A 57671-nucleotide genomic window follows, 5' to 3' on the forward strand; every position below is an offset into this window, starting at 1 on the left:
GGGAGTGGTGCGGGGGGAGTGGTGCGGGCGTTCTTGTGCAGGGCAATCAACATGGCTTCACTCCCTGGATAGATTGCAAGGACTCTATCAACTCCTTCAAAACAGCTCGGGCCATGAAGAGTGGATAGCGTTTAGAGTCTATGCAATCGTCCGGGATGCGACAGCTAACGACCATCAGCAACTCGGGAACCCAGCATCCAGCCCGATAGGACTATAGCCGTACAAACAGGCGCATCAGGCACTGGACGACCAGGCTTCCGACTGCCCTCTGGCCGAGCACGCTGAAGCAAAGTCGTCTCGCGAATGCGCAGCTCACCCAGCCCACAAAGCGATTCCCAGCAACACGGGAGCAGGCTTTTCCCCAACACCCTTACCCCGCACGCATTCACGAATAAAAACAATTCCCATTTGCAATGTAAAATTAGGTTTCCGCAAGCCACAGCCCTCCCCCGGAGCCTTTTTTGAACAGGCCTCCCGGCTGCAGCCAGCACCCACCGTCTTTCGATGTTTCCGGGTTGTCTGGCTTGATGAACCACTTTTTCGCCTTCTCTGTTGCAACAGCGTGCCCCGTGCCGTGGGCGGCGCTGGCGGTGGTGCGACTGCTCGACGGCCCTTGCCACCCCGCCCCCACGCCATGCTGAGCCCCACCGCCCTGCGCCGCTGGAGCTGGACCCACAAGTGGTCCAGCCTGGTGTGCACCGTCTTCATGCTGCTGCTGTGCATCACCGGCCTGCCGCTGATCTTTCACCACGAAATTGGCCACCTGCTGGGCACCGAGGTCGAGGCGCCCGCCATGCCTGCCAACACACCGCGCGCCAGCCTCGACCAGGTGCTGGCCGCCGCACACGCGCTGCACCCGGACCGTGTGGTGCAGTTCGCGTCGCACGCCGAGGACGACAACAACGTGTGGTTCGTCACGCTCACGCCCACACCGGCGCCCACGGACGATTTCAAGTCGGTGGCGGTGGATGCGCGCACGGCCCAGGTGCTGGCGCAGCCTCGGTTTGACGAGGGCTTCATGCATGTGATGTTCCGCCTGCATGTGGACCTGTTTGCGGGGCTGCCGGGCAAGCTGTTTCTGGGTTTCATGGGTTTGCTGCTGCTGGTGGCCATCGTCACCGGCGTGGTGCTGTATGCGCCGTTCATGCGCAAGCTGGCGTTTGGCGAGGTGCGGCGAGATCGGTCCACGCGGGTGAAGTGGCTCGACCTGCACAACCTGCTGGGCATCGTCACGCTGGTGTGGGCGTTTGTGGTGGGTGGCACGGGCATGATCAATACGTGGGCCGACCTGCTCATCAAATACTGGCAGTACGACCAGCTCTCGGTGTTGCTCAAGCCCTATGAAGGCCAGCCCACCGTGCCCGCCGCCGAGCGCGGCCCGCTGCAGCAGGCGCTGGAGGTGGCGCAGGCCCAGGCGCCGGGCACCAAGCTGTCGTTCATTGCGTTCCCGGGCACCGCGTTCTCCAGCCCGCACCACAACACGTTTTTCATGCGCGGCAACGAGCCGCTCACCTCCAAGCTGCTCAAGCCCGTGCTGGTGGATGCACGCACGGCGCAGGTCACCGCGTCGCCCGCGCTGCCGTGGTACCTGACGGCGCTGCTGGTGTCGCAGCCGCTGCACTTTGGCGACTACGGCGGCATGCCGATGAAGATCCTCTGGGCGCTGCTCGACATCGCCACCATCGTGGTGCTGGGCAGCGGGCTGTATCTGTGGCTGCGCAAGGGCGTGCAGGCAGCAAGCCCCGCAACACCAGCCGCTGGCAGCACCACCGGCGGCTTTGCGGGCGGCGCATTGCCCGCATCGGGCGCAGCGCGCACGACCGAGGGGGCCGCATGAAAAAGCACAGCCCTTTCTGGACCCTGTGGGGCGGGCCCATCGTGATGGGCGTGCTCACCACCACCGGGCTGCTCACGGCCCTGGTGTCTGACACCTGGGGCGACTGGTGGTCGTGGGTGGCGCTGGGTGTGCCGGTGGCGGTGATGGGCTGGTACAGCTGGCCCCGCACATCCGCTGCAACAACCGCAGCCGATGCTTCCGGCACGTCTTCCTCCGCACCGCGCTGAGTTCCTTGTTTCTTTGATCCCCTCCCCCATGCGTTCCGCACCATCCCCATACACCGCCCCGCTGATGCGCCCTTCGTTTTCAGCCACCCCTGTCGCACTGGCTGCGGCCGTGGTGGTGCTGGCCCTGGCCGCACCTGCGCTGTATGCGCAGCAGGCACCAGCCCCCACCACGGTGGGCGAGGCCAAGACCCTGTCCACCGTGACCGTGAACGCCAGTGCCGATGCATCGGCCCAGGGCCTGTCGCCCGCCTACCCCGGCGGCCAGGTGGCGCGCGGGGGCCGTGCGGGCGTGCTGGGCACGCGCGATGCGATGGAGACGCCGTTCTCCATCACCAGCTACACCAACGAGCTGATCCAGGACCGCCACGCGCGCAGCGTGGGCGATGTGCTGCAGAACGACCCTACGGTGCGCGTGGCACGCGGCTTTGGCAATTTTCAGGAGTCGTACTTCATTCGCGGCTTCCTGCTCGGGTCGGACGACACGGCCTACAACGGCCTGTACAGCCTGCTGCCGCGCCAGTACATCGCCACCGAGCTGTTCGAGCGCGTGGAAGTGCTGCGCGGCGCCTCGGCCTTCTTGAACGGTGCCAGCCCCAACGGCGGCGGCATTGGCGGCAGCATCAACCTGCTGCCCAAGCGCGCGCCCAACGAGCCTTTGAACCGCGTGACCTTTGGCGTGGCCAGCGGCGGCCAGACGCAGCTAGCGGCCGATGTGGCCCGCCGCTTCGGGCCCGATGGCAACACCGGCGTCCGCGTGAATGCTGCCACCCACAGCGGCGGCACCGGCGTGGACGATGAAGACGTGAAACTGGGCCTGGTGGCCGTGGGCCTGGACTGGCGCAGCCGCGACGTGCGCCTGTCGGGCGACATCGGCTGGCAAGACCACAAGCTGCGCAACACCCGCACCAACGTGACGCTGGCCGCCACCGCGACGCAGGTGCCCACCGCACCCGACAACGCCACCAACTTTGCGCAGCCCTGGACCTATTCCAACGAACGCGACACCTTTGGCACGCTGCGCGGCGAGTGGGACATCACGCCCCACATGACCGGCTGGGCGGCTGCGGGCGCGCGCCGGGGCACCGAGGCGAATTCGCTGGCCAACCTCACGGTGGCCAACAGCAGCACCGGCGCAGGCACCACCTACCGTTTTGACAACACCCGCAAGGACAGCGTGAACACCGGCGAGCTGGGCCTGCGTGGCACGCTCCAGACTGGCAGCGTGGGGCACGAATGGGTGGTGGTGGCGTCGCACTTCAGCGCCGACAAGAAGAACGCGTATGCCATGGACTTTGGCAACACGCAGGCCACCAACCTCTACCGCCCCGTGGTTTCGGCCCTGCCCGCGCTGAGCGCCAACACCCTCCGGGGCGGCAACCTGGCCGACCCGCGCATCACCGGCAGCACGCGCCTGACCAGCCTGGCGCTGGGCGACACGATGTCGCTGCTCGACAACCGCCTGCTGCTCACCGTGGGCCTGCGCCACCAGTCGCTGGAGATTGCCAACTACGCCTACGGCACGGCCGTGCAGACCGACCGCTACGACCAGAGCCGCACCAGCCCGCTGCTGGCCGCCGTCTACAAGCTGGACAAGAGCCTGTCGGTGTATGCCAACTATGTGGAAGGCCTGAGCCAGGGCCAGACCGCGCCCAGCACCGCCGCCAACCGGGGCGAGATGCTGGCGCCCTATGTCTCCAAACAAAAGGAAGTGGGCGTGAAGTTTGACGGCGGCCGCGTGGGCGGCAGCGTGGCGCTGTTCTCTACCACCAAGCCACGCGCCTACGTAGGCAGCGACAACCTTTTTGGCAGCAGCGGCAAGGACCGCCACCAGGGCATCGAGCTGGCCGTGCAGGGCGAGGCCACCAAGGGCCTGCGCCTGCTGGGCGGCCTGACCTGGCTGGATGCCAAGCAGCTCGCCACCGGTGCCGCCAGCACCGACGGCCGCCGCGTGATTGGCGTGCCCAAGCTGCAGGCCAATGTGGGTGCCGAATGGGATGTGCCCGGCGTGAGCGGCCTGGCCGTGGACGGGCGCCTGGTGCACACCGGCGCGGTCTATGCCAACGCCACCAACACGCTGCGCGTGCCCGGCTGGAACCGCCTGGACCTGGGCGTGCGTTACCTCACCGAGGTGCAGGGCCGCCTGGTCACGCTGCGCGCCCGGGTGGACAACGCGACCAACCGCAACTACTGGGCGTCGTCGGGCGGCTACCCCGGCGCGGGCTACCTGGTGGTGGGCGCGCCACGCACCTTCTCTTTGAGCGCCAGCGTCGATTTCTGACGCACCCCGGGCGGCGCCGTTCAGCCAGCCGCCCGGCCCCCAGCCACCCAGCGCCAGACCACCGGGCGCAGGCAGCCAACTTCTTTGGCACAGGGATTGCGCCTGGCCCCGCAGGGGCCGGGCACGCCCTGCGCACGCACATTTTTTTGTTGAAACCACCGAAAGGAAACTGCCATGCCATCGTCCCTGCGCCTCCAGGCCCCGCTGCTCGCCACCCTGATTGCCTGCGCGTCCCTCACCGCCATCACCAGCGCCCACGCCCACCAGGTGTGGCTGGAAAACGCGGGCGGCCAGGCCCGCCTGCACTTTGGCGAGTTCAACGAGAACCTGCGCGAGTCCTCGCCCGGCTCGCTCGACAAGTTCCTGGGTGCGCCCGCACTCGACCAGCGCAGCGCAGCAGGCACGCAGCGCCTGGAAGGCAAGCTGGGCAAGGACGCCTTCAGCTACACCACGCAGGCCGATGCACAGGCGCTGTTTGCCACGGCCAGCTACCCGCTGATCGACCGCAGCAAGCGCAACCAGCCCGCCATGCTGTGGGTGCCCGCTGCGCGCTGGGTGGCCAACGCGGGCCAGGCGGCCGAGGCCAACACCAAGGCCCTGGACCTGGTGCCCACCGGCAAGCCCGGTGAGTTCAAGGTGGTGTTCAACGGCGCGCCCCTGCCCAAGGTGCAGGTGGAGATGGTGGCGCCCTCGGGCTGGTCGCGCGGTGAGCAAAGCGGTGACGACGGCACGGTGACCTTTGCCCTGCCCTGGAAGGGCCAGTACGTGGCCGAGGTCAAGCACAGCGACAAGACTGCCGGTGAAGCCCAGGGCAAGCCTTATGGCGAAGCCAGCTACGTGACCACGCTGAGCTTTGTGCAAAAGGACGGCATGGCATCGCCCGCGCTGCCCGAGCCCCCCGCCAAGGGCCACTGATCGCGGGGCCGCAGCGCTGCTGCGGCGCCACCCCCCCCGCCCCTGGGTGCACACCACCCCGCCCCTCACCCGTGCAGCGCCGCCGCGCCACGGGTTTTTTGCGGCTGTGCCATTCGGTTTTATGAACAAAAAGGCCCTTTGCGCGCACTGCATAACGGCTTTAAGCTACCAAATTAATAGCATATGATCCACCACCACCTTCTGCGCACCGCCATCGCCCAGGCCGTGCTGCTGGCCCTGCACGGGGCCGCCCAGGCCCAGACGGGCACCGCCGACAACACCGCTCCAGCCCCCACTGCCAATGCGCCTTCGTTGCGCCAGGTGGATGTGGTGGACTCCACCGCAGGCGCAGCCGCCACACCCGCACGCCGCGCGCAAAGCAGCTCGCGCCTGGGCCTGTCGGTGCTGGAGACGCCGCGCTCGGTCAGCGTGATCGACGGCGCGCTGCTGGAGCAGCAGATGGCCACCACCGAACGCGACGTGCTGCGCAACGCCTCGGGCGTGTCGGCGCGCACCGAGTACTACGGCTCGTATTCGCAGTTCGCCATCCGGGGGCTGTGGGCCAACAACATCAACAACTACCTGCGCGACGGCGCCAAGTTTTCGCACCTGCTGGACCCACCGCTGTTCAACATCGACCGCGTGGAAGTCATCAAGGGCCCTGCTGCGCTGGAGTTTGGCCAGGTCGCGCCCGGCGGCCTGATCAACTACGTGAGCAAGCGGCCCCAGGCTGAGGCCCTGCGCACGGTGAAGATCGGCGCAGGCAGCCATGGCTGGCGCAGTGCCGAATTTGACCTGACCGGCCCCCTCAATGCCGATGGCACGCTGCGCTACCGCCTGGACGGCGGCGCCAGCCGGGGCGGCAGTTTTGTGGATGGCAACACACCGCGCAAGCAGGGCGTGGCGGGCAGCCTGGAGTGGCAGATCACACCGGACACCGTCTGGCGCGCGCAGGCCGAAACCCAGAGCAGCGAGGGCGTATCGACCGTGGGCCTGGCCGTGCCCGACCCCAAGAACCCACGCAGCGCCGATGTGCTGCCCGTGGGTGCGTTCTATGGCGAGCGCTGGCTCAACACCGAGGGGAGCCTGCGCTTTTACTCCACCGAGCTGCAGCACCGCTTCGCCAACGGCATCGAAGGCCGCGTTCACCTCTCGCGCAACGAAACCCACCGCAACGTGAACCTGCCCTCGCCCATGGGCCCCGTCACCAATGGCAAGGTGGCGCGCGGCTACTGGCTGGCGCCGGGGCAGGAATACACCGCCGACACCGCGCTGGCCGAACTGCGCGCCAAGGTGCAGACCGGAGCCGTGCAGCACCAGCTGCTGGCGGGCCTGGACTGGCGCGCCAATGCAGGCGTCTACGGCGCAGTCACCCGGGGCAACCTGGGCACCATCGACCTCTACAACCCCATCGCGGGCCTGGTGCCGCCCGTGGCTTCCACGGGTGTAACCCGGCTGTCCACGGATGCACGCAACACCGGCCTGTTTGTGCAGGACCGCCTGACGCTGGGCGACTTCGGCCTGCTGCTGGGCCTGCGCCACGACCGTTTCAAGGACGCCTACACCGCCCCCGTCACCGACCTGAGCAAGACCCAGCCCAGCGCCGCACTGACCTGGCAGCCGCGCCCGGGCAGCATGGTCTACGCCAGCCACGCGCGCTCGTTCCAGGCCAACTCGGGCACGCTGGTGTGGGGCGCGCAGTCGGCCCCGCCTTCGGAGGGCAAGCAGCTGGAAGTGGGCTGGAAGCAGGAATGGCTGGACCAGCGCCTGATGACCACCGTGTCGGCCTTTGACCTGGAGTTCACCAACGCCCCCGCCAACGACCCCGCACATCCGGGCTACTCGGTGCTCACGGCACGCCAGCGCATCAAGGGCATCGAGCTGGAGCTGCAAGGCCGCATCACCCCCAGCTGGACAGTGACGGCCAATGCGAGCTTCCACGACCCCAAGGTGCTGTCCGACACCACGGCCGGTGCCAACGTGGGCAACCGCGTGGGGTTGGCCACACGCCGCACCGCATCGCTGTGGACGCAGTACCGCCTGCCCCAGCTGCCCGGCCTGTGGGTGGGTGGCGGCCTGGTGCACCAGGGCGACAAGTTCACCGCCAACGACAACCTGTGGCGCCTGCCCGGCTACACCGTGGTGGACCTGGCCGTGGGCTACCAGTTTGCGGGTGGCGTGCGGGTACAGGCCAATCTGAAGAACGTGGGCAATCGCCGCTACTACCTGGACGGATCGTCCACCGCCGCAGGCTTTGCCGCTGTGGTGCCGGGCACGCCCCGCAGCCTGCAGGTGTCGCTGGACTACACGTTCTGAAGACGGGCGCCCAGGCGGCGCCTGTCCCCTCGCCAGCCCACGGCCCCAAAGCCATACACGCCAGGCGCGCCACGCGCCGTGCCTGGCCTTCGGGCCCGTACCCTTTTTTCAACCATCGGAGAAACAGCACCATGCAATCTGGCATCACCGTTTGCCGCACTGCCATCGCACATGCGGCCCTGCTCGCCCTGTGTGGCGCGGCCCATGCGCAGCAGGCTGCGCCCACCGCCCCCACCGCAGAAAAAGCCCTCGCCCCCGTCACCGTGAGCGCGGGCGCCGAGCAGGAGAACCCCACCGCACCCGTCACCGGCTTTGTGGCCAAGCGCGCCCTCAGCGCCACCAAGACCGACACCCCGCTCATCGAAACCCCACAGGCCATCAGCGTGATCACCCGCGACCAGATGGAGGCCCAGGGCGTGCAGACGCTGCGCCAGGTGACGGCGTACACGGCCGGGGCGGTGTCGAACTACTTTGACAGCCGGGGCGACACCTTCAAGGCGCGCGGCGGCGATGTGACGCAGTATCTGGATGGCATGGTGCGCTTCATCGGCTACTGGAACGACACCCGGCCCGACCCGTACACGCTGGAACGCGTCGAGTTTCTGCGCGGCCCCTCGTCGGTGCTGTATGGCCAGGGCAGCGTGGGCGGTGTGCTCAACCTCACCAGCAAGCGCCCGCAGGCCGAAACGCAGCGCGAAGTGCAGGTGCAGCTGGGCAGCAACGCACGCAAGCAGATCGCCGCCGACATGACCGGCAAGCTCACGCAGGACGGCGAATGGCTCTACCGCCTGGTGGCCGTGGGCCGTGACAGCGACACGCAGGTGGACCATGTGCGCGACGACCGCGTGGTGATCGCCCCCACCGTGACCTGGAAGCCAAGCGCCGCCACCTCGCTCACGCTGCAGGTCACGCACCAGAAGGACAAGAGCGGATCGCTCATCGGCTTCTTCCCCTGGCAGGGCACGCAGTTGCCCAACCGCTATGGACAGATCCCCACCAACACCTTCATCAGCGAACCCGGCTGGGACCGCTACAACTCCGAAAGCACCTCCTGGGGCTACCTGTTCAGCCACCAGATCGACAGCGCCTGGACCGTGCGCCAGAACCTGCGCCGCAGCGTGAGCGACGTGGACTACCGCACGCTGTACACCAGCTTCGCCGCCAACACGGCACTGGGCCGCCCTGCGCGCCCCGTGTTCAACGCCGACAACCGCACCGTGCTGCGCGACGCCTCGTGGACGCTGGGCAACGCACGCATGCTGCTGGTCGATACGCAGGTCGAAGGCAAGCTGCGCTGGGGCGAAACCGAGCACACCGTGCTGGGCGGCCTCGATGTGCAGCGCAACCACTGGGGCCAGCAAAGCTGGCGCGCCGTGGCGCCCGCCATCGATGTCTACAACCCCGTGTACGGCAACTTCACGGCGCCATCGGCATCGGCCCTGGCACGCGTGCCCAGCGTAGAGCAGCGCCAGCTGGGCTTCTACGCCCAGGACCAGATCAAGTGGGGCCGTATCACTGCCACCCTGGGCCTGCGCCACGACAACGCCAAGAGCGACACCGAGGGCCGCCCTGCAGCAGCCGTCAACGACAAGGCCTGGAGCAAACGCGCTGGCGTCACCTACCAGATGGACGGCGGCTGGGCACCGTACGCGGGCTACAGCGAATCCTTCCAGCCGCTGGGCGGCGCCAACTTCTACGGCGTGCCCTTCAAGCCCCAGCGCGGCGAGCAATGGGAGGCGGGCGTGAAGTGGCAGCCGCCCGGCCAGGGCATCAGCGCCTTCGCCGCTGTCTACCAGCTGCGCGAGAAGAACCGCAAGACCACCGACCCGACCAACCCGCTCAACAGCCTGCAGATCGGTGAAGTCAAGGTCAAGGGCTTCGAGACCGAGGTGCAGGCCAGCCTGGCGCGCCAGTGGGACTTCACCGTGGGCTATGCCTTCACCGACGCCAAGATCAGCCGCAGCAACACCGGCGACCAGGGCCTGCCCGTGGCCAGCACCCCCCGTCACACCGCATCCGCCTGGCTGAGCCACCGCTTCGCCAGCGAAGGCCGTGGCGGCTGGACCGTGGGCGCGGGCGTGCGCTATACCGGCTCGCAATGGAGCGGCACCAGCGCCATCAGCACCCCGGCCGCCACCCTGGCCGATGCCATGGTGGCCTACGACGCAGGCGACTGGCGCGTGGCCTTCAACGTGGTCAACCTGGCGGACAAGGTGCACATCACCCAGTGCCTGGCGCGGGGCGATTGTTTCTATGGGCAGGCGCGGACGTACACGTTGACTTCGACGTACCGGTTCTGAGGCCGCTGGAAGAGGCTGGCTTGAAGAGATTCAAGCCAGAATGGGCTTCTCCGCGCTATGGATAAGCCTTGGCAGCTATAAAAATAATAGTAAACAAAAAGCCCCGGCTCACGGAAGAGCCGGGGCTTTTTTTGTGGGCTGCGGGCAAAAAGCACTTCGTTGGCCCTTAAGGCGGCGGCACATCCCTGGCCGACCGCTGACCTTGTCGATAGAAAAAGAAACTCACCAGCCCTCCCACAACCATCTGCAACCAGCCCCAAAAGATGGCTGCATCACCAACAAACAGCAGGCAGTGCAATACGAGAGCCGTCCCTGCCAGGACCAACAGGACCCGAGGCAAGCGCTTGTCGGCATAACGCCCCGACGCAGCGGCACACATAGCGCAGAGCAACCCCAACAGCGACGCCAACGGGGTCCAACGTTCGGTCAGTAGTTCGGACAAAAACTGGGGCAGGTCGGTCATGGGGTTCGGAAAAAAAAGGCAGATGCAGATGCTAGGAGGATGATTCGATCAACGGACCACAACCCGTTGCGATCGTTCTCTCACTTGCGAAACCAATAGCCGTTCTTTTCGCCCAGCCACAGAACAACAATGAATGGAATCCCGGACAAGGGGCGAAGGAAGTATGTTTGCCCACCAGCCACAAGGTGAACGACAGCCTGCAGAAGGAAGAAACCCGTCAGCACGGCTGCGCACGCCGTCAAAGCCGAAAACTCCCAGCGCAAATAGTGCTTGCGCCGATGTGCTCGCCACAACACGGCCACACCGAGAATTGCAAACGCAACGCACAACCAACCAGAAGGCCAAACAGGGAACAGCGGCCTGCTCTCGAACAGCAAGGATCCAACAAACGCAATGAACGAGCTCGCCAACAAGGCCGTTCTATAAATTCGATCAAACGCTTTTCTTGTAGTCATTCAGGAACGCCGTGAAAAATCGCTCTGCAAAAAACTGCAGCTTGCAATGGTTTGGCAGCTCTGCAGTGGGGTGCCACTTGGCCGAACCAGAAAGCCTGGGGCGGCCGGGCGCGCGCTTGGAGGCTGGTTCCCCTTACCATGCCGCCCGCCGAAACCCGTCACCGCGCCGCCCCAGAACCACCAACGGCGCCAGCATGCCCACAGCGAACACCAGGGCCAGAACGATGTGCACCGGGAGCGGGGTGAGTGAACCCACAAGACTGTCCAGAAGCAATGGCGCACGCAGCTCGCCAGCAGAGAGGAAGTAGCGCATGGTCCAGTGCAGGCACTCGACCATCCACACCACGCTGGCCAGACTGAGCCCCCACATCACGCCCCGCCACAGGCCCATGGCAGCAACAACGCAGGCGGCCGCTTTGGCATAGCCGCCCCAGGCGGTCTCGCCAGCAAGGTCGGCGGTGTAGCCATGCCACACGGCATGGGCCGCCAGTCCGCAGATCAGAAAAATTCTGGTGGCACGTGCTATCGAAGGCATCGGGTACAGCTGGTGTGTGGACAGGCGGACACGCTACGGCAGCGTCGGGGCGTCTGAATGGACGTGCGCCAGGCGCATGGGACTTTCACCGATGGGCATTGTCTGCCACATCCGGCGGGCGCCGAGCAGATATGCAACTGCATCAATGCCCCCCAAACCGCCCCACCTGCCGCAGCCCGCCGGTCAGGCGCCACAGGCTGATGCACCAGCCATCACACCCTTCCTCCACCACCAGCCCGGGCAGGTCGTTGCCATCGATATCGACATGGCTCTCGGGGGTGCCAGGCACCTCACCCATGTAGGCATAAGTGCCTAGGCTGCTGCGCACAAACACATGGTGCCTTTGCGCCTGGTAGAACGCGTCCGCGTCGCGCACCACCTTACCGGGCACCACCACCGTGGTGCGCGCGCCGGGGGCGCCGTGGGGCTGCTGGATCGATTTGGCGTCGTCCCACTTCAGCTGGCGCAACAGAGCGCCAAAGCGGCGCGTGTCGGACTGGATGTAAGTCTGCAGTTCGGTGCGGTGGTCAGGGTCGATCTTGCGCACATCCCATCGGGGCGTGGCGGGTGATGCCGTCGAAAACAGCGCGTACTGCCTGCGCTCACTCTGGCGGGCGGGGCCCTGCACGGTCACTCCGGTCACGTCCCAGTCGTCGGCACCGGACGGGGTCTTGAACACCTCGGCCTTGCACTGGTACTTCACACCGCCTTGCAATGCAAACACCGCCTTGTCCGCATTGCAGTGCTGCACCAGCCGCTGCAGCTGGGCCTTGTCATCAAAACTTGCCATCACCCGCTCGGCATCGGGCGGCAGCAAAGCAAAGAAAAGTCCACCACGGGTACTGCGGCTTTCTTTCTCCATGCCCGCGATGGCGGGCAAGGCGCAGGAAAAAGCCAACCATGGGGCAAGCAGTCGCGTCAACAGCATGGGCCGATACCTCCGTCAAGGAAGGAATGGTAACGGCCACCTGCACAGGAACAGGCGCTGCCGCACCATGGTGCAACTTGTCTGAAATGTCCTCACCGCCCCAGCACCGCCACATGCACCCCGGTGCGGATGCGGAACCCCAGGCTGTCATACAAGGCAATCGCCGCTGTGTTTGTCGTCCACGCGTGCAGAAACGCCTGGTCGCCCCGCTGCTGGATGGCATTGGCCACCACCGATGACAGCCTGCGTGCAAAGCCGTGGCCGCGAAAGTCGGGGTGGGTGCAGACGCCGCTCACCTCGGTGCCGCCCGCAAAGCGCATGCGCTCGCCCGCCATGGCGGCCAGGCGGCCGCCCACGCGGATGCCGATGAAGCGGCCCATGGCGTGGGTGCGGGGCAGGAACGGGCCGGGCTCGGTGAGCTGGGCCAGGGCCAGCATCTCGGGGGCATCGGCGTCGCCCAGCTCCACGATGTCTTCCTTGCCGGGCTCGGACGCTATCGCCTGCGTGGCCAGCATCTGCACGCCCTCGGCGCGGCGCAGGGCCTGCAGGCCGGGGGGCACGGGGGCGGGCTGGGCTTGCAGCACAAACACGGTCTCGCCCTCGGCCACCAGCGGGGCCAGGGCCGCCAGGCTGGCGTCGTCGCCGTCGTCCCGGGCGGATGCAAACAGGTTGACATCGCGCCGGTAGCGCCGGGCCTGGTCGCCGCCTTCGGCCAGGAGGGGCGCATAGGCCAGCGAGGCCCAGACGGGTCGGTCGAAGGGGTTGGGTGTGTTGGCGCTCATCATGGGATCTCCTGGGTCTTTTTTGCGGGCTTGCCGGGGGCGGGGATTTTGCGCTTGCGTGGGGATGGCTCACTCGCAATGGCGGCCGCAGAACGCTGCAGCGACGAGGTGCGCTGCAGGCCCACCTCCAGCGCCGCGAGTTGCTGCAGCAAGGGGCCTTCGAGCGATGCACACACCTGGGCCACCGAGGCTTCGATCACGGGCCAGACCTCGCGCTGGGCGCGCTGGACCAGGGCCTGCCCCTCTGGGCTGAGCGCCACGCGGCGCACGCGCCGGTCGCCCTCCACCGCTTCGGACACCACCAGGCCGCTGTCCTCCAGACCTTTGAGCGAGCGGGTGACCACCGGCTGGCTCACGCCCACGGCCTGGCTTAGCTCGCCCACCCCCAGCGGGCCGTGCCAGTCCAGCGCCGCCAGCAGCGGGAAGTGCGCCGCAGGCATGCCAATGCCGTGCTCGGTCAGTAGCGCCTGGGTTTGCGCCTGCAGCGCCTCGCCAATGCGCTTGAAGCGGGTGCCGAGGGTGAGAAAGCCGAGTTCCTTGACGATGTCTTCGATCATGTTGAATCACCTAGATATATATCATGATATGTTTTTAAAGGACAGCGTCAACCCATTGCTTCGCACAAGCCTGCTGCGCATCCTGCCGTGCTGGCGCAGCCCGTGCACGCCGTCGCGCAACACAAAGCCAAGGGCCTGCGCGCAGCCTCACGGGAAACTCCCGGGAGACCGCCCGCAGGCCCTTGTTCACCTCCCCAATGCAGGCGGCACACACCAAAGCGCGCCTCCCGGCGGGGCATGCCTTTACACGTTCATGATCGACACCAGGCGCGTGTTCATGTGCGCCTCGATGGCCTCGGGGCCGCCTTCGGAGCCATAGCCCGAGTCCTTCAGGCCGCCAAACGGCAGCTCGGCTGCAGGTGCGGCGGCCTGGTTGATCCAGAGCATGCCCACTTCCAGGCGCTGGGCCAGCAGGTGCGCGTTCTTCAGCGACGTGGTGAAGGCATAGCCTGCCAGGCCAAACGGCAGGCGGTTGGCTTCGGCAATGGCGTCCTCGATCTTGGTGAAGCCACGCACGGCAGCCACGGGGCCAAAGGGTTCTTCGTTGACGATGCGGGCCGACAGGGGCACGTCGTTGAGCACCGTGGGCGCAAAGAAGTTGCCTTCGCTGCCAATGCGCTCGCCACCCGCCAGCACCTTGGCGCCCTGCTGCACCGCATCGGCCAGCAGGTCGGCCATGGCGGTGATCCGGCGCGGGTTGGCCAGCGGGCCCATCTGCGTGCCAGCCGTGAGGCCGTCGCCCACCTTCAGGCCCTGCGCGTACTTGGCGAAGCCCGCCACGAAGTCGGCGCGGATGTTTTCATGCACCAGGTAGCGCGTGGGCGAGATGCAGACCTGGCCCGCGTTGCGGAACTTGGCGCCGCTGCTGATCTTGATGGCCAGTTCCAGGTCGGCGTCTTCGGCCACGATGACCGGGGCATGGCCGCCCAGCTCCATCGTCACGCGCTTCATGTGCTTGCCTGCGAGGGCCGCCAGCTGCTTGCCCACGGGCGTGGACCCCGTGAACGTGACCTTGCGGATGATGGGGTGCGGGATGAGATAGCTGGAGATTTCAGCCGGGTCGCCATACACCAGACCCACGGTGCCCACGGGCACGCCCGCATCGGCAAACGCGCGGATCAGCTCGGCCGGGCTGGCGGGGGTTTCTTCGGGCGCCTTGACCAGGATGGAGCAGCCCGCAGCCAGCGCGGCGGCCAGTTTGCGCACCACCTGGTTGATGGGGAAGTTCCACGGCGTGAAGGCCGCCACGGGGCCCACCGGGTCCTTCAGCACCATCTGCTGCGCCTTGAGGTTGCGCGAGGGCACGATGCGGCCATACACACGCAGCGATTCGTCGGCAAACCATTCAATGATGTCAGCGGACGCCATGGTCTCAACCTTGGCTTCGGCCAGGGGCTTGCCCTGCTCCTGCACCATGATGGCGGCAATCGCTTCGGCACGTTCGCGCATCAGCGCGGCGGCGCGGCGCATGGTCTTGGCGCGCTCGGCGGCAGGGATGTCGCGCCAGGCCTCGAAACCCTTCTGTGCCGCATCCAGGGCGCGATCCAGGTCCACCTTGGTGGCATGGGCCACACGGCCGATTTCTTTGCCCGTGGCGGGGTTGAACACGGCAAGGGTCTTGCCTTCGACGGCGTCTTGCCACTGGCCTGCGATGAAGAGCTGGGTGTTGGGATAAGTCATGGGCCTTGATCAGGTGTTGGATGGAAAACGGACAAAAGACTATACGCCTGCGATGATGGCCGCGTATTTCAAGGAGATTGCATGCGAGAAGTAGTCCAAAGCCTCGAAGAGTCGCGCATCCGCGAAGTGGCCAACGAGGGCCTGGGGCGCAGCGATGTGCTGCAGTTCTGGTTTGGCGAGAGCGACGAGGTGACGCCCGACTTCATCCGCGACGCGGCCATTGCGTCGCTGCAAAAGGGCGAAACCTTCTACGCCCACAACCTAGGCCTGCCTGAGCTGCGCCACGCGATTGCGGGCTACATGCATGGCCTGCACCCGCAGCAACACACCGATGCGTGGTTTGACCGCATCGCAGTCACATCCGGCGGCGTGAACGGCCTGATGGTGGCCGTGCAGGCGCTGGTGGATGCAGGCGACGAGGTGGTGCTGGTGACGCCCGTGTGGCCCAACCTGGTGGCACAGCCGCGCATTCTGGGCGCGCAGGTGCGCACCGTGCCGCTGGTGGCAGATGCAGACGGCGCGTGGCAGCTGGACATGGATGCGCTGCTGGCCGCCATCACGCCCGGCACACGCCTGCTGGTCGTCAACGCCCCCAACAACCCCACAGGCTGGACGCTGACGCGCGAGGAGCAAGCCACCATCCTGGCGCACTGCCGCCGCACGGGCACGTGGATTGTGGCGGACGAGGTGTATGAGCGGCTGTACTACGCGGGCGACACGGCCAACGGCGCCGCACCCAGCTTTCTGGACGTAGCCGAGCCGGAGGACCGGCTGGTGGTGACGCACAGTTTTTCCAAGAGTTTTCTGATGACCGGCTGGCGCCTTGGGTGGCTGGTGTTGCCGCCGTCCATGACACCCGCAGTGGGCAAGCTGATCGAGTTCAACACCTCGTGCGCGCCGGTGTTTGTGCAGCGCGGGGCCACGGTGGCGCTGCAGCGCACCGATGAGGTGACGCCTGCGCTGGTGAACCACCTGCGCAACTGCCGGGACACGCTGGTGCCGTTGTTGGCCGATGTGCCGGGGGTGTCGGTGGCCACGCCGCGTGGCGGGATGTATGCGTTCTTCCACATCGACGGGCATGACGAGTGTTTGCCACTGGCCAAGCGGCTGGTGCGGGAGGCGGGGCTGGGGTTGGCGCCGGGCAGTGCGTTTGGGGGAGAGGCGTCGGGGTGGTTGCGGTGGTGTTTTGCGAGTCGGGATGTGGGGAGGTTGGGGGAAGGGGTGGGGAGGTTGAGGGGGTGGTTGAAGGGATGACTTGAGGGGTATTTTTGAATGCTTTTGGCTGCTACCGCCTGCTGGACAAGCGGTATCTGCTATTGTTTTTATAGTATCTAGCTTTTCATTCTTCTGTTCGAGCTGGGGTTGTCGAAGGCTTGGCGTACTGGTTTGGAAGGCGTGCTGGGGTTGAGGGCGGGGGCCGGGGTGTGCGCCCGGCGGCGCAGTGGCTTTCTTTGCTTCGCCAAAAGAAAGTCACCAAAGAAAAGGCGACCCTGCTGTCTGCGACCCCTTCGCTGCGCTGCGGGGCAACCTGGGGTGCTCGGTCACGGGGTGCACCGCAGAACTCACTGCGCGCCTGCGGCGCTCCGCTCGAACAACTGCGGTGAGTCAGTTCACGAAGCGCGTGTGTCCTTCGGCACACGCGCCACCCCGCGCCCTGCGCGCCCCAGGCGCATCCAGAAGGGAACCCGCGAATCGGACATCCACACGGGCCATCGCTGCGCTCGGCCCCGCCTGCGCAGCGCGAGGCGCTTGCGCCCGCGAGAGGGGGCCGAGCGAAGCAAAGGCCCGCGTGGCTGTTCGGCTGTTGGATGCTCGGCTGTCCACCCCCTGCTGGCTGCGCCTGCGGCGGGGCGGTTGCGGGGTGGCACGCGCGTCGGAGCGCGCATGCCTCGTGAACTGACTCGCCGTGGTTGTCCGAGCGGTGCGCGCAGCGCAAAGCGAGTTCCACGGCGCACCCCGCAACCGCCCCGACGCAGGTTTGCCCCGTAGCGCAGCGCAGGGGTCGCAGACTGGGGGTCGCCTTTTCTTTGGTGACTTTCTTTTGGCGAAGCAAAAGAAAGTTACTCGCACGCCGGGCGACTCCCGGCCTCCGCTCTCAACCGAGGCATACAGCCAAATCAGCGAGCAAACCCCGGCTTCGACAAGCTCAGCCCGAACGGTTTGGCAGTACAAAAACAATAGCTTTTAGCGCTTATCAATGAGGCGCGAGCAGCCAAAGAACCTCGAGAAATCTACTGCAACACCTGCGCCACCTTCACAGCAGGCAGATCCCCCCACCCGCCTCCGAGCGCCCGAATCAATCCCACCGTCGCCACATACTGCGCCGTCCGCACCTGCAGCTCCTGCCGCCGATTGCGCAACTCGCTGCGGCGCGCGTCCAGCAACTCCAGCTGACTCACCAAGCCATTGCGATACCGCACATCCGACAGCTGCGTAGCCCGCCGCGCAGCCGTCACCGCCCGCCCCTGCGCCTCGGCCTGGCCGGACAACAAACGCAGCGAGGTCAGCTGATCCTCCACGTCACGAAACGCATTGAGCACCTGCCCACGGTGGTCCGCCAGCGCAGCCTCCAGGCGTGCCTTCGCGCCCTCGATCTGGGCATCGCGCTGGCCGCCGTCAAAGATCGGCAGCGACAGCAGCGCACTCACGCCCCACGCACGCGCGGACCACTTGAACAAGTCACCCAGCTCGGGCGACGCATGCCCCGCATTGCCCGTGAGCGTGACGGCAGGGAACCACGCCTTCTGCGCCACGCCCACGCGGGCCTGCGCAGCCAGCACGGCAGCTTGCGCGGCCGACACATCGGGCCGACGCGCCAACACCGTGCCGGGCACGCCGGGGGGAATCACGGGCAGCGCGGCATCGCTATTTGCAGGCGGCAGCACAAAACCGCTGGCCACCTCGCCCGCCAGCACGGCCAGCGCGTTGGTCAGCAGGGCCTGCTGGCGCTGCAAGGCCAATGCGTCGGATTCGGTGGCCGCCACCTCGGTCAACACGCGGGCCACGTCCAGCTCGGCCACGTCGCCCGCCTGCAGGCGGCGCTGCGTGAGGCGCAGGGTGTCCTGGTACGCGGCCAGGCTCTCTTGCACCAGCACCTGCTCAGCCTGCACGGCGCGCAGTTGCAGGTACGTTTGCGCCACATCGGCCTGCACCATCAGGCGCGTGCTCTGCAACAGGGCTTCGCGCGCGTCGGCGTCCAGGCGCGCGGCATCGCTGGTTTGCGAGAGGCGGCCGAACAGGTCAAGTTCGTACGAGGCATTGAGCCCCGCCGTACCCAGCGTGGCGGGTGCTGCGCTGCCCGTGGTGGCAGCGCCCGCCTGGCGCGTCACACCGGCCGAGGCGCCCACTTGCACCGAGCGCGCGGCATCGGCAGAGCGCAGCAGCGTGCGCGCTTCAGCCAAGCGTGCGGCCGCCTGCTGGATGCTGGTGTTGGCCGTGCCCGCACGCAACACCAGGTCGGCCAGCACCGGGTCTTGAAAGCCCAGCCACCACTCGCCGCGCGGCTGCGCCTCGGCGGGGGCGGCCACCGTCCAGGGGGCTGTGGGCAACGCATCGCCCCCTGCCGTGAAGCTGGCGGGCACAGGCACACCCGCATGCGGCGCCGGGGCCACGGGCTGGGTCATGCAACCGGCCAGCACCAGGGCGGCGGCCAGGGGCGCCAGCAGGCTGCGCTTGCGCGCTGCGAGGGCTCCGTCGGTGGAGTTCTTCGTCAAAAGCAAATCGGTCATGGTTGTTCTCCTGCCCCAGCCTTTACGCCCGCTGCATTCGGCAGCGCGGAGTGCTTGGCGGGGGCCATAAAGATGTTTGTTGTCACCATGGTCAGAAGCATCACTCGTGCTCCTTGCGCGGCGCGGCCAGCACGGGGTGGGCCGTGCCACCGGTGCCCGGGGCGTGCGAGATGGGCGCCACATGCGCGCCATGCTCCACCAGCGGGCGGTTGCCGGCCAGCTTGCGCAGCAGCACATAGAACACCGGCGTGAGGAACAGGCCGAAGGCCGTCACCCCGATCATCCCGGCGAACACCGCCACGCCCATGGCGCTGCGCATTTCGGCGCCCGCGCCGGTGGACAGCACCAGGGGCAGCACACCCATCACGAAGGCCAGCGAGGTCATCAGGATGGGGCGCAGTCGCAGGCGGCTGGCCTCGATGGCGGCCTGTACGGGGGTGCGCCCGGCAAACTCCAGCTCACGCGCAAACTCCACGATCAGGATCGCGTTCTTGGCCGACAGCCCCACCAGCACGATGAGCCCGATCTGCGTGAACACGTTGTTGTCGCCCTTGGTGAGCCACACGCCCGTCATCGCGGCCAGGATGCCCATGGGCACGATCAGGATGATGGCAATCGGCAGCGTCAGGCTTTCGTACTGCGCGGCCAGCACCAGAAACACCAGCAGGATGGCCAGCGGGAACACCAGCACGGCAGAGTTGCCCGCCAGGATTTCCTGGTAGGTCAGCTCGGTCCATTCAAACGTGATGCCCTGGGGCAGCGTCTCCTTGGCGATGCGCTCGATGGCCGCCTGGGCCTGGCCCGATGAATAGCCAGGCGCGGGGCCGCCGTTCACGTCGGCCGCCAGGTAGCCGTTGTAGCGCATGGCGCGCTCGGGGCCGAAGCTGGGCTCCATCTTCATCAACGCCGACAGGGGCACCATCTCGCCGGTGGCGGAGCGCACCTTCAGCAGGCCCACATCTTCAGCCCGCGCCCGGTAGGCCGCATCGGCCTGCACGCGCACGCTGTAGGTGCGGCCAAACTGGTTGAAGTCGTTGGCGTAGAGGCTGCCCAGGTAGATCTGCAGCGTGTCGAAGATGTCCGTCACCGGCACGCCCAGCTGGCGCGCCTTGGTGCGGTCGATGTTGGCGTACAGCTGCGGCACGTTGACCTGCCAACTCGTGAACAGCCCCGCCAGCTCGGGCGTCTGGTAGGCCTTGCCCATGAAGGCCTTCACGGCGTTGTCCATGGCTTCGTAGCCCAGCGAGGCGCGGTCTTCGATCTGCAGCTTGAAGCCGCCCGTGGTGCCCAGGCCCGCCACCGGGGGCGGCGGGAACATGGCGATGAACGCGTCCTGGATGCTGCCGAACGACTGGTTCAGCTGCCCCGCCACGGCCCCGCCGCTCTGGTCGGCGCGGGTGCGCTCCGCAAAGGGCTTGAGCGTGGCGAACACGATGCCGGAGTTGGAGCTGTTGGTGAAGCCGTTGATCGACAGGCCGGGGAAGGCGATGGCGTCCTCGACGTTGGGGTTCTCCTTCATGATCTCGCCCATGCGGCGGATCACGTTCTCGGTGCGGTCCAGCGTGGCGCCATCAGGCAGCTGCGCAAAGCCGATCAGATACTGCTTGTCCTGCGCGGGCACAAAGCCGCCGGGCACAATCTTGAACAGGCCCATGGTGGCACCCACGAGTGCAAGGTAGATCACGAACATCAGCGCCTTGCGGCCGATGACGCGCTTGACGCCGCCGCTGTAGGCCTCGGAGCCGCGGTGGAACAGGCGGTTGAAGCCCCTGAACAGGCCGCCGAACACTTTGTCCATGCCGCGCGTGAGCGCGTCCTTGGGCTCGTCGTGGCCCTTGAGCAGCAGCGCGCTCAGCGCGGGCGACAGGGTCAGCGAGTTGATGGCCGAGATCACCGTGGAGATCGCGATGGTCACCGCGAACTGCTTGTAGAACTGCCCCGTGAGGCCGCTGATGAAAGCCAGCGGCACGAACACGGCGACCAGCACGAGCGCGATGGCGATGATGGGGCCGGACACCTCGCGCATGGCGCGGTAGGTGGCCTCGCGCGGGGTCAGGCCCGCCTCGATGTTGCGCTCCACGTTCTCCACCACCACGATGGCGTCGTCCACCACGATGCCGATGGCCAGCACCAGGCCGAACAGGCTCAGTGCGTTGATCGAGAAACCCAGCAGGTGCAGCACGGCGAACGTACCCACCACCGACACCGGCACCGCCAGCAGCGGGATGATGGAGGCGCGCCAGGTCTGCAGGAACAGGATCACCACCAGCACCACGAGGGCGATGGCTTCCAGCAGCGTGTGGATCACGGACTTGATCGATGCACGCACGAACTGCGTGGGGTCGTACGCAATGCGGTACTCCACGCCTTCGGGCATGTTCTTCTGGATCTCGTCCATGGTCTTGCGCACGTTCGACGAGATGTCGAGCGCGTTGGAGCCCGGGGCCTGGAACACGCCCATGCCCACGGCCGGGTCGTTGTTGAGCAGCGAACGCAGCGAGTAGTCGGCCGCGCCCAGCTCCAGGCGGGCGATGTCGCGCAGGCGCGTCACGGCCCCGTCGGCACCGGTCTTGACGATGATGTCGCCGAACTCTTCTTCGGTCTGCAGGCGGCCCTGCGCGTTGATGGACAGCTGCAGGTCCACGCCGGGCAGGCCGGGCGATGCCCCCACCACGCCGGCGGCGGCCTGCACGTTCTGGCCACGGATGGCCGACACCACGTCGCTGGCCGACAGGCCGCGCTGCGCCACCTTTTGCGGGTCGAGCCACACGCGCATGGAGTAGTCGCCACCGCCGAAGATCTGCACCTGGCCCACACCCTGGATGCGCGCGAGGCGGTCCTTCACGTTGAGCACGGCGTAGTTGCGCAGGTAGTCGATGTCGTAGCGGTTGTTGGGCGAGACCAGGTGGACCACCATGGTCAGGTCCGGCGCGCTCTTGACGGTGGTGACGCCCAGGCGGCGCACTTCCTCGGGCAGCCGGGGCTCGGCCTGCGAGACGCGGTTTTGCACCAGCTGCTGGGCCTTGTCGGGGTCGGTGCCGAGCGCAAACGTCACCGTGAGCGTCATCACGCCGTCGGTGGTGGCCTGGCTGCCCATGTAGAGCATGCCTTCCACGCCGTTGATGGATTCCTCCAGCGGCGTGGCCACGGTCTCTGCGATCACCTTGGGGTTGGCACCCGGGTACTGTGCGCGCACCACCACGGAAGGCGGCGCGACTTCAGGGTATTCGGAGATGGGCAGACCGCGCAATGCGATGAGCCCCCCGAGGAAGATGAGCACCGACAGCACCCCGGCAAAGATGGGGCGGTCGATGAAAAAGCGGGACAGGTTCATGGATGCAAATTCCTGGTGTCCAGCGCGCTCAGGCGGCTGGCGACTTGGCGGCGTTCTTGGCTTCCTTGCGATCACCCGCAATCTCAGCCTTGGCGGTCATGGGCACGGGCTGCGGCGCCACCACGGCACCGGGGCGCACGCGCTGCAGGCCGTTGACGACGATGTTCTCGCCCGCCTTCAGGCCCGAGGTGACCACGCGCAGGCCGTCAATCGGCGCGCCTAGCGTGACTTCGCGGTACTCGGCCTTGTTGCCCTCTCCCACCACCATCACGAACTTCTTGTTCTGGTCGGTGCCCACGGCACGCTCGTTGATCAGCAGGGCCTGCGTGTTGCGCGCCTGGCCCATGCGGACGCGGGCGAACTGGCCGGGGATGAGTGCACCGTCTTCGTTGTCGAACACGGCACGCACGCGCACCGTGCCACTCTTGGCATCGACCTGGTTGTCGATGAGTTGCAGGCGCCCGGCGTACGGCGTGCCACCCGTGGTGCCGGTGCCCATCTGCACGGGGATGCGCTCGATGAGCTGGCGGGCGCTCTGGCCTTTGGAGCCGCTTTGCAGGTCTGCCAGCGCCTTCACCACGATCTGCTCGTCGGTGTCAAAGCTCGCGTAGATGGGGCTGACCGACACCAGCGTAGTCAGCACAGGGGCACCCGCACCGGCCGCCACCAGGTTGCCCACGGTGACTTCAATGCGGCCCACACGGCCCGCCACCGGGGCGCGCACCTGGGTGTACGAGAGGTTCAGCTTCGCTGTTTGCAGCGCGGCCTGGGCGGCACGCAGGTTGGCATCGGCCTCGCGCTGGGCGTTCAGGCGCTCGTCGTGCTCGCGCTGGGCAATGGCCTTTTCTTCGAGCAGGCGCGTGGCGCGCTCCAGTTCGCTGCGGGTGTACGACACACGGGCCTGCGCGGCGACCACCTGGGCCTCGGCGCGGTCCACCTCGGCGGCGTAGGGGGCGGGGTCCACGGTCACCAGCAGGTCGCCCTGCTTGACCAGCGAGCCTTCGCGGAAGTGCACGGCCTGCACGGCGCCCGAGACGCGGGGACGCACATCCACGCGCTGCACGGCTTCGAGGCGGCCAGAGAACTCGTCCCACAGGGCGATGTCTTTTTGCACCACGGCGGCCACTGACACGGGCATGGCAGGCGGGGTGGCGCCTTCGCCGTTGGCCTGGGCCGCAGGCGATTGGAAAACAAGGATCAAAGCGGCCACGGCAGCCGTCACGGCGGTGGCGATGGTGGCCAGGCCCAGGGGGCGGTTCTTGAAAAGCGGGTTGGAGTTCATGGTCATTTCAATCAAACGTAGAGGCCGCCTTGGCGGGCAGGCCGATGAAGGTGTTTTTGCTGCCAGACTGCGACCCCACAGCGGGGTGACAGACGCCAAGGCAACGGGCGGTGGGGCAGTCTCGGCATTGACACAGTGAAAGAGTCAAGCCCCTGCCCCGACGCCGCCAGCGGGTGCGCGCCAGTCTCGGAAAGTCAGACGCCGTAGTGCTGCGGGTTGTGACAGCCAGAGCGGCAAGCCCCAAAGAAGCGCAAGGGGTGGTTCATGCTGTTATTTCCTCCATATCGTTGACATCAATGACTCCTGCCCGCCGTCCTGCCCCTCACGGGCACGGCGTGCAGAAAACGCGGGCAAAGCTTCCCCCTCCGGCACGGCAAGCCGGAAAAATCAGCGTTGAAAACCAGGGGGTTGGTAAAGGGGCCGCAGGATCAAACCTCAACCTGCGTTGAGGTCATCCACGTTCAGCGGCCCCAGGGGTTTGAGCCCATGTTCAGGAAGGCACCGGACATCGGGTGGCTTCAAAGAACTGGCGGAACTGCTGTTGCGCACCGGCAGCACAAGGGCATTCGTGCTCCCCGGTCTGCAGCAGGGCATCGGGCCACTGCGGGTTCTTGGAGAACACGTGGCGGGTGACCGGCAGGCCGGCGGCCTCCAGCCGGGCCGCGTAGGCCAGCGCCTCGTCATGCATGGGGTCGGTGTCGCCCACCAGGATCAGCGTGGGTGGCAACCCCGCCAGGCGCTGTGCACCGGCAGGCACGGCATAGGGGTGCTCGGCATCGCGCGGGCAGCGCAGAAAGTTGCGCCAGCCTTCGGTCCACTTGCAGCCCGTGGAGTCGCCCGTGGCCTCGCGCAGCGACGCGGTGCCCACACAGGGGTCCAGCATGGGTGACAGCAGAATCTGCCCGGCCAGCGGCGGGTGCGACTGGTCGCGCGCCATCAGGCTCACGGCGGCGGCCAGGTTGCCCCCCGCTTCTTCGCCCGCCAGATAGACCAGAGCGCCCTGCCCACCGAGCTTGGTGCGGTTGCGGTGCACCCACTTGAGCACGTCGTACCCCGTGTCCACGGGTTGCGGAAACGGGGTGAGCGGATAGGCCACCGACACCACCACCGCCCCTGCGCCTTCCAGCAACGACGCCACGGTGTAGCCGTTGTCCAGATCACCCGAGGTGAAGGCGCCACCATGAAAATGCACGACCACGGGGGACGCTTGTCCCGCCTTCTTGCGGCCATACATGCGCACGGCCACGTCCTGCCCCTTGCCCACCTCAATGGTGGAATCGGTGCAAACGGACGCTGCGGCCTTGGAGGCGGCAGAGGGCTGCGGTGTGGAGGATGGCGAAGAAGGGCGGTCGGGCTGCATGGCAGGTACCCAGTCAGTAGGTGGAAGGTCGGTTGACGATGGATGAAATGTAGTGGCTTGGGCCTTTGGGATAAACAGGTCAAACACCACCGCACTGTTTCCAAAAGCTCAACAATCAAATGGCAATGCCCGTGTGAGAATTCCTCAGCACCCACTGGTGGGTGCTGCAGTTTCAGATTCAAGGAGAAGCCATGGACCAAATACAGGCCATGCGCATATTCGTGCGGGTGGTGGAGGCCGGCACGTTCACCCGGGCAGCGGATTCGCTTTCGCTGCCCAAAGCCACCGTGACCAAGCATGTGCAGGCGCTGGAGGAGCGGCTGCGCGTGAAGCTGCTCAACCGCACCACACGCCGCGTGACGGTGACGCCCGATGGCGCGGCCTACTACGACCGCACCGTGCGCCTGCTGACCGACCTGGACGACATCGAGGCCAGCATGACCAACGCGCGCGCCAACCCGCGCGGGCGCCTGCGCATCGACGTGGGCACCTCGGTGGCGCAGTTGCTCATCATTCCGCACCTGGCGGAGTTCCATGCCCGCTACCCGGACATCCAGGTGGACCTGGGCGTGAGCGACCGCACGGTGGACCTGATCGGCGACAACGTGGACTGCGTGATCCGGGGCGGCGAGCTGAGCGACCAGTCGCTGGTGGCGCGCCGCATCGGCAACCTGGAGTTCATCACCGTCGCCGCACCCGACTACCTGGAGCGCAAGGGCACCCCCACGCACCCGCTGGAGATCGAGGAGAAACACGCCAGCGTGATCTATTTCTCGCCGCAGAGCGGGCGGCACTACCCGCTGGAGTTTCGCCGGGGCGATGAGTCCATTGACGTCACCGGCCCCTACCAGCTGAGCGTGAACGAGGGCAACGCCTACGTCACCTCCATCGTGGCGGGCCTGGGCATTGGCCAGATCACCAGCTGGCAGGCCCAGCGCCACCTCGCCAGCGGCACCCTGGTGCAACTGTTGCCCGACTGGACCCAACCCCTGCTGCCCGTGTATGTGGTGTACCCGCCGAACCGCCACCTGAGCGCCAAGGTGCGCGCCTTCGTGGACTGGGCGGCCGAGCTCTTCCAGCGGGAAGACCATCTGCAACGCAAAGCCTGACGCTCCCTGAGCCGCTTCACATCGTCCCTCGAGGGTGTCGTGAACAGTGGTTTGACACAGCCCGCTCCACAGTGGCGCCGGTGGGGTTCACGCCTGCGGCACACGACGGGGACGGCCTGCAGATCGTGGACACCTGCTCAGTCTGTATGCTTGGCGCCATGAGCACCCCAGAGACCCCGCCACCCGCCCCACCGGCCAGCAAGCCCACCCAGCCGCGCAACCCCCTGCACGGCGTGACACTCGAAGCCATGGTGGTGGGCCTGGCCGACTACTTTGGCTGGGACGAGCTGGGGCAGCAGATTCCCATCCGCTGCTTCCAGATCGACCCCAGCGTGGGATCCAGCCTCAAGTTTTTGCGCAAGACCCCCTGGGCGCGCGAAAAGGTGGAAAGCCTCTACCTTTTCATGCTGCGCGACCAGCGGCGCAACGCGCAGGACTGACCCGGTCCCCGCGCCGCTCCCTTTTCTGGGACCTCTCAGTCGCCAGACGTCACCAGAAAATCGCGGCTGATGCCGCCACCCAGGTCGTTCACCCGGTCCAGGAACTGCGTGAGGAACGCGTGCAGGCCCGTGGCAAGGATCTCGTCGATACGGCCATACTGCAGATCGGCCAGCAGGCGCCCTGCCCTGCGGCTGGTCTCGGCGGACTGCCCGTTGGCCAGCACGGCCAGGTTGTCCACCACCTCGCGCAGGCAGGCGTGCAGCGAGCGCGGCATGTCGCGGCTCAGGATCAGCAGGTCGGCCACGCGGCCGGGCGTGATCACGTCGCGGTAGACCTTGCGGTACACCTCGAACGCCGACACGCTGCGCAGGATGGCGCTCCAGTGGTAGAAGTCACTCTCCTGGTTGCGGTCGCTGGGTCGGCCAAAAAAGTCGTTCTTGACCGCATGAAACTTCACATCCAGCAGGCGCGCCGTGTTGTCCGCGCGCTCCAGGAAGGTGCCCATGCGCAAGAAGTGGAACGCCTCGTCCTGCAGCATGGTGCCCAGCACCACACCGCGTGAGAGGTGCGAGCGGTACTTCACCCATTCAAAAAACTGGCCGGGGTCGCGCTCGAAGGCGCCGCCTTCCAGTTGCCGGTGCAACTCCAGCCAGGTCTGGTTCTGCGTCTCCCACACCTCGGTGGTCAGCGCCCCGCGCACGGCCCGCGCGTTCTCGCGCGCGGCGCGCAGGCACGACAGGATGGACGAGGGGTTGTTGCCATCGTGCACCATGAACTCCAGCACGTTGGCGGGCGTCACTTCGCCATGTTTGGCGGTGTAGGCAGGGATCAGCTCACTGATGGACAGCAGGCCCTCCCAGCCTTTTTGCGCCACGTCGGCGGCCTGGGGCAACAGGGAAGTCTCGTAGCTCACATTGAGCATCCGGGCGGTGTTCTCAGCCCGCTCGGTGTAGCGAGACATCCAGAACAAATGATCGGCAGTGCGGCTCAGCATGCGGCCTCCTTGATCGAGCAGGGCTGAGAACCCCGCACGTGCTGCGCACGCACGCGGTGTTGTATCGAAAGCCCCATGGCATGGGGCTTTTCAGCCCGCTCTGTATATCGGGACATCCAGAACAAATGGTCGGCGGTGCGGCTCAGCATGTTCAGTGGCTCCCTTGCGATTGACTTTGTGACTGGCCTTGGCCCTGGGACTGCGACTGGGATTGCACGGCTTTGGGTTGCGCAGCGGGCGTCCCCTCGCCCAGCACCCAGGTGTCCTTGGTGCCACCGCCCTGCGACGAATTCACCACCAGCGAGCCCTCCTGCAGCGCCACGCGCGTGAGGCCACCAGCGGCCATCTGCACCTCGCGACCGCTGAGGACGAAGGGGCGCAGGTCGATGTGGCGCGGTGCAATGCCACTTTCCACATAGGTGGGGCAGCTCGACAGGCTGAGCGTCGGCTGGGCGATGTAGCCCGACGGGTTGGCAATCAGCGCGCGGCGGAAGTCCTCGATCTCGGCCTGGGTGGCCGCCGGGCCAATCAGCATGCCGTAGCCACCCGCGCCGTGCACTTCCTTGACCACCAGGTCTTTCAGGTTCGCCAGCACATGCTGCAGGTCGTCCTGCTTGCGGCACATCCAGGTGGGCACGTTTTTCAGGATGGGCTCTTCGCCCAGGTAGAAACGGATCATCTCGGGCACATAGGGGTACACCGATTTGTCGTCGGCCACGCCCGTGCCCACGGCGTTGCAGATGCCCACGTTGCCCGCGCGGTACGCCTCCATGAGGCCATGGCAGCCCAGCGTGGAGTTGGGGCGGAAGACCTGCGGGTCGAGGAAGTCGTCGTCCACCCGGCGGTAGATCACGTCCACCCGCTGCAGGCCGCGCGTGGTGCGCATGTACACAAACTTGTCCTTGACGACCAGGTCCTGCCCCTCGACCAGCTCCACGCCCATCTGCTGGGCGAGGAAGGCGTGCTCGAAATACGCACTGTTGTGCATGCCGGGCGTGAGCACCACCACCGTGGGCTCGTCGGCCGCCGCCGGGGCACTGGCGCGCAGGGTTTCGAGCAGCATGTCGGGGTAATGCGCCACCGGCGCCACCTTGTGCAGGCTGAACAGTTCGGGGAACAGCCGCATCATCATCTTGCGGTTTTCAAGCATGTAGCTCACGCCGCTGGGCACGCGCAGGTTGTCTTCGAGCACGTAGTACTCGCCGTTGCCCTGGGCATCGGGGGCACGCACGATGTCGATGCCCGCGATGTGCGCATAGATGTTCTGCGGCACATGCAGCCCGGCCATCTCGGGCCGGTATTGCGCGTTGTTCAGGATCAGGTCGGCGGGCACGATGCCGGCGCGGATGATGTCCTGGCCGTGGTACACGTCGTGGATGAAGCGGTTGAGCGCCGTGACGCGCTGCACCAGGCCCTGCTGCATGCTGGCCCACTCGTGGGCCGGGATGATGCGGGGGATCAGGTCGAACGGGATCAACCGCTCATTGCCTGCACCGCCCTCGTCCTTGGCGCCGTACACGGCGAAGGTGATGCCCACGCGCCGGAAGATCATCTCGGCTTCGGCCCGGCGGGCCTGCATCACGTCAGGGGGCTGTTTGCTCAACCACTGCGCATAGCGCTTGTAGTGTTCCCGCACGTCGCTGCCATCAAACGGCAGCATGGCGTACATCTCGTCAAATTTCTGCATGAACGGGCCTCCTGCAAACAGGATAGCAAGTTGTGCGCCCACCCCCTTGGCAACAGCCCCTGGCGCTACTGCGCCATGCTTTCGCAATCAATCGCTCCGTGGCACCATGCTGTGCTGCCAATAACGGCGGCCGGTGTCGCGTTCACACGCCACCGCATCGGGAGCCACAGACACCCAGGTGGCCGCCCCGCAGCGGGATGACTCCACCACGCGGATGTCGCGCTCGCGGTAGCGCTGCAGCACATCGGGCGCGGGGTGCCCGAAACGGTTGCGGTACCCAGCCTGCACCAAAGCGGTGCGCGGCTGCACGGCCTCCAGCAAGGCGGGCGATGACGACGTCTTGCTGCCATGGTGGGGCACCAGCAGCAGGTCGGCCTGCAGCGCCGCGCCCCGCGCCACCAGGGCCTGCTCCTGCGCGGCCTCGATGTCCCCCACCAGCAAAACCGACGGTGCCTGGGCACCGGCGGCCACCACGCGCAACACGCAGCTCAGGGTGTTGGGGCGTGGTGGGCGAGTTGCCGGGGCGCCATCCCCCGCCAGCGGGTGCAGCACCTCGAAGGCCACACCGTCCCACTCCCAGCGCTGGCCTGCAAGGCAGGGCCGGGCGGGCCGCAGGGCCTGCAAGCCGTGGTCGGCCTCAATGGAGCCGGTGAGTTCGGCCCCCGGCTGCTGCGCCAGCACTGCCGCTGCGCCGCCCGTGTGGTCGGCATCGCGGTGGCTGAGCATGAGCACATCCACCCGCTCGCCCAGCGCGCGCAGCAGCGGCACCAGCACGCGGTGGCCTGCATCGCTTTCGCGGCTGAAACGCGGCCCCGCGTCGTACAGCAAACTGTGGGTGGCGGTGCGCACCAGCACCGCGTTGCCCTGGCCGATGTCGGCCGCCAACAGCTCAAACTGGCCCGCCGCAGGCCGCGCGGGCTGCCACCAGAGCACCGGCAACAGCAGAGGCAGCGCCAGCAACCGCAGGCGCCATGGCAGCCGCATAGCCAGCAGTGCGCCACCCGCCACGGCGGCCACGCCCGCCCACAGGGGCGCGGCGGGCAAAAACAACACCGCCCCAGGCCACTGCGCCAGCCACTGCAGCCAGGCGGTGAGGGGCCACAAGCTCCAGGCCGCCAGGCTCCACAGCGGCGCCCACACCACGCCGCCCAGCGCCAGCGGCGTGACCACCAGCGTCACCCACGGGATCGCCACCAGGTTGGCCACAAACCCCACCACCGACACCTGGCCAAACAGCAGCAGGCTCAGGGGCGTAAGCGCCAGCGTGACCACCCACTGCTCGCGAAAAAGTGCATAAAAATGCCCCTTTACGCCTGTCCCATATACCTTTCCAGCTATTGGATTAGTAGCAAACAGCACCCCCACAGCCACAAAACTCAGCCAGAAACCCGCTTGCGCCAGCGCCCACGGGTCTGCCAGCACCACGGCGGCACAGGCCAGCAGCCACACGTGGGGCCAGGGCCAGCGCCGCCCGCTCCACTGCAGCAGCGCCACGGTGCACAGCATGATGACGGTGCGCTGCGCGGGCACGCCCCAGCCGCTGAACAGCGCATAGGCGCTGGCCAGCACCACCCCGGCCAGCAGCGCCGCCGACGGCGCAGGCACCCACAGGCACAGGCGCATGGAACGCCGCCACAGGGTGCGTACCACGGCAGCTGCCAGCCAGGCAAACAGCGTGATGTGCAAGCCCGAAATGCTCATGAGGTGGGCCACGCCCGTGGCGCGGAACATGTCCCAGTCCGCACGGTCGATGGCGCGCTGGTCGCCCGTCACCAGGGCCGCCACCACGCCTGCGATGCGTGCGCGGCCCGGGTCGCTGGCCTCGTCTGCACCCCGGCCCAGGCGGTCCAGGAGGGCATCGCGCACGCTTTGGCGTGCCTGCTCCACGGGGTGCTGCCAGGTGGTGGCCTGGCGGCGCGGCGGCACGTCCTTGGGGCCGGCACGCACATAGCCGGTGGCCTGCACGCCCTGCTCCCAGGCCCACAGCTCAAAGTCAAACCCATGGGGGTTGCGCAGGCCGTGGGGCGCCTTCAGCCGCACCGTCATCTCCCAGCGCTCGCCCGCACGCACCGGGGCGGGCTGGCGCTGCAGGTCCACCGCATCGCCCGCATCGCGCACGAAGGCACCGCCATACCAGGCGACCTCGATCCGGGGCGGCAACTGCACCGGGCTGCCCTGCAGCAGCGCAGACACCACCTCCAGGCGCAGCCGGGTGCCCGCCTCGTTGGTTTGTGGCATGGCCGACACCACCCCGGTCACGCGGATGTCCTGCCCCTCCAGCGCCGGGTTCAGGCCCTGCTGCAGATAGGCCGTGGCCCGCAAGCCACTGACCGCCGCCATAGCCATCGCCCCGGCCAGCAGCACCAGCACCGCCGCCGCAGCAGCGCGCCCCCGCGCATGGCGCACCGCACCCGGGCGGCATGGGCGGCTGGCGGCAACCCCGCACCAGCCCACCACCAGCGCGGCGCACAGCAGTGCGGCATAGGCGCCAGCGTCCCACAGGCCGGGTTGCTGCAACTGCAGCGCCGCCCCCGCCACCACCCCCAGCAGCAGGGCGGGCAGCTGCCACGGCGCCACGGGCTGCAGCCAGTCGCCCGCCCCGAGCGCGCCTTCGGGGCGGGGCAAGGTGGTGGCATTAGAGGCGCTTATGGCGGGCATGGGCTGATGCTAATGCCGCACCGGCCCCGGGGCGGCTGGATTCGGCGCGCGCTGCTGTGTAACACTCGTCCCCGACCCGGCGCGGGGGCACGCCCCGCCCTTTTCATTCCCGTCACCATCCCTCCACCACCCACTCCAACCCGAGGAAGACCATGAGCGTTTACGACAAGCTGAAAGAACTCAACATCACCCTGCCCCCCGTGTCAGTGCCCGCCGCCGCCTACGTGCCCTATGTGCAGACCGGCAACCTGGTGTTTCTGAGCGGCCACATCGCCCGCAAGGACGGCAAGCCCTGGGCTGCACAGTTTGGCCGCGACATCGGCACCGAAGAAGGCAAGGCCGCTGCGCGCGCCGTGGCCATCGACCTCCTGGGTACCCTGCATGCCGCCACCGGCGGCGACCTGAACCGCGTGCAGCGCATCGTGAAGGTGATGAGCCTGGTCAACTCGACCAGCGACTTCACCGAGCAGCACCTGGTGACCAACGGCGCCAGCGAGCTGCTGGGCCAGGTGTTTGGCGACAAGGGCGTGCATGCACGCAGCGCCTTTGGCGTGGCGCAGGTGCCCATGGGTGCCTGTGTGGAGATTGAGCTGATCGCAGAGCTCGGATAACCCCCCTGAGTCGCTGCGCGCCTCGGTGCGTCCGCCAGAGGCGGCCGCTCTTCGGGCTCGTCCAAGCCTGCGCAGGCAGGCTTGGAGCCGCGGCCCTCAGCCCCCTCTCCCGCCTTGCTGCGCAATTCGGGAGGGGGACGCTCCCAGCGCGGCGGGGCGGCCCTTGCGCGGGAGCGCTGGCTTGCGGCGTGCCAGTTTCGATGGCCTGCTGCACAAGCCGCGCTGCGGTTTAGAACGACTCCCAGTCCTCGTCCGCGCCCTGGGCCAGGGCGGGTGCCGGGGCCTTGGCCTTGGCTGGCGCGGGTTTGCTGCCCGCAGGGGCTGCCTGGGCGATGCGCTGGGTGGCCGGTTTGCCTGCCATGGCGGTCTTGGCGGGCGCTGATGGCACACGGGGGGCCTGGGGCGCTGGCTTGTGCGCCACATGCACGGGCGGCGCCACCCCGGTATAGGCCGCCCCGTTGACCTTGAACACCGACACCACCTGCGCCAGGTGTTCGGCCTGCTCGCGCAGGCTCTGGGCGGCGGCGGCGCTTTCTTCCACCAGTGCGGCGTTCTGCTGGGTCATCTGATCAAGGTTGCCCACAGCCTGGTTGACCTGTGAGATGCCCGCGCTCTGCTCGGACGACGCGGCTGTGATCTCGCCGATCATGTCCGTCACGCTCTGCACCGAACGCACGATGTCGTTCATGGTCGTGCCCGCATCGGCCACCAGGCGGGTGCCGGTTTCCACCTTCTCCACCGACGCGCTGATCAGCGTCTTGATCTCCTTGGCCGCTTCGGCGCTGCGCTGCGCCAGGCTGCGCACCTCGCTGGCCACCACGGCAAAACCCCGGCCCTGCTCGCCCGCACGGGCGGCCTCCACGGCCGCGTTCAGCGCGAGGATGTTGGTCTGGAACGCAATGCCGTCAATCACGCCGATGATGTCCGAGATCTTCTTGCTGCTGTGGTTGATGTCTTCCATGGTGGAGACCACCTGCGTCACCACCGTGCCGCCCCGCTCGGCCACGCCCGTGGCGCTGGCGGCCAGGGTGCTGGCCTGGCGCGCGCTGCTGGCGCTTTGGGCGATGGTGCTGGTGAACTCCTCCATGGCCGCCGCCGTCTGCTGCAGGTTGCTGGAGGTCTGCTCGGTGCGCGCCGACAGGTCGTGGTTACCGGTGGCGATCTCGGCGCTGGCGATGGCAATGCTGTCGGTGCTCTGGCGCACCTGGTGCACCATGCGCCCGAGCGAATCGCTCATTGCGTACTGCGAGCGCAAAAGGTCGCCAAACTCGTCGCCGCGCGTGACCGCGCCCTGCTCGCTCAGGTCGCCCGCAGCAATCTTGGCCGCCAGATCGTTGGCCTGCGCCAGCGGGCGCTGGATGCTGCCGATCAGGTAGTAAGCCCCGGCGATGATGGCCGCCAGCAGCGCCGCCACGGCCACGGCCGCGATCTTCACGGTGAGCATGCGCGAGGCCGCCATCTCGGCCAGGCGGGCCTCGGCCGTGCTCTGCTGCAGCTCCACAAAGTCGCGCAGGGTCTTGATGTATGCGGCCACGGCCGGGTTGTAGGTCTGCTTGACCAGGGTCACGGCCTCGTCGGCCTTGCCATCGGCCTTGAGCTGGCGGGCCTTGCCCCGCAGGTCGATCATGGTCTTGCGCGCCTGGGCAATCTTGGCCATCTGCGCCTTGTCGGCATCGGACAGGGCCAGGCTCTCCAGCGATTTCTGCACCTCGGTGATCTGCGCCGAGGTCGCGGCAATCACGTCCTTGAACTCGGCCTCGACCGCCGGATCGCTGCTCACGATCATCGCCTGGGTGCGCGCGGCATTGGTCTCCGTCAGGCCCGCCCAGCGGATCGCGGTGCTCACGCGGGTCTGCATTTCGCGCGACACAACATCGGCCTCGGCCTGCACCTTGGCCGACCGGTAGGCAGAAAAGCCCACCACCCCGGCCAGCATGACCACGATAAAAATGACGGCGAGCCACAGCTTCTGGGCAATGCGGATGCGTTTGAACATGATGGTCTCCTGTCGTTATGGGCGGCCCTGGCACCTGGGGGCCTTGGTGCCTGCTTGTCTGGCTGGCGGGCCCGGAAACCGGCAGCCCCATCGCCCCTGACCCCACCGGCGTGCGCAGGATCCGGGCGAGCGGCCGCAGGCCAGCACAGACATTCGCTTACATATGGTGCGCCTGATCGGGCATTTCGTCCAATCCGTAGCAACCCGTGGAAAACCACCGCCCATGAAAAAAGCCACCCGGAGGTGGCTTCTTCGTCTGGCGTGGGGCTTACTCCACCCGCGTCACCGCTGTGGGCTTGAAGCCCAGGTCCGCCGCCTTGCCCTTGCGGCCGCGCGCGGCGCGGGCGTTGTTCAGGCTGCGGATTTCCAGCGTTTCGTCGCGCACCTTGCCGCCCCGGCCGATGCCATCGAGGCGGATGCTGCGGGTGTAGGCCGCCGCGCCTGCGAGCTGGTCCTTGTCTTCCAGGTCGATCAGCATCAGGCCCCGGCCACCGTTGGCCATGGTTTTCAGCTCGGTGATCTCGAACGTGAGGATGCGCCCGCCGGTGGACGCGCAGGCCACATGCGTGGCGGGCAGCACCGGTTTGCTGCCCGTGCTGCCTGCTGCGTGCGAGGGTACGCACACGGTTTCGCCCTCGCCCAGCGTGAGGAAGGCCTTGCCGCCCTTCTGGCGCGACACCATGTTCTCGACCGCCGCCAGAAAGCCGTAGCCGCCGGAGTTGGACAGCAGCAGCGTGGCGTTGGCGGGCCCTGCAAAGTAGTGGAGCAGCTGCGTACCGGCCTCCAGCTCAATCAGCGTGGTCACCGGCTGGCCGTCACCGCGTGCGCCAGGCAGCAGCGACACGGCCACGGAATACACGCGGCCATTGCTGCCAAAGGCCAGCAAGGTATCGACCGTGCGGCACTCGAACGTGCCATACAGTCCGTCGCCCGCCTTGAAGGCAAAGCTGGCCGCCTCGTGGCCGTGGCCGGTGCGCGCGCGCACCCAGCCTTTTTCCGAGACAACCACCGTGACGGGCTCGTCCACCACCTTGACTTCGGCCACGGCCTTTTTTTCGGCCTGGATCAGCGTGCGGCGCGCGTCGGCAAAGGTCTTGGCGTCGGCCTCGATCTCTTTGACCATGGTGCGGCGCAGCGAACCGGGGTTGTTCAGGATGTCTTCGAGCTTGCCCTGGCTTTCGCGCAGTTCTTTCAGCTCCTGCTCAATCTTGATGGCTTCGAGCCGCGCGAGCTGGCGCAGGCGGATTTCGAGGATGTCCTCGGCCTGGCGGTCGCTGAGGTTGAAGCGCGCGATCAGCGCCGCCTTGGGTTCTTCGGCCTGGCGGATGATGGCGATCACCTCGTCGATGTTCAGCAGAACAATCTGACGGCCTTCGTAGATATGGATGCGGTCCAGCACCTTGTTCAGCCGGTGCTGGGTGCGGCGGGTGATGGTGGTCTGGCGGAAGGCGATCCACTCCTCCAGCATCACGCGCAGCGACTTCTGCACGGGCTTGCCGTCCAGGCCCACCATGGTCAGGTTGATGGGGGCCGAGGTCTCCAGGCTGGTGTGGGCCAGCAGCGCGGTGATCAGCTCCTGCTGCGGCGTCTTGCCCGTCTTGGGCTCGAACACCAGGCGCACCGGCGCGTCCTTGCTCGACTCGTCACGCACCACGTCCAGCACGGCCAGCATGCTGGCCTTGAGCTGGGTCTGGTCTTGAGATAGTGCCTTCTTGCCCGCCTTGACCTTGGGGTTGGTGATCTCTTCGATCTCTTCCAGCACCTTCTGCGTGCTCACGCCGGGCGGCAGTTCGTTGACCACCAGTTGCCACTGGCCGCGTGCCATGTCTTCGATCTTCCAGCGCGCACGCACCTTCAGGCTACCACGGCCGGTGCGGTAGGCGTCGGCAATGTCGCCAGGGCTGCTGATGATCTGGCCGCCACCGGGGTAGTCCGGGCCGGGCACGATGGCCAGCAGCTCGTCCTGGCTCAGCGTTGGCGTCTTGATGAGCGCCACACACGCATCGGCAATCTCGCGCAGGTTGTGGCTGGGGATTTCGGTGGCCAGGCCCACGGCAATGCCGCTGGCGCCGTTGAGCAGCGCGAACGGCAGGCGGGCGGGCAACTGGCGCGGCTCCTCGGTGCTGCCGTCGTAGTTGGGCATGAAATCGACCGTGCCTTCGTCGATTTCATCCAGCAGCAGGCTGGTGATGCGCGACAGGCGCGCTTCGGTGTAACGCATAGCGGCAGCGCCATCACCGTCGCGGCTGCCGAAGTTGCCCTGGCCGTCGATAAGGGGGTAACGCTGCGCAAAGTCCTGCGCCATGCGCACCAGCGCGTCGTAGGCCGACTGGTCGCCGTGCGGGTGGAAGCGGCCCAGCACATCGCCCACCACGCGGGCGCTCTTGACCGGCTTGGCAGCGGTGTTGCGCGTGGGGCCGCTGTAGCCCAGGCCCATGCGGTCCATCGAATACAAAATGCGCCGCTGCACGGGCTTGAGGCCGTCGCACACATCGGGCAGCGCACGGCCCTTGACGACCGAGAGCGCGTATTCCAGGTAGGCGCGCTGGGCGTAGCCCGCCAGGCCCAGGGAGTCGCCCCCGTCATCGCCTGCGGTGGTGAAATCAAGAGTGGGTTGGTCGCTCATTCGTTAGCGCTCATTCGTTCGGAATCGTCGGTAAGGGTTCAAACGCGGTCTGCGGCGCGCTGCGGGTCTGTGCCACCTGGGCGGGCGGCAGGTTGCCCCGGTTTTGCGCACCGCCCGTCAGCTCCATGCGCACACGGCCCGGCAGGGCGCGCTGTGTCAGCACGGGCGCAGGCGGCTTGAGCTGGGCATACAGGCCCAGCACGGTGCGCACGTAGTTCTGGGTTTCCTTGAAGGCCGGGATCTGGTTGCCCGCCTTTTGCACGGCGCCTTCGCCCGCGTTGTAGGCGGCCACGGCCAGGTCCATGCGACCGGGGAACAGGTCGAGCAGGTGGCGCAGGTAACGCGTGCCGGTGGGCACGTTCACGGCGGGGTCGGCCAGCTTTTGCTCCACCGTGCGCTTCTTGTCTGCACTCACGCCAAAACGGCTCGCCGTGGCGGGCATCACCTGCATCAGGCCCACGGCGCCCTTGGGCGACACGGCGGTGGCGTCAAAGCCGGATTCGGTGGCGATCACGGCCTGCAGCAACTCGTAGTCCACGCCATGTTGGCTAGACGCAGCGCGCAGGTGGTGCTTGACGCGCTTGTAGTCGGGCGCAATGTCGAAAAACGCCAGCAGGCGCGCGCCCGCTGCAGGCAGCGCATAGGGCATGGGGGATGCATTGGCCGGTGCATCGCGGGTGGAGTCGAAGTCGTTGCCGCGAAAAAACAGCTGGTAGCGCGCATCGACCTGCTCGGCCGCAAAGTGCGTCACGCCGCGCTCATCCACGTGCGCCCACAGGTCTGCATGGGCAAATTGCTGCATAAAACATAGCAATAAACCCAATACAGATGCGCGGAAAGCACTGTTTTTATTCATATTTTTCGCCACAAACACCCGGCGGTGAGCGTCGGTTCGTTCACACCTTCCTAGATGTCGATCTCGACCGCGTCGCCATGCAGCTCCATCAGCTCGCGGCGCGCGGCGGCTTCGCCCTTGCCCATGAGCTTGGTGATAAGCCCCTCGGTGGCGGCAAAGTCCATGTCGCCCAGCTGCACGGGCAGCAGGCGGCGGGTGTCGGGGTTGAGCGTGGTTTCCCACAGCTGCTCGGCGTTCATCTCGCCCAGGCCCTTGAAGCGGCTGATCTGGCACTTCTCTTTCGGCACGCCGTCCTTGGCGCATTTGTCGAGGATGGCCGTGAGTTCGCCATCGTCCAATGCATACATCTTGGCGGCGGGCTTCTTGCCCCGCGCGGGCACGTCCACACGGAACAGCGGTGGGCGCGCCACGTAGATGTGACCGGTCTCGATGAGCTTGGGAAAGTGGCGGAAGAACAGCGTGAGCAGCAGCACCTGGATGTGCGAGCCGTCCACGTCCGCGTCGGACAGGATGCAGACCTTGCCGTAGCGCAGGCCGCTCAGGTCGGGCGTGTCGTTCGGCCCATGCGGGTCCACGCCGATGGCCACCGAGATGTCGTGGATTTCGTTGTTGGCAAACAGGCGATCGCGCTCCACCTCCCAGGTGTTGAGCACCTTGCCGCGCAGCGGCAGGATGGCCTGGCTTTCCTTGTCGCGGCCCATCTTGGCGCTGCCACCGGCCGAGTCGCCCTCGACCAGGAAGACTTCGTTGTGGGCAATGTCCTTGCTTTCGCAGTCGGTGAGCTTGCCGGGCAACACGGCCACGCCCGAGCCCTTGCGCTTTTCGACCTTCTGGCCCGCCTTCTGGCGCGTCTGCGCGGCCTTGATGGCCAGCTCGGCGAGCTTCTTGCCGTATTCCACGTGCTGGTTGAGCCAGAGTTCGAGCGCCGGGCGCACAAAGCCGCTGACCAGGCGCACCGCGTCGCGCGAGTTCAGGCGCTCCTTGATCTGGCCCTGGAACTGCGGGTCGAGGACCTTGGCGGACAGCACATAGCTGGCGCGCGCAAACACGTCCTCGGGCAGCAGCTTCACACCCTTGGGCAACAGGCTGTGCAGCTCGATGAAGCTCTTGACCGCGTTGAACAGGCCGTCGCGCAGGCCACTTTCGTGCGTGCCGCCTGCGCTGGTGGGGATCAGGTTGACATAGCTCTCGCGCACCGGCTGGCCGTCTTCGGTGAAGGCCACGGCCCAGGCGGCGCCCTCGCCTTCGGCAAAACTCTCGTTGTTGCGGTCGGCAAAACCCTCGCCTTCAAACAGCGGGATCACCGGGTCGCCGTTCAGCGTCTGCATGAGGTAGTCGCGCAGGCCGCCCTTGTACTGCCAGGTTTGCGTGTCGCGCGTCTTTTCATTGACCAGCTGCACCGTCACGCCCGGCATCAGCACGGCCTTGCTGCGCAGCAGGTGGGTCAGCTCGCCCATGGGCAAGGCGCTGGATTCGAAATACTTGGCGTCGGGCCACACGCGCACCGAGGTGCCCTGCTTGCGCTCGCCCGCCTCCAGCGGCCGGGCCACCAGGGGTTCGATCACATCCCCCGCCGAGAACACCAGGCGCGCCACCTTGCCTTCGCGGTAGCTGGTGGCTTCCAGCCGGGTTGCCAGGGCGTTGGTGACCGACACGCCCACGCCGTGCAGGCCGCCGGAGAAGCTGTAGGCGCCGCCCTTGCCCTTGTCGAACTTGCCGCCCGCGTGCAGCCGGGTGAACACTAGCTCAATCACCGGCGCGTTTTCCTCGGGGTGCATGCCAAAGGGGATGCCGCGGCCGTCGTCTTCGACGCTCACCGAGCCGTCGGCATGCAGCGTGACGCGGATCTTCTTGCCGTACCCGGCCAGGGCCTCGTCGGCGGCGTTGTCCAGCACTTCCTGGATGATGTGCAGGGGGTTGTCGGTGCGGGTGTACATGCCCGGGCGCTGCTTGACGGGCTCCAGGCCCTTGAGCACGCGGATCGAACCTTCGGAATATTCGCTGGCGGAAGCAGAAGACGGTTTGGCAGACATAGCGGCGAATTGTAGTGCGGCAGGCGCGGCGTAGCTGGATAAAAAACCAGTCATTGCCGACCTTACCGCGCACTGTATTGGTCACGGGTGTATCAGCGCGTTTCACGCAATCTGGCTACATTCCTGCGCATGCATATGAATCCTCCGAAACTGTCCATGTTCCAGGTGCTGGCCTGCGGTGCGGCCATCGTGACCCTGTCGATGGGCATCCGCCATGGCTTTGGCCTGTGGCTGCTGCCCATCACGCAAGAGATGGGCTGGACGCGCCAGTCGTTTGCGCTGGCCATCGCCATCCAGAACCTGTCCTGGGGCCTGATCGGCATTTTTGCGGGCATGGTGGCCGACCGGTTTGGTGCGTTTCGCGTGCTCATGGGCGGTGCCGTGCTGTATGGCCTGGGCCTGGCAGGCATGGCACTGTCGCCCACGCCCACGCTGTTTGCACTGACGGCGGGCGTGCTGATTGGCGCGGCACAGGCAGGCACCACCTATGCCGTGATCTATGGTGTTCTGGGACGGCAGATTGCACCGGAGAAACGCTCGTGGGCCATGGGCGTGGCGGCGGCGGCGGGTTCGTTCGGGCAGTTCCTGATGGTGCCGGTCGAAGGCTGGCTCATTGCGGGCCTGGGCTGGCAGCAGGCGCTGCTGGTGCTGTCGATGGCGGTGCTGCTCATCGTGCCGCTGGCCTTTGGGCTGCGCGAGCCAGGCTTCAAGGGCGCAGCCCCGGTCAAGCGCGAGCAGACCATCGTGCAGGCCCTGGGCGAGGCCTTCCGCTACCCCAGCTTCAACCTGCTGATGGCGGGTTATTTTGTGTGTGGCTTCCAGGTGGTGTTCATCGGCGTGCACATGCCCAGCTACCTCAAGGACCATGGCCTGTCGCCGCAGGTGGCCAGCTATGCGCTGGCGCTGATCGGGCTGTTCAACGTATTCGGCACCTACATCGCCGGCACGCTGGGCCAGCGTTTGCCCAAACGCTACATCCTGGCGTTTATCTACTTTGCCCGCGCGGCGGTGATCACCGTGTTCCTGCTGGTGCCGCTGTCGCCGCTGTCGGTGTATGTGTTCTCCGCAGTGATGGGCACGCTGTGGCTGTCCACCATCCCGCCCACCAACGCAACCATTGCGCAGATCTTTGGCGTGCAGCATTTGTCGATGCTGGGCGGCTTTGTGTTCTTCAGCCACCAGATCGGCAGCTTCCTGGGCGTGTGGCTGGGCGGTTATCTGTATGACGCCACCGGCAACTACGATATCGTCTGGTACATCGCCATCGGCCTGGGCGTGTTTGCCGGGCTGGTGAACCTGCCCGTCAAGGAAAGCCCCATCCAGCGCTCTGCCCCGCAGCCTGCCTGACCTTCCCGCCCGCCGTGCACACGCCACCACCGCCCCCCAAACCCAGGCCGCGCGCCCTGCGCTGGCTGGGCGCGGTCGTGGCGGTGCTGCTGTGCCTGGCGGTGTTTGGCCTGTACACCGTGCCCGAGTTCATGGTGATGCTGGCCGACCAGATGTGGGCGTGCTTCTGACGGCCACATCGGGTAGATTCAAGGCTTTTTGGGGCCTCTGCGCGCGCTGAACAAGCCTTTATAGCTATAAATTTAATAGCATCATGCACGGTACCGAAGCCCCCTCCGCATGGGTCCGCCGCTGGGCCCACCTGATTCCCTCCGGCAGCACGGTGCTGGACGTGGCCTGTGGCGCGGGCCGCCACCTGCGCTGGCTGCGCAGCCTGGGGCACCCGGTGGTGGGCGTGGACCGGTCCGCCGAGGCCCTGGCCGCCTGTGACGGCCTGGGCGAGCTGCTGCTGGCAGACATCGAGAACGGGCCCTGGCCCCTGGCGGGGCGCCAGTTTGGCGCCGTGGTGGTCACCAACTACCTGTGGCGGCCGCTGCTGCCCACCATCGTCGAGAGCGTCGCCGCCGGTGGCGTGCTGGTCTATGAGACCTTTGCCCTGGGCAACGAAACCGTGGGGCGCCCCGCGCGGCCCGAGTTCCTGCTTGCACCCGGCGAGTTGCTGGGCGCCTGCCAGGGGCTGCGCGTGGTGGCCTACGAAGACGGGTTCCTGGACGAACCCGCACGTTTTGTGCAACGCGTCACGGCCGTGCGGGAACTCCCGCAGGCTGGCGAGCCTTCCCGGCATCTTTTGTCCATCGCGGCTAGTTAGAATGCCCTTTTACCGTTTTTCACTGCGGACATGACCTCTTCCTCCGTGCCTCTTACCGGCAGCATCGTCGCCCTCGTCACCCCCATGCACGCGGACGGCAGCGTGGACTACCCCGCCCTGCGCAAACTGATCGACTGGCATATCGCCGAAGGCACCGACTGCATCGGCGTGGTGGGCACCACGGGCGAATCGCCCACGGTCAATGTCGAAGAGCACTGCGAGATCATCCGCGTCGCGGTCGAACAATCCGCCAAGCGCGTGCCCATCATGGCCGGCTGCGGCGCCAACTCCACCGCCGAAGCCATCGAGCTGGCCAAGTTCGCGCGCGGCGTGGGGGCCGACAGCCAGCTGCAGGTCGTGCCCTACTACAACAAGCCCACCCAAGAGGGTCAGTTCCAGCACTTCAAGGCAATTGCCGAAGCCACGGGCGACCTGCCCATCGTGCTGTACAACGTGCCCGGCCGCTCGGTGGCCGATATGCAGCACGACACCGTGCTGCGCCTGGCCCAGGTGCCCGGCATCATCGGCATCAAGGAAGCCACCGGCAACATCGAACGCGCCCAGTGGCTCATCCGCGACGTACCCCAGGGTTTTGGCGTGTACTCGGGCGACGACCCAACCGCCGTGGCCCTGATGCTGTGCGGCGGCCACGGCAACATCAGCGTGACGGCCAACGTGGCCCCGCGCCTGATGCACGAGCTGTGTGTGGCGGCCCTGGCAGGCGATGCGCGCCGCGCCATGGAAATCCAGTTCAAGCTGATGCCCGTGCACAAGAACCTGTTCGTCGAAGCCAACCCCATCCCGGTCAAGTGGGCCATGGCCCGCATGGGCCTGTGTGGTGGCACCATGCGCCTGCCCATGACGCCGCTGGCCAGTGGCAACGAAGCCGTTGTCGAGGCTGCACTGCGCAGCAGCGGCCTGCTGGCCTGATCCAACCCGGGCCACGCCCGGCTCCCTGAGACACTTCTTCCCGAGGATTTCCGCGTGAAAGCTGCTACCACCCGCCTGAGCCTGCTGGCCCTCGCCATGGCCCTGTCCGCCTGCGCCGCCCTCGAAGGCGACAAGATCGACTACAAGAGCGCTGCCCGGGGCTCGACCCTGGAAGTCCCGCCCGACCTGACGCAGCTGTCGCGCGATTCGCGCTACGCCGTGCCAGGTGGCCCGGTATCGGCCGCCGCCCTGCAGGCGGGCCAGGCCGCGCAGCCCTCCGGCACGGCCAACGCCGCAGCCCTGCAGCTGGGCGATGTGCGCATCGAACGCGACGGCAACCAGCGCTGGCTGGTGGTCAACCGCCCCGCCGACAAGCTTTGGGAGCCCGTGCGCGACTTCTGGCAGGAAAACGGCTTCAACCTGACCCAGGCCGAGTCCAACGTCGGCATCATGGAAACCGACTGGGCCGAAAACCGCGCCAAGCTGCCGCAGGACTTCATCCGCTCCACGCTGGGCAAGATGCTGGACTCGCTGTACTCCACCGGCGAACGCGACAAGTTCCGCACCCGCCTGGAGCGCAATGCCAATGGCAGCACCGAGATCTACATCAGCCACCGCGGCATGATCGAGGTCTATGGCACCACCACCAAGGACAACACGGTGTGGCAGCCCCGCCCCTCCGACCCGGAGCTGGAAACCGAATTCCTGCGCCGCCTGATGGTCAAGCTGGGCGTGAGCCAGGAGCAATCCCGCGCCATTGCCGCCGCCCCGGCGCCGCGCGCGCAGACAGCACGCATGGCCACCGTCAACAACCAGCCGGTGGTGCAGCTGGACGAGGGCTTCGACCGCGCATGGCGCCGCGTGGGCCTGGCACTGGACCGCACCGGCTTCACGGTGGAAGACCGCAACCGCAACGAAGGCACGTACTTCGTGCGTTATGTGGCCCCCAGCGCCGACAAGAAAGAGCCCGGCTTCTTCGGCAAGCTGTTCAGCAGCTCCTCGGCCGCCATACCGCCGCTCAAGTACCGCATCGTGGTGCGCAGCCAGGGTGAGTCCACCACGGTGTCCGTGCTCAATGAAGCAGGCGCCCCCGACACCTCGGCCAATGCCGAGCGCATCGTGCGCGTGATCACCGACGACCTGAAGTAACAAACCCGGGCGCTCCCACACCACCACCCTGCCCTGGGCTCCCGGCCCCTGGCAGGGTGTGTTTTTTAGAGCCCCCGTCCGCCCCGCCCACCACTGTTCCATGCTGCGCTTCAAGAACCTGGGCAGCGGCAGCACGGGCAACGCCACCGTGGTCGAGGGCCGCAGCGGCGCACAGATGCACCGCCTGCTGATCGACTGCGGGTTCGGCATCCGCCAGCTGCAAGCCCGGCTGGCCCAGGCGCAGCTGCAGCCTGAAGACCTCGACGCCGTTTTCATCACCCACGAACACTCCGACCACATCGGCTGCGCCCAGGCCCTGGCCGTGCGCTACCGCATTCCGGTGTGGATGAGCGAAGGCACCCACGCGGCCCTGGGATTCCCGGACTTCGACGGCTTGTTGCATGTGGCGCGTGACATGCAAGCCATGGATCTGGGCAGTTTCCAGGCCCTGCCTTTCACGGTGCCCCACGACGCCCGGGAGCCGCTGCAGCTGCGCTGCTCCGACGGCAATGCCCACCTGGCGGTGCTGACCGACCTGGGGCATGCCAGTGCCCATGTGCTGGAGCAGCTCCAAGGCTGCCACGCCCTCCTGATCGAGGCCAACCACGACCCCGACATGCTGCAGGCCTCGCGCTACCCGCCCTTTTTGAAGCGCCGGGTGGGCGGCCCCTACGGCCACCTGGCCAACGCCGCCACGGCCGAGATCCTGCACGCAGTGCAGCACGTAGGCCTGGGGCAGGTGGTGGCCGCCCACCTGAGCGCACAGAACAATGTGCCCCGCCTCGCGCAAGAGACCCTTGCCGCCGCGCTGGGCTGGACAGCCGAGGACATCATCGTGGCCAGCCCCACTCAGGGGACCGACTGGCTGCGCGTGGGCGACAGCACCTCAAGCCTCTGACCAGGCCAGGCCAGGTGCGGGCAACCCCCGTCACAGACAAAAAGGCAAAAAAAAGCCCCGAACCTTGCGGTGCGGGGCCGTGGCACAGGCCGACCATGGGGTCAGCCCGGAGCCTGCAGCGATTTACTTGGCTGCGGAAGCGCCGGTAGCGGCGGTGGCAGCAGCGTCAGCAGCAGCCTTGGCAGCGTCGGCAGCAGGAGCAGCGGCGGCGTCAGCAGCAGGAGCGGCGGCAGGGGCTGCAGCTGCGTCGGAAGCAGCAGGAGCGGCTGGTTCGGCGGCAGGAGCGGGCGCAGCGGCAGGAGCTTCCACGGGTGCGGGAGCAGCTGCTGGAGCGGGCTCTTCCTTCTTGCCACAAGCGGCGAGTGCAGCAGCAGCGATCAGGGCGGCCAGAACGAGAGAGTTCTTCATTTCGATTTTCCTAGTTGGACAGACAGAATCTTGAAAAGCCACGGCGTCAGGCCCTCAGAAGCCCTGGTACGCATTGGCACAAAGCGTTGATTTGCACCTTTTTGGCGCAACCACCGATTATATTGATTTTTAGTCAATACTGACTAACACTGACGAAAGCTTTACACCCGCTTGACTTCGCGCATGGGATGCGAAGCCGTGGCGGCCCTGCCACACAGCGGCCCGCACTGTCCGATCCACCCGGACCGCTTGCAAAGCGGAGGTTTACAGGCCCAGCGTGGTCGAAGGAAACCCGGGCGTGCTCTTGCTGCGCACCCATTCATTGAGTGACTCCCGCAACAGCACCCGGCGGTCGGGCTCGCTGCCCGCCACCCCCACGCAGCGCTCCGGGTCCAGCCGGTGCATGACCCACTGCGGCGACCACAGAGCACTGGGCAGGTCCAGGGGGTCGGCCGCCGGGCTGCGGCGGCAGGTGATGATGTGGTCCCAGGTGCCGCGCCAGCGCACAAACCGCGCGTGGCGCCGGATCACGTCGTCATAGCTGCAGGCCAGCATGGTGAAGCGTCGGCCACTGTGGGCCCAGTCCTGCAGGGATTCGACCACGCTGCGCTCGCCCAGCGGCCAGTCGTGGAAATGGGCGTCGCTGATCACAATCTCCTGCCAGCCATCCCGCGCCGCCGTGGCGAAGGCATCACGCACCATCTGCTGGAATGCCTCCCGGCCACTGAACCGCCCGGTGGGCAGGTCGTGCAGGGGCTCGGGCGGAGGGGCTGCCGCATCGGTCATCACGGTCTCCTGGTCAGTGGCTGCCCGTCCAGACATGGGCCCAGCCCGCATCGCACCAGGAGGACAGCAGTTCCAGCGCATCGTCGCTGGCGCGGGCCAGCTCGCGCGCCGTCAGCTGGCGCTCGTCGGCCAGGCGCCGCATCAGCGTGGCGTCGCGCCCGGCGGCGCGGTAGCTTTCGCCATTGATGAAGATGTGCTGCGCGTCATACATCATGCGGCTCTTGCGGTCCAGGCGCACACCTTCCAGCATCACCCCCGCATCCCCGGGCTCGAACCACACACTGGGCTTGGGCTCGGTGAGGTATTCGCCGAGCGCGCGCTCCAGCACCAGGGGCTGCGCCAACGCGCGGGCGAGCGCTTCGCGCGCAAATGCATGCAACCCTGCCGGAATGTGAGCAGGCTGCGCAACGGCCTCCTGGCCTGCGTCGCGGTACAGCAGGGGCTTGCCCTCGTCGGCATCCCCGGCATCTTCCGCCAGGCGCACCAGCAGCTCCTGGGCCAGCTCTGCACGCGCCGGGGCGCGGAAACCGATGGAGTAGGTCATGCACTCACCTTCGGCAATGCCGTCATGGGCATACCGCGGCGGCAGGTACAGCATGTCGCCCGGCTCCAGTACAAACTCCTCTTCGGGTTCGAACTGCGCTAGCACCTTCAGGGGAATGTCATCACGCAGCGCCAAGTCCTTCTGGCGGCCAATGCGCCAGCGGCGCTTGCCATGGGCCTGCAGCAAGAAAACGTCATAGCTGTCGAAGTGTGGCCCTACGCCGCCGCCGTTGCTGGCATAGCTGATCATGAGGTCGTCCAGCCGCGCCTCGGGCACGAAACGAAACTGCTGCATCAGCGCATGGACCGCATCGTTGTGCAGATCCACCCCTTGCACCAGCAAGGTCCAGTCGGGCTGCTGCAAGGCAGGCAGCGCACGGCGGTTGAAGGGGCCGTGGCGCAGTTTCCAGGCGCCCTTGACCAATTGCACCAGGCGCGACTCCACGCCTTCCTGGGCAGCCAGTGCAAACAGCTCGGAACGCAACACGGGCGGTGCGAACTGGGGAATGGCCTGGCGCACCAGCAGGGGCTTCTTCTGCCAGTGGCGGCGCATGAATTGCGCGGGGGTGAGGCCACCGAGCAGGGAGAGGGGTTGCTGGATATCCATGGGAAAACAGGACCCCTGGGCGGGGCGGTTGGTCAAACTGCGACAATTCTCCTATGGAAATTACCCAACAATGTGTGGTCGCACTGACCTGGACACTCAAGGACACGCTGGGCGAAGAACTGGACGTGCTCGATGAGCCCGTGGAGTTTCTGGTCGGCGGCGACGATCTTCTGCCCCGCATCGAAGAGGCCTTGCAAGGCCACGGCCCTGGTGCCAGCCTGGCGCTGCACCTCGAACCCGAGGATGCTTTTGGCGACTTCAACGACCAGCTGCTGTTTCTGGAACCCCGTGCGCTGTTCCCCGCAGAAATCGAGGAAGGCATGACGTTTGACGGGATGGCCCTGCCGGAAGGTTGCAACCCGGATGCCCCCCGCACCGCGCTCTATACCGTGGCCGAGATCTACCCCGAACATGTGGTGCTGGATGGCAACCACCCGCTGGCGGGCATTGCGCTGCGCTTGCAGCTCACCGTGCAGGCCGTGCGCGAAGCCACCGAGGAAGAAATTGGCCGCGGCACGGCCGGGACAGGCTTCTTTCGCGTGCAGCCCCAGGCACCCGGCAGCTCGCTACTGCACTGATCCTCTCGCGGCAAGATTCCCATCAGCAAACGGGCGCTCTGAAGAAATTCAGAGCGCCCGTTTTCCTTGGGCCCTTCAGCCCTTCAACTCAAAGGCGCGAGATCTGGCCGTTGTACAGGCGCACACGGTCACCAATGCGCAAATCGCCCGGGCTGCTCACGTCGTACACGCGGTAACCGCCCTGGTCCAGATGCACGGACAGGCGGTAACCCTGTACGTATTCCTGGTTGTTGCGCCCCTCGATGGCATTGCCCGCCACGGCGCCCCCGAGCACGCCCACTGCCGTCGCTGCCGCGCGGCCCGAGCCCTTGCCCACCTGGTTGCCCAGGACGCCGCCAACCACCGCACCGAGCACAGCCCCTGCGCCGGAGGTTTGCCCCTGAGAACGCCCCTGCATCACCTCGATGTTCGACACGCGGCCATACTCGGTGCCCACCGGGTTGTTGGGATAGGCGGGTGCGGTCTGGTAGCCGCTGGAATAGCCCCCCGAGTACTGGGGAGCGGGCGCCGGGCGGTTGTGGCCACAGGCGGCCAAAGAGCCAGCCAGGACAACAACGCCAACAATGGTGAGAGGGCGGCGGGTGAATTGCAGCATTTCAATCTCCTGAAGTCGTGAGAGCCAGCCTGGGGCAAAGTGCCAACGCAAGGCACACAGCAGGCGCCCCAGACACATGGTTGATTGGAACAACGCGGCAGGGTTCTGCTGCGTAGACACATGGCCCCATGCCGTGTCGGTAACAGACACGCAAAAAAGTAAGCGCCGTCTTACAAATGCCGCGCCAACCGGGTGGCGCTGTGGACTTCAGGCCTTGCCCGTCGAGCCGTAGCCGCCCTCACCCCGCTCGGTGGCTTCAAACTCGGTGACGACGTTGAACTGCGCCTGCACCACCGGGACGATGACCAGCTGGGCGAGGCGCTCCATCGGCTCCAGCGTGAACGCCACGCTGCTGCGGTTCCAGGCACTCACCATGAGCTGCCCCTGGTAGTCGCTGTCGATCAAACCCACGAGGTTGCCCAGCACGATGCCGTGCTTGTGGCCCAGGCCGGAGCGCGGCAAGATCAGGGCCGCATAACCCGGGTCCTTGATGTAGACGGAGATGCCGGTAGGCACCAGTTGCCATGCATTGGGCTGCAAGGTGAGCGGCGCATCGAGGCAGGCCCGCAGGTCCAGGCCAGCACTGCCGGGCGTGGCATAGGTGGGCAGTTGGTCCGCCATGCGCGGATCCAGAATCTTCACGTCAATCTTCACGGTTATTTCTTCTTTCCAGTTGTGCGCTGCTGGGCCACTTGCCGCAGCCGCTCCTGCAAAGGCTCCACGCCTGATGCGGCCCCAAAGGCTGCGGATGATAGGGCCTTGGGAGCCACGTCGATCAAACGCCCCAACCCCCACCAGATGGCTGCCATGACCGCAAGCCCTGGCAACGACCCTTGGCTGAACATGAACAGCGCCACCCCGTGCAAGACAATCAACACCAGCAGCACGGCGCGCACCGCACGCACAACGCCCAGCAAAGGCTTCAGAACCAGCGCGAGATCCGGCGGACCGGACTGGGGCGCCGAGCGCCCTGCGCCTGTTGCTGCGGGCTTCTGGGCGGCGGTGGAGCCAGGTGCTGGGGTCTGCGCGCCTCGGGCAGGTGCTGGCGCAGTCAGCCGTTCCACATAACGCGCAAAGTCGCCATCGGGCGGCGTGTCCCATTCAGGCTTGGTAGCACCCGTCTTCATACAGCCTCCCGGCAAAGACCCCTACGACCCCAGGGGCGGCAACCGCGCCGCAATCTCCCCCATCAGTTGCTGGGCCAGCACGCGTTTGGAGGCCCGGGGCAGCTCGCGGTGCCCCTGGGCATCCACCAGCAACAAGGCATTGTCATCCTGCCCGAAGGTGGCCGGGCCGATATTGCCCACCAGCAGAGGCACCCCTTTGCGCACACGCTTGGCCGTGGCGTGGGCCAGCAGGTCATGGCTTTCGGCCGCAAAGCCCACGCAGAACAGGTCGCCCTGCAGGGCGTGCGATGACTTGGCGACCGTGGCCAGGATGTCCGGGTTCTCGACAAACTCCAGGCTAGGCGTCTGGCCCGAGCCATCTTTCTTGATCTTCTGTGAGGACTGGCTGGCGGGCCGCCAGTCCGCCACGGCGGCCGTGGCAATGAACACCGATGCCGCCTGCACATACCGCTGCACCGCCGCCAGCATCTCCTGGGCCGACTGCACGTTCACACGCTGCACCCCACGGGGCGTAGGCACATGCACGGGCCCGGCCACCAGCGTGACATCCGCGCCCGCCTCGCGGGCAGCACGCGCGATCGCAAAGCCCATTTTTCCGCTCGACAGGTTGGTGATGCCCCGCACCGGGTCAATGGCTTCAAAGGTGGGGCCCGCCGTCACCAGCACCCGGCGCCCAGCCAAAGTCTTGGGGGTGAAGAAGGCGATCAGCTCCTCGAGCAGCTCCCCTGGCTCCAGCATGCGGCCATCGCCCGTTTCGCCACAGGCCTGGTCGCCATTGCCCACGCCCAGCACCACCGCGCCATCTTGCGCCACCTGAGCCAGGTTGCGCTGGGTGGCAGGATGGGCCCACATTTCGCGGTTCATGGCGGGGGCCAGCAGCAGGGGCACCTGCTGCGCCGGGCGGGCCAGGCACAACAGGCTGAGCAACTCGTCCGCCCGACCTTGCACCAGCCGCGCGATGAAGTCGGCGCTGCAGGGCGCGATCAGGATCGCATCGGCCTCGCGGCTCAGGTTGATGTGGGGCATGTTGTTGGGCTCGCGGGCATCCCATTGCGAGCCGTACACCGTGCGGCCAGACAGCGCCTGCATGGTGACCGGCGTGATGAATTGTTCAGCCGCCTCGGTCATCACCACCTGCACGGTGGCGCCCTCCTTAATGAGCTGGCGGCACAGATCGGCCGCCTTGTAGCAAGCCACGCCCCCACTCAAACCCAGAACAATGTGTTTGCCAGCAAGCTCATTCATGGGGCGAATTTAGCAGACGGGGGTGACCCTGCCGCCGGGGGTGTCGCCGGGGTGCCATCTATAATCCCAATTTCCCACCACCAAAAAAGACATGACCAAATTTGTCTTCGTCACCGGCGGTGTGGTGTCTTCCCTCGGTAAGGGAATCGCCTCAGCCTCCCTTGCCGCGATCCTCGAATCGCGGGGACTCAAAGTCACCCTCATCAAGCTTGACCCCTACATCAACGTAGACCCGGGCACCATGTCGCCGTTCCAGCACGGCGAGGTTTTTGTGACCGACGACGGCGCAGAAACCGACCTGGATCTGGGCCACTACGAGCGTTTCATCGAAACGCGCATGAAGAAAACCAACAACTTCACCACGGGCAAGATTTACCAGTCCGTGCTGGAGAAGGAACGCCGCGGCGACTACCTGGGCAAGACCGTGCAGGTCATTCCCCATGTCACCAACGAAATCCAGGAATTCATCAAGCGCGGCGCCGGCATCGGCACGCCCGATGCCGTGGATGTGGCCATTGTCGAAATCGGCGGCACGGTGGGTGACATCGAATCGCTGCCGTTCCTGGAAGCCGTGCGCCAGATGAGCCTGCGCATGGGCCCGAACAACGCAGCCTTCGTGCACCTGACCTACCTGCCCTGGATCGCTGCAGCGGGCGAGCTCAAGACCAAGCCCACCCAGCACACCGTGCAGAAGCTGCGCGAGATCGGCATCCAGGCCGACGCCCTGCTGTGCCGTGCCGACCGCCGCATCCCTGAAGAAGAGCGCGCCAAGATCTCGCTGTTCACCAACGTGCCCGAATGGGGCGTGATCAGCATGTGGGACGTGGACACCATCTACAAGGTGCCGCGCATGCTGCACGAGCAGGGCCTCGATGGCCTGATCTGCGACAAGCTGCGCCTGAACACCCCGCCCACCAGCCTCAAGCGCTGGGACGATCTGGTGTATGAAACCGAACACCCCCAGGGCGAAGTCACCATCGCCATGGTTGGCAAGTATGTGGACCTGTCGGACAGCTACAAATCGGTCAATGAGGCTCTGCGCCACGCCGGCATGCGCAACCATGTGCGTGTGAAGATCGACCACGTCGATTCCGAGACCATCGACAGCGCCGACGCCGCCGCCAAGCTGGCCCAGTACGATGCCATCCTGGTACCCGGCGGCTTCGGCCAGCGCGGTGTGGAAGGCAAGATCGCCACGGCCCAGTTTGCCCGCGAGCGCAAGGTGCCCTACCTGGGCATCTGCCTGGGTATGCAGGTAGCCACCATCGAATACGCGCGCCATGTGGCCGGCCTGGCCAACGCCAACAGCACCGAGTTCGACCCCACCACACCCCACCCCGTGATCGCGCTGATCACCGAGTGGAAGGACGCGGACGGCACGATCAAGAAGCGTGACGAGAACTCCGACCTGGGCGGCACCATGCGCCTGGGCGCACAAAGCTCCGATGTATCCAAGGACACATTGGCGCACACCATCTATGGCGACGTTGTGACCGAGCGCCACCGCCACCGCTACGAAGCCAACGTGAACTACCTGGACCAGTTGCGCAAGGCGGGCCTCGTGATCTCGGCCCTGACGCAGCGCGAGCAGCTCACCGAGATTGTGGAGCTGCCTCAGGCCGTGCACCCTTGGTTCATCGGGGTGCAGTTCCATCCCGAGTTCAAGTCCACGCCCTGGAACGGCCACCCGCTGTTCAACGCCTTCATCAAGGCCGCAGTGGAACACCAGCAAGCCGCGAAAAAAGCCTAAGGGGACATCACCATGCAGCTGTGCGGATTCAACGCAGGCCTGGACCAGCGATTTTTCCTGATCGCGGGCACCTGCTCCATTGAAGGCCTGGAAATGTCGCTCGACGTCGCAGGCCAGCTCAAGGAAGCCTGCGCCCCGCTGGGCATTCCGCTGATCTACAAGGGCTCGTTCGACAAGGCCAACCGCTCTTCCGGTACCAGCAAGCGCGGCGTGGGCATCGACGCTGGTCTCAAGATCCTCGACGAAGTGCGCCGCCAGCTGCAGCTGCCCATCCTGACCGACGTGCACGACACCTCGCACGTGGCCGAGGTGGCCAGCGTGGTGGACGTGCTGCAAACGCCTGCCTTCCTGTGCCGCCAGACGGATTTCATCCGCGCCGTGGCGCAGTCGGGCAAGCCGGTCAACATCAAGAAGGGCCAGTTCCTTGCGCCCTGGGACATGAAGAACGTCATCGACAAGGCCCGCGCTGCTGCCGCCGAAGTCGGCCTGTCGGAAGACCGCTTTCTGGCCTGCGAGCGCGGCGTGAGCTTTGGCTACAACAACCTCGTGGCCGACATGACCAGCCTGGCCGAGATGCGCAACTCTGGCGCACCGGTGGTGTTTGACGTGACCCACTCGGTGCAAAAACCCGGCGGCCTGGGTGCCGTGAGCGGCGGCGCGCGCGACATGGTGCCGGTGCTGGCGCGTGCCGGCGTGGCCGTGGGCGTGGCAGGCCTCTTCATGGAAACCCMCCCCCGCCCCGCCGAGGCCTGGTCGGACGGCCCCAACGCCGTGCCGCTCAAGCACATGAAGGCGTTGCTCGAAACGCTGGTGGCGCTCGACGACGTGACCAAGAAAAACGGCTTTCTCGAAAACAACTTTCAGTGAAACCTACGGAGCTCTCTATGACCCCCGCCTACATCATCGTGGACATGAAGGTGTCCAACCCGGAGCAGTACAAGGAATACATGGCAGCCGCCCCGGCGGCGGTCAAGGCCCATGGGGGCGAGTATCTGGTGCGCGGCGGCAAATTCGAAACCATCGAAGGCAACTGGACGCCCGCCCGCGTGGCCATGCTGCGCTTTCCCAGCTTTGATGCTGCCAAAGCCTTCTATGACGCCGAGATGTACCGTGCCGCACGCGCCAAGCGCGAAGGCGCTACAGAGTTTTTCAATATGGTGTTGGTCGAAGGCGTGAGCGCCCCGGTCTGACTCTCTATCTACCTAAAGGAAGTAAATGAGCGCAATCGTTGACATCGTAGGCCGCGAAGTGCTGGACAGCCGCGGCAACCCCACCGTCGAATGCGACGTGCTGCTGGAATCGGGCGTGATGGGCCGCGCCGCCGTGCCTTCGGGCGCCTCCACCGGCAGCCGTGAAGCCATTGAAATGCGCGACGGCGACAAGAGCCGCTACCTGGGCAAGGGCGTGCTCAAGGCCGTGGAGCACATCAATACCGAGATCAGCGAAGCCGTGCTGGGCCTCGATGCCTCCGAGCAGGCCTTCCTGGACAAGACGCTGATCGACCTCGATGGCACCGAGAACAAGGGCCGCCTGGGCGCCAATGCGATGCTGGCCGTCTCCATGGCCGTGGCCCGCGCTGCCGCCGAAGAGTCTGGCCTGCCCCTGTACCGCTACCTGGGCGGCATGGGCAGCGTGCAATTGCCCGTGCCCATGATGAACGTGATCAATGGCGGCGCACACGCCAACAACAGCCTGGACCTGCAGGAGTTCATGATCATCCCCGTGGGTGCGCCGACCTTCCGCGAGGCCGTGCGCTGGGGTGCCGAGGTGTTCCATGCCCTGAAGAAGATCCTGCACGACAAGGGCATGAGCACGGCCGTGGGCGACGAAGGCGGCTTTGCCCCCAGCGTCGAGAACCATGAAGCAGCCATCCGCCTGATCCTGCAAGCCATCGAAGCCGCTGGCTACACGGCCGGTGAACAGATCGCCCTGGGCCTCGATTGCGCCGCGAGCGAGTTCTACAAGGACGGCCACTACGTGCTCGAAGGCGAAGGCGGCCTCAAGCTCACCGCCCAGCAGTGGACGGACATGCTGGCCGCCTGGGTGGACAAGTACCCGATCATCAGCATCGAAGACGGCATGCACGAAGGCGACTGGGACGGCTGGAAGCACCTGACCGAACGCCTGGGCGACAAGGTGCAGCTGGTGGGCGACGACTTGTTCGTGACCAACACCAAGATCCTGAAGGAAGGCATCGACAAGCGCATCGCCAACTCGATCCTCATCAAGATCAACCAGATCGGCACGCTGACCGAAACCTTCGCAGCCATCGAGATGGCCAAGCGCGCAGGCTACACCGCCGTGATCTCGCACCGCTCGGGCGAAACCGAAGACAGCACCATTGCCGACATCTCGGTGGGCACCAACGCGGGCCAGATCAAGACCGGCTCGCTGTCGCGCTCGGACCGCATCGCCAAGTACAACCAGCTGCTGCGCATCGAGGAAGACCTGGGCGAAATCGCACAGTACCCCGGCCGCGCTGCGTTCTATAACTTGCGCTAAGCCCCGGCAACTCCTCGCCTGAGCGAGCCCCGCCATGGTCTCCCGCATCGTCCCCGTCATCCTGCTGGCATTGCTGGGGGCGCTGCACGCCCAGCTCTGGCTGGGGCGGGGCAGCGTGCCGCGCGTCAACGAGATGCAGCGGCAGATCGATGCCCAAAAGGCGGCCAATGACCATGCCCGCCAGATCAATGCCCGCCTGACCTCCGAGGTCCACGACCTCAAGGAAGGGCTGGACATGGTGGAAGAAAAAGCACGCAGCGAATTGGGCATGGTACGGCCCAACGAGGTCTACGTGCAGTTCACGCCCCGCTGAGCGGCTGAACAGCCCTGAACCCTCTTTTTCCCAGCGCGGCACTGGCTGCCAAGCCCGTCTCCTCGCGCTCCGCTGTCCGTGCCCACGCCCCCTGCCCCCTTGCCCTCGATTGCCTTGTTGGGTGCCCCGCACACGGGCGCCGAGGCACTGGCCCGGGCGCTGCGGGCGCGCATCCCGCCTGTGTCGGCGCAGATTGTGGTGGTACCCGCCGCGCTGGCAGCCCCGCCACAGGCGCAACCCGCGCCCACGCTCCCCGCCGCCACACTGACATTGCTGATGGGCATGGACCTGCCCTGCCCGGCCGAGGACCGCGCCACCCAGGAAGCCTTTGACGCGCAGCTGCGCCTGGCGCTGCAGGTTGCGGGTGTGACGTACCGGGTGATCTACGGGCAGGGCGACACGCGGGTAGCGAATGCACTGAGTGCTATTAAATCAATAGCTACAAACACTTACCCAACAGGCGGCAACGAGGTATTTGATGTAGAAAACGGGATGCACACCCAGCGGCTGCGCGCCTGGAACTGCGAAAAATGCAGCGACCCTGTCTGCGAACACCGCCTGTTCACCTCCCTGGTGGACAAACGGCAGGTGCGCCCGGACTGAACCTTCAGGCTCTCAGCCCTCACCGGGCGTTGATCCCGTCCTCTGCCAGTGAGCGCACCAGCCCGCGCTGCAGTTCCTTCATCAGCAGCACCACCTGGCTGGAGCCATAGCGGTAGCCGCCGTTGAGCACCTGCACCGCCTTGTCCCATTCGCCTTGCTGGGCCAGCTCGACCAGGGTGGCGGCCTGCTCATGGAAATACTGGTAGCGCGCCACCAGCAGTGGAAACGCCGGTTGGTCTCCCAGCACCTCGCCCCCCACGCCCTGCAGCCAGCGGCCCAGCACGCTGTGGTCCACGCGGCGTATCAGGGCCGGGTCCAGCCCGACGGTGGTGCGGCCCTCCAGGTAGTCCATCAGGCGGGCTTTCCAGCGTTCATGGGCGTTGATGGCGGCATCAATGTCCAGGGTGGCCAGCAGGCTGTCGCCACGGCGCGAGTCGAGCGCTGCTGCGCTGTCGAACAGCACCTGGGCGGGCGCGGCAGCAACAGCCGGAACGGCACGGCGGACTCCCAGAACGCGACGCAGTAACTCCATGACACCCTCGGAACAGGTTTTCTCAGATCCATCAGCGGCGATATGCCGCTGCCACAGCGCACGCGGCGCCCCTGCCCCGCGCTGCTGCCGGAACAGGCGCCGCGCGATGGCCCATGAATCTTAGGCGGGGATGGAGAAATCGAATGTCAACGATGGTCAGCCGTACAGGGGGCCTGCAGGCAACCTTGGCACCCCTGCAGAAGGCTGCGTGACCGGCCCCCGGGGCTTACTGGACGCCCGTGGGCCCCGGCGGCTGGCTGGCGGCGGGCGAGACAAAAATCTGCGCCGCATCCACCGCATCGAACCGGTACTGCTGGCCGCAGAACTCGCAGCCCACCTCAATGTCGTCGCGCTCGGCGAGGATGCTCTCGGCCTCTTCCGCACCCAGGTTGCGCAGCATGTTGCTCACGCGTTCACGGCTGCAGGTGCAGGCAAAACGCGGGCCGCTGGCACCCTGCTGCGGCTCGAAGCGCAGCAGCTTTTCTTCCCAGAACAGGCGGCGCAGGATGGTGTCCACATCCAGCGTCAACAACTCTTCGCGGGTCAGGCTCGCGGCCAGGTGCGCAATGCGGTTGTAGTCCTCGTTGCGGCCGATCTGGTCTTCGTTCTCGCGGTGCGAGAGGCCCGCAGCCAGGTTGCCCTCGCCCTTGATGGGCATGCGCTGGATCAGCAGGCCTGCTGCCACCTGGTCGTTGGCACCCAGTACCAGGATGGTGTCGAGCTGCTCGGACTGCAGCATGTAGTGCTGCAGCACGTCCGACAGGCGTTCCAGCTTTTCGTGGTGGTCGCCGTGCAGCGGCACCACGCCCTGGTAGGGCTGCTGGCCGGGGTGGCGGTCCTTGGGGTCCAGCGTGATGGCGCAGCGGCCACCGCCGCCCACGTTGACCATCTGGCTCAGCTTCGCATCCGGCAGCACCTCGCCATTCACGGTGGCCGTGGCGCGCAGACTCAGGTCGGACTGC

At 66.6% G+C, this 57671-nt stretch carries 50 protein-coding genes (1 of these 50 running past the window's edge); 23 read left to right on the forward strand and 27 right to left on the reverse strand.

Annotated elements, in window-relative coordinates; all coding sequences use genetic code 11:
* Nucleotides 1-634: 634 nt before the first annotated feature.
* From A1D30_RS17730 to A1D30_RS17755, 6 genes are all read left to right on the forward strand, one after another.
* A complete protein-coding gene (locus A1D30_RS17730) occupies nt 635-1837 on the forward strand; it encodes a PepSY-associated TM helix domain-containing protein (protein WP_063462046.1) in 1203 nt (400 codons plus the stop codon).
* The gene (locus tag A1D30_RS17735) at nt 1834-2064 is read left to right on the forward strand and encodes a hypothetical protein (protein ID WP_063462047.1); all 231 of its coding nucleotides are present in this window, start codon (nt 1834-1836) and stop codon (nt 2062-2064) included. The genes A1D30_RS17730 and A1D30_RS17735 overlap by 4 nt, the downstream gene beginning before the upstream one ends.
* Nucleotides 2065-2092: 28 nt before the next feature.
* A complete protein-coding gene (locus A1D30_RS17740; protein WP_082836508.1) occupies nt 2093-4342 on the forward strand; it encodes a TonB-dependent receptor in 2250 nt (749 codons plus the stop codon).
* Nucleotides 4343-4516: 174 nt separating this feature from the next.
* Nucleotides 4517-5257, forward strand: coding sequence for a DUF4198 domain-containing protein (locus A1D30_RS17745; protein ID WP_063462049.1), 741 nt, complete (start codon nt 4517-4519; stop codon nt 5255-5257).
* Between the two features lie 183 nt (nt 5258-5440).
* Nucleotides 5441-7573 carry a TonB-dependent siderophore receptor gene (locus A1D30_RS17750; RefSeq protein WP_063462050.1) on the forward strand — a complete coding sequence of 711 codons (2133 nt, stop codon included), beginning with the start codon at nt 5441-5443 and terminating at the stop codon, nt 7571-7573.
* 131 nt (nt 7574-7704) lie between these two features.
* Nucleotides 7705-9873 (forward strand): TonB-dependent siderophore receptor, encoded by a 2169-nt coding sequence (locus tag A1D30_RS17755; RefSeq protein ID WP_063462051.1) that lies wholly within the window; start codon nt 7705-7707, stop codon nt 9871-9873.
* Nucleotides 9874-10039: 166 nt separating this feature from the next.
* Here the strand turns inward: A1D30_RS17755 and A1D30_RS17760 are convergent, their stop codons facing one another.
* The 7 genes from A1D30_RS17760 to A1D30_RS17790 form a co-directional block, all read right to left on the reverse strand.
* A complete protein-coding gene (locus tag A1D30_RS17760; RefSeq protein ID WP_063462052.1) occupies nt 10040-10336 on the reverse strand; it encodes a hypothetical protein in 297 nt (98 codons plus the stop codon).
* An 80-nt stretch (nt 10337-10416) separates the two neighbouring features.
* Entirely contained in the window at nt 10417-10791 is a 375-nt protein-coding gene (locus tag A1D30_RS17765) for a hypothetical protein (RefSeq protein ID WP_063462053.1), read from the reverse strand.
* Nucleotides 10792-10924: 133 nt separating this feature from the next.
* A complete protein-coding gene (locus A1D30_RS17770; protein ID WP_131798480.1) occupies nt 10925-11326 on the reverse strand; it encodes a hypothetical protein in 402 nt (133 codons plus the stop codon).
* Nucleotides 11327-11468: 142 nt separating this feature from the next.
* On the reverse strand, nt 11469-12254 hold the full coding sequence (locus A1D30_RS17775) for a hypothetical protein (protein WP_131798481.1): 786 nt from the start codon (nt 12252-12254) through the stop codon (nt 11469-11471).
* A 92-nt stretch (nt 12255-12346) separates the two neighbouring features.
* Nucleotides 12347-13036 carry a GNAT family N-acetyltransferase gene (locus A1D30_RS17780; RefSeq protein ID WP_082836509.1) on the reverse strand — a complete coding sequence of 230 codons (690 nt, stop codon included), beginning with the start codon at nt 13034-13036 and terminating at the stop codon, nt 12347-12349.
* A complete protein-coding gene (locus A1D30_RS17785; protein WP_063462057.1) occupies nt 13036-13593 on the reverse strand; it encodes a MarR family transcriptional regulator in 558 nt (185 codons plus the stop codon). The genes A1D30_RS17780 and A1D30_RS17785 overlap by 1 nt, the downstream gene beginning before the upstream one ends.
* Before the next feature lie 243 nt (nt 13594-13836).
* On the reverse strand, nt 13837-15273 hold the full coding sequence (locus A1D30_RS17790; RefSeq protein ID WP_063462058.1) for an NAD-dependent succinate-semialdehyde dehydrogenase: 1437 nt from the start codon (nt 15271-15273) through the stop codon (nt 13837-13839).
* A gap of 81 nt (nt 15274-15354) precedes the next feature.
* On the opposite strand from A1D30_RS17790, the gene A1D30_RS17795 reads away from it, so the two are divergent.
* Nucleotides 15355-16527, forward strand: a complete 1173-nt coding sequence (locus A1D30_RS17795) for a pyridoxal phosphate-dependent aminotransferase (protein ID WP_063462059.1) — start codon at nt 15355-15357, stop codon at nt 16525-16527.
* Nucleotides 16528-17504: 977 nt separating this feature from the next.
* Here A1D30_RS17795 and A1D30_RS17800 read toward each other — a convergent pair.
* The 4 genes from A1D30_RS17800 to A1D30_RS17815 form a co-directional block, all read right to left on the reverse strand.
* Nucleotides 17505-19001 (reverse strand): efflux transporter outer membrane subunit, encoded by a 1497-nt coding sequence (locus tag A1D30_RS17800; RefSeq protein WP_063462060.1) that lies wholly within the window; start codon nt 18999-19001, stop codon nt 17505-17507.
* A 100-nt stretch (nt 19002-19101) separates the two neighbouring features.
* Nucleotides 19102-22335, reverse strand: coding sequence for an efflux RND transporter permease subunit (locus A1D30_RS17805; protein WP_063462061.1), 3234 nt, complete (start codon nt 22333-22335; stop codon nt 19102-19104).
* Between the two features lie 28 nt (nt 22336-22363).
* Entirely contained in the window at nt 22364-23617 is a 1254-nt protein-coding gene (locus A1D30_RS17810) for an efflux RND transporter periplasmic adaptor subunit (RefSeq protein WP_109790982.1), read from the reverse strand.
* A gap of 490 nt (nt 23618-24107) precedes the next feature.
* On the reverse strand, nt 24108-24977 hold the full coding sequence (locus A1D30_RS17815) for an alpha/beta hydrolase (protein WP_063462062.1): 870 nt from the start codon (nt 24975-24977) through the stop codon (nt 24108-24110).
* 191 nt (nt 24978-25168) lie between these two features.
* On the opposite strand from A1D30_RS17815, the gene A1D30_RS17820 reads away from it, so the two are divergent.
* Complete coding sequence (locus A1D30_RS17820) at nt 25169-26086, forward strand: LysR family transcriptional regulator (protein WP_063462125.1); 918 nt, start codon at nt 25169-25171, stop codon at nt 26084-26086.
* Between the two features lie 158 nt (nt 26087-26244).
* Nucleotides 26245-26526: a VF530 family protein gene (locus A1D30_RS17825; protein WP_063462126.1), complete on the forward strand. Its 282-nt coding sequence runs from the start codon at nt 26245-26247 to the stop codon at nt 26524-26526.
* A gap of 35 nt (nt 26527-26561) precedes the next feature.
* Here A1D30_RS17825 and A1D30_RS17830 read toward each other — a convergent pair whose 3' ends face one another.
* The 3 genes from A1D30_RS17830 to A1D30_RS17840 form a co-directional block, all read right to left on the reverse strand.
* A complete protein-coding gene (locus A1D30_RS17830; RefSeq protein WP_055400923.1) occupies nt 26562-27521 on the reverse strand; it encodes an alpha-E domain-containing protein in 960 nt (319 codons plus the stop codon).
* A gap of 151 nt (nt 27522-27672) precedes the next feature.
* Nucleotides 27673-29208 (reverse strand): circularly permuted type 2 ATP-grasp protein, encoded by a 1536-nt coding sequence (locus tag A1D30_RS17835; RefSeq protein ID WP_063462063.1) that lies wholly within the window; start codon nt 29206-29208, stop codon nt 27673-27675.
* An 87-nt stretch (nt 29209-29295) separates the two neighbouring features.
* Entirely contained in the window at nt 29296-31866 is a 2571-nt protein-coding gene (locus A1D30_RS17840; protein ID WP_063462064.1) for a DNA internalization-related competence protein ComEC/Rec2, read from the reverse strand.
* Between the two features lie 152 nt (nt 31867-32018).
* Here A1D30_RS17840 and A1D30_RS17845 point away from each other — a divergent pair, with 152 nt between their 5' ends.
* A complete protein-coding gene (locus tag A1D30_RS17845; protein WP_063462065.1) occupies nt 32019-32477 on the forward strand; it encodes a RidA family protein in 459 nt (152 codons plus the stop codon).
* 229 nt (nt 32478-32706) lie between these two features.
* Here the strand turns inward: A1D30_RS17845 and A1D30_RS17850 are convergent, their stop codons facing one another.
* The 4 genes from A1D30_RS17850 to A1D30_RS17865 form a co-directional block, all read right to left on the reverse strand.
* Nucleotides 32707-34473 (reverse strand): methyl-accepting chemotaxis protein, encoded by a 1767-nt coding sequence (locus A1D30_RS17850; protein WP_063462066.1) that lies wholly within the window; start codon nt 34471-34473, stop codon nt 32707-32709.
* A gap of 268 nt (nt 34474-34741) precedes the next feature.
* A complete protein-coding gene (gene parC / locus A1D30_RS17855; RefSeq protein WP_063462067.1) occupies nt 34742-37099 on the reverse strand; it encodes a DNA topoisomerase IV subunit A in 2358 nt (785 codons plus the stop codon).
* Nucleotides 37100-37109: 10 nt separating this feature from the next.
* Entirely contained in the window at nt 37110-37901 is a 792-nt protein-coding gene (locus tag A1D30_RS17860; RefSeq protein WP_242421932.1) for a lytic transglycosylase domain-containing protein, read from the reverse strand.
* A 104-nt stretch (nt 37902-38005) separates the two neighbouring features.
* Nucleotides 38006-39988, reverse strand: coding sequence for a DNA topoisomerase IV subunit B (locus A1D30_RS17865; RefSeq protein ID WP_063462069.1), 1983 nt, complete (start codon nt 39986-39988; stop codon nt 38006-38008).
* A 129-nt stretch (nt 39989-40117) separates the two neighbouring features.
* Here A1D30_RS17865 and A1D30_RS17870 point away from each other — a divergent pair, with 129 nt between their 5' ends.
* From A1D30_RS17870 to A1D30_RS17890, 6 genes are all read left to right on the forward strand, one after another.
* Entirely contained in the window at nt 40118-41335 is a 1218-nt protein-coding gene (locus tag A1D30_RS17870; protein ID WP_063462070.1) for an MFS transporter, read from the forward strand.
* 14 nt (nt 41336-41349) lie between these two features.
* Complete coding sequence (locus A1D30_RS26070) at nt 41350-41505, forward strand: hypothetical protein (RefSeq protein ID WP_199866007.1); 156 nt, start codon at nt 41350-41352, stop codon at nt 41503-41505.
* An 83-nt stretch (nt 41506-41588) separates the two neighbouring features.
* The gene (locus A1D30_RS17875; protein WP_063462071.1) at nt 41589-42143 is read left to right on the forward strand and encodes a class I SAM-dependent methyltransferase; all 555 of its coding nucleotides are present in this window, start codon (nt 41589-41591) and stop codon (nt 42141-42143) included.
* Nucleotides 42144-42173: 30 nt separating this feature from the next.
* Nucleotides 42174-43073 carry a 4-hydroxy-tetrahydrodipicolinate synthase gene (gene dapA / locus A1D30_RS17880; RefSeq protein ID WP_063462072.1) on the forward strand — a complete coding sequence of 300 codons (900 nt, stop codon included), beginning with the start codon at nt 42174-42176 and terminating at the stop codon, nt 43071-43073.
* Between the two features lie 54 nt (nt 43074-43127).
* A complete protein-coding gene (gene bamC / locus A1D30_RS17885) occupies nt 43128-44222 on the forward strand; it encodes an outer membrane protein assembly factor BamC (protein WP_082836511.1) in 1095 nt (364 codons plus the stop codon).
* A 100-nt stretch (nt 44223-44322) separates the two neighbouring features.
* Nucleotides 44323-45120 (forward strand): MBL fold metallo-hydrolase, encoded by a 798-nt coding sequence (locus tag A1D30_RS17890; protein ID WP_063462073.1) that lies wholly within the window; start codon nt 44323-44325, stop codon nt 45118-45120.
* Between the two features lie 123 nt (nt 45121-45243).
* Here A1D30_RS17890 and A1D30_RS17895 read toward each other — a convergent pair whose 3' ends face one another.
* The 3 genes from A1D30_RS17895 to A1D30_RS17905 all read right to left on the reverse strand — a co-directional run bounded on the left by A1D30_RS17895 (nt 45244) and on the right by A1D30_RS17905 (nt 47464).
* On the reverse strand, nt 45244-45528 hold the full coding sequence (locus tag A1D30_RS17895; RefSeq protein WP_082836512.1) for a hypothetical protein: 285 nt from the start codon (nt 45526-45528) through the stop codon (nt 45244-45246).
* 264 nt (nt 45529-45792) lie between these two features.
* The gene (locus tag A1D30_RS17900; RefSeq protein WP_063462075.1) at nt 45793-46314 is read right to left on the reverse strand and encodes a hypothetical protein; all 522 of its coding nucleotides are present in this window, start codon (nt 46312-46314) and stop codon (nt 45793-45795) included.
* Nucleotides 46315-46327: 13 nt separating this feature from the next.
* Complete coding sequence (locus tag A1D30_RS17905; protein ID WP_063462076.1) at nt 46328-47464, reverse strand: cupin domain-containing protein; 1137 nt, start codon at nt 47462-47464, stop codon at nt 46328-46330.
* A gap of 53 nt (nt 47465-47517) precedes the next feature.
* Here A1D30_RS17905 and A1D30_RS17910 point away from each other — a divergent pair, with 53 nt between their 5' ends.
* Nucleotides 47518-48042, forward strand: coding sequence for a hypothetical protein (locus tag A1D30_RS17910; RefSeq protein WP_063462077.1), 525 nt, complete (start codon nt 47518-47520; stop codon nt 48040-48042).
* An 88-nt stretch (nt 48043-48130) separates the two neighbouring features.
* On the opposite strand, the gene A1D30_RS17915 is transcribed toward A1D30_RS17910, so the two are convergent.
* From A1D30_RS17915 to coaBC, 4 genes are all read right to left on the reverse strand, one after another.
* Complete coding sequence (locus A1D30_RS17915) at nt 48131-48637, reverse strand: glycine zipper 2TM domain-containing protein (RefSeq protein ID WP_063462078.1); 507 nt, start codon at nt 48635-48637, stop codon at nt 48131-48133.
* Between the two features lie 207 nt (nt 48638-48844).
* Nucleotides 48845-49291: a dUTP diphosphatase gene (gene dut, locus A1D30_RS17920; RefSeq protein ID WP_063462079.1), complete on the reverse strand. Its 447-nt coding sequence runs from the start codon at nt 49289-49291 to the stop codon at nt 48845-48847.
* Between the two features lie 2 nt (nt 49292-49293).
* Entirely contained in the window at nt 49294-49764 is a 471-nt protein-coding gene (locus A1D30_RS26480) for a hypothetical protein (protein WP_242421933.1), read from the reverse strand.
* 21 nt (nt 49765-49785) lie between these two features.
* Entirely contained in the window at nt 49786-51009 is a 1224-nt protein-coding gene (coaBC, locus tag A1D30_RS17930) for a bifunctional phosphopantothenoylcysteine decarboxylase/phosphopantothenate--cysteine ligase CoaBC (protein WP_063462080.1), read from the reverse strand.
* Between the two features lie 91 nt (nt 51010-51100).
* On the opposite strand from coaBC, the gene A1D30_RS17935 reads away from it, so the two are divergent.
* The 6 genes from A1D30_RS17935 (at nt 51101) to A1D30_RS17960 (ending at nt 56177) form a co-directional block, all read left to right on the forward strand.
* Complete coding sequence (locus tag A1D30_RS17935; protein ID WP_063462081.1) at nt 51101-52759, forward strand: CTP synthase; 1659 nt, start codon at nt 51101-51103, stop codon at nt 52757-52759.
* Between the two features lie 12 nt (nt 52760-52771).
* A complete protein-coding gene (gene kdsA, locus A1D30_RS17940) occupies nt 52772-53626 on the forward strand; it encodes a 3-deoxy-8-phosphooctulonate synthase (RefSeq protein ID WP_063462082.1) in 855 nt (284 codons plus the stop codon).
* A 17-nt stretch (nt 53627-53643) separates the two neighbouring features.
* Nucleotides 53644-53949: a DUF1330 domain-containing protein gene (locus tag A1D30_RS17945; protein WP_063462083.1), complete on the forward strand. Its 306-nt coding sequence runs from the start codon at nt 53644-53646 to the stop codon at nt 53947-53949.
* Nucleotides 53950-53974: 25 nt separating this feature from the next.
* Nucleotides 53975-55261, forward strand: coding sequence for a phosphopyruvate hydratase (eno, locus tag A1D30_RS17950; RefSeq protein ID WP_063462084.1), 1287 nt, complete (start codon nt 53975-53977; stop codon nt 55259-55261).
* 34 nt (nt 55262-55295) lie between these two features.
* Complete coding sequence (locus tag A1D30_RS17955) at nt 55296-55574, forward strand: septum formation initiator family protein (protein ID WP_063462085.1); 279 nt, start codon at nt 55296-55298, stop codon at nt 55572-55574.
* Between the two features lie 78 nt (nt 55575-55652).
* The gene (locus tag A1D30_RS17960) at nt 55653-56177 is read left to right on the forward strand and encodes a hypothetical protein (protein WP_131798482.1); all 525 of its coding nucleotides are present in this window, start codon (nt 55653-55655) and stop codon (nt 56175-56177) included.
* Nucleotides 56178-56196: 19 nt separating this feature from the next.
* Here the strand turns inward: A1D30_RS17960 and A1D30_RS17965 are convergent, their stop codons facing one another.
* Entirely contained in the window at nt 56197-56709 is a 513-nt protein-coding gene (locus A1D30_RS17965; RefSeq protein ID WP_063462087.1) for a CZB domain-containing protein, read from the reverse strand.
* 226 nt (nt 56710-56935) lie between these two features.
* Nucleotides 56936-57671 carry the 3' portion of an Hsp33 family molecular chaperone HslO gene (locus A1D30_RS17970; protein ID WP_063462088.1) on the reverse strand. The gene runs 257 nt beyond the window's last position, so the window shows 736 of its 993 coding nt (coding positions 258-993); the start codon falls outside the window, past its right edge — the gene reads right to left on this strand; its stop codon occupies nt 56936-56938.

Source organism: Acidovorax sp. GW101-3H11, from assembly GCF_001633105.1.
In the GTDB taxonomy this organism is placed as follows: Bacteria; Pseudomonadota; Gammaproteobacteria; order Burkholderiales; family Burkholderiaceae_C; genus Acidovorax.

What these genes read in the sequence shown, in the direction of transcription:
- A1D30_RS17780 (WP_082836509.1), bottom strand. Translation starts at nt 13,036, where the DNA reads ATGAGCGCCAACACACCCAACCCCTTCGACCGACCCGTCTGGGCCTCG.
- A1D30_RS17805 (WP_063462061.1), bottom strand. Translation starts at nt 22,335, where the DNA reads ATGAACCTGTCCCGCTTTTTCATCGACCGCCCCATCTTTGCCGGGGTG.
- A1D30_RS17840 (WP_063462064.1), bottom strand. Translation starts at nt 31,866, where the DNA reads ATGCCCGCCATAAGCGCCTCTAATGCCACCACCTTGCCCCGCCCCGAA.
- A1D30_RS17800 (WP_063462060.1), bottom strand. Translation starts at nt 19,001, where the DNA reads ATGACCGATTTGCTTTTGACGAAGAACTCCACCGACGGAGCCCTCGCA.
- A1D30_RS17875 (WP_063462071.1), top strand. Translation starts at nt 41,589, where the DNA reads ATGCACGGTACCGAAGCCCCCTCCGCATGGGTCCGCCGCTGGGCCCAC.
- A1D30_RS17825 (WP_063462126.1), top strand. Translation starts at nt 26,245, where the DNA reads ATGAGCACCCCAGAGACCCCGCCACCCGCCCCACCGGCCAGCAAGCCC.
- A1D30_RS26480 (WP_242421933.1), bottom strand. Translation starts at nt 49,764, where the DNA reads ATGAAGACGGGTGCTACCAAGCCTGAATGGGACACGCCGCCCGATGGC.
- A1D30_RS17750 (WP_063462050.1), top strand. Translation starts at nt 5,441, where the DNA reads ATGATCCACCACCACCTTCTGCGCACCGCCATCGCCCAGGCCGTGCTG.
- A1D30_RS17935 (WP_063462081.1), top strand. Translation starts at nt 51,101, where the DNA reads ATGACCAAATTTGTCTTCGTCACCGGCGGTGTGGTGTCTTCCCTCGGT.
- A1D30_RS17910 (WP_063462077.1), top strand. Translation starts at nt 47,518, where the DNA reads ATGGAAATTACCCAACAATGTGTGGTCGCACTGACCTGGACACTCAAG.
- A1D30_RS17870 (WP_063462070.1), top strand. Translation starts at nt 40,118, where the DNA reads ATGCATATGAATCCTCCGAAACTGTCCATGTTCCAGGTGCTGGCCTGC.
- A1D30_RS17765 (WP_063462053.1), bottom strand. Translation starts at nt 10,791, where the DNA reads ATGACTACAAGAAAAGCGTTTGATCGAATTTATAGAACGGCCTTGTTG.
- A1D30_RS17820 (WP_063462125.1), top strand. Translation starts at nt 25,169, where the DNA reads ATGGACCAAATACAGGCCATGCGCATATTCGTGCGGGTGGTGGAGGCC.
- A1D30_RS17785 (WP_063462057.1), bottom strand. Translation starts at nt 13,593, where the DNA reads ATGATCGAAGACATCGTCAAGGAACTCGGCTTTCTCACCCTCGGCACC.
- A1D30_RS17965 (WP_063462087.1), bottom strand. Translation starts at nt 56,709, where the DNA reads ATGGAGTTACTGCGTCGCGTTCTGGGAGTCCGCCGTGCCGTTCCGGCT.
- A1D30_RS17775 (WP_131798481.1), bottom strand. Translation starts at nt 12,254, where the DNA reads ATGCTGTTGACGCGACTGCTTGCCCCATGGTTGGCTTTTTCCTGCGCC.
- A1D30_RS17830 (WP_055400923.1), bottom strand. Translation starts at nt 27,521, where the DNA reads ATGCTGAGCCGCACTGCCGATCATTTGTTCTGGATGTCTCGCTACACC.
- A1D30_RS17740 (WP_082836508.1), top strand. Translation starts at nt 2,093, where the DNA reads ATGCGTTCCGCACCATCCCCATACACCGCCCCGCTGATGCGCCCTTCG.
- A1D30_RS17845 (WP_063462065.1), top strand. Translation starts at nt 32,019, where the DNA reads ATGAGCGTTTACGACAAGCTGAAAGAACTCAACATCACCCTGCCCCCC.
- dapA (WP_063462072.1), top strand. Translation starts at nt 42,174, where the DNA reads ATGACCTCTTCCTCCGTGCCTCTTACCGGCAGCATCGTCGCCCTCGTC.
- A1D30_RS17835 (WP_063462063.1), bottom strand. Translation starts at nt 29,208, where the DNA reads ATGCAGAAATTTGACGAGATGTACGCCATGCTGCCGTTTGATGGCAGC.
- A1D30_RS17860 (WP_242421932.1), bottom strand. Translation starts at nt 37,901, where the DNA reads ATGCAGCAATTTGCCCATGCAGACCTGTGGGCGCACGTGGATGAGCGC.
- A1D30_RS17945 (WP_063462083.1), top strand. Translation starts at nt 53,644, where the DNA reads ATGACCCCCGCCTACATCATCGTGGACATGAAGGTGTCCAACCCGGAG.
- A1D30_RS17905 (WP_063462076.1), bottom strand. Translation starts at nt 47,464, where the DNA reads ATGGATATCCAGCAACCCCTCTCCCTGCTCGGTGGCCTCACCCCCGCG.
- A1D30_RS17760 (WP_063462052.1), bottom strand. Translation starts at nt 10,336, where the DNA reads ATGACCGACCTGCCCCAGTTTTTGTCCGAACTACTGACCGAACGTTGG.
- A1D30_RS17900 (WP_063462075.1), bottom strand. Translation starts at nt 46,314, where the DNA reads ATGACCGATGCGGCAGCCCCTCCGCCCGAGCCCCTGCACGACCTGCCC.
- A1D30_RS17730 (WP_063462046.1), top strand. Translation starts at nt 635, where the DNA reads ATGCTGAGCCCCACCGCCCTGCGCCGCTGGAGCTGGACCCACAAGTGG.
- A1D30_RS17890 (WP_063462073.1), top strand. Translation starts at nt 44,323, where the DNA reads ATGCTGCGCTTCAAGAACCTGGGCAGCGGCAGCACGGGCAACGCCACC.
- A1D30_RS17955 (WP_063462085.1), top strand. Translation starts at nt 55,296, where the DNA reads ATGGTCTCCCGCATCGTCCCCGTCATCCTGCTGGCATTGCTGGGGGCG.
- A1D30_RS17810 (WP_109790982.1), bottom strand. Translation starts at nt 23,617, where the DNA reads ATGAACTCCAACCCGCTTTTCAAGAACCGCCCCCTGGGCCTGGCCACC.
- A1D30_RS17790 (WP_063462058.1), bottom strand. Translation starts at nt 15,273, where the DNA reads ATGACTTATCCCAACACCCAGCTCTTCATCGCAGGCCAGTGGCAAGAC.
- A1D30_RS17745 (WP_063462049.1), top strand. Translation starts at nt 4,517, where the DNA reads ATGCCATCGTCCCTGCGCCTCCAGGCCCCGCTGCTCGCCACCCTGATT.
- eno (WP_063462084.1), top strand. Translation starts at nt 53,975, where the DNA reads ATGAGCGCAATCGTTGACATCGTAGGCCGCGAAGTGCTGGACAGCCGC.
- A1D30_RS17915 (WP_063462078.1), bottom strand. Translation starts at nt 48,637, where the DNA reads ATGCTGCAATTCACCCGCCGCCCTCTCACCATTGTTGGCGTTGTTGTC.
- A1D30_RS17815 (WP_063462062.1), bottom strand. Translation starts at nt 24,977, where the DNA reads ATGCAGCCCGACCGCCCTTCTTCGCCATCCTCCACACCGCAGCCCTCT.
- A1D30_RS17895 (WP_082836512.1), bottom strand. Translation starts at nt 45,528, where the DNA reads ATGAAGAACTCTCTCGTTCTGGCCGCCCTGATCGCTGCTGCTGCACTC.
- parC (WP_063462067.1), bottom strand. Translation starts at nt 37,099, where the DNA reads ATGAGCGACCAACCCACTCTTGATTTCACCACCGCAGGCGATGACGGG.
- A1D30_RS17735 (WP_063462047.1), top strand. Translation starts at nt 1,834, where the DNA reads ATGAAAAAGCACAGCCCTTTCTGGACCCTGTGGGGCGGGCCCATCGTG.
- A1D30_RS17755 (WP_063462051.1), top strand. Translation starts at nt 7,705, where the DNA reads ATGCAATCTGGCATCACCGTTTGCCGCACTGCCATCGCACATGCGGCC.
- A1D30_RS17795 (WP_063462059.1), top strand. Translation starts at nt 15,355, where the DNA reads ATGCGAGAAGTAGTCCAAAGCCTCGAAGAGTCGCGCATCCGCGAAGTG.
- coaBC (WP_063462080.1), bottom strand. Translation starts at nt 51,009, where the DNA reads ATGAATGAGCTTGCTGGCAAACACATTGTTCTGGGTTTGAGTGGGGGC.
- A1D30_RS17850 (WP_063462066.1), bottom strand. Translation starts at nt 34,473, where the DNA reads ATGTTCAAACGCATCCGCATTGCCCAGAAGCTGTGGCTCGCCGTCATT.
- A1D30_RS17770 (WP_131798480.1), bottom strand. Translation starts at nt 11,326, where the DNA reads ATGCCTTCGATAGCACGTGCCACCAGAATTTTTCTGATCTGCGGACTG.
- A1D30_RS17865 (WP_063462069.1), bottom strand. Translation starts at nt 39,988, where the DNA reads ATGTCTGCCAAACCGTCTTCTGCTTCCGCCAGCGAATATTCCGAAGGT.